Below are 42,076 nucleotides of genomic sequence, written 5' to 3'. Positions count from 1 at the left end.
AGTACCTGAATACAATACTTTTCACAAGAATGCTTGCTGGTCCGTTGGATTATACACCGGGTAATTTTGGTTTTGATTACAAATTGCCTCAAGGAGCAAAAGTTCAAACCACTTTGGCAGCACAATTGGCGTTGTATGTAGTGCTTTTCAGTCCGTTGCAGATGGCTTCGGACTTACCAGAAAATTATGTTGGAAAACCTGAGTTCAAATTCATCAAGGAAGTGCCTTGCATCTGGGCTGATACAAAACCACTCGATTCAAAAATTGGTGCTTACAATACGATTGCAAGAAAAGATTGGAACAGCGAAGATTGGTACTTAGGAGCCATTACAAACGAAGAAGCACGTGATCTAAAAGTAGCCTTGTCTTTCTTGGACAAAGGAACTTCTTATACCGCAGAAATTTATGCAGACGGTCAAGGAGCCGATTATAAAACAAATCCTTATCCTGTTGCGATGACTACCCAAACGGTAAATAGTACAACGGTGATGGATCTCAAATTAGCAAGCGGAGGTGGTGTAGCTGTAAAGTTCACACCAGTTAAAAAATAAGGTTTGAGTTAGTTAAAGATGGCGTGTCTCGTAATGATTTCATAAGGTCGTTGCGGGACACTGCTGTTTTATAACTTAAATGAATATTTAATTTATTCAGAAAACGATTTCGTAAATTTTATTTCTTTGTTATCTTTGAAAAATGGAAGCTATCAAAATTATAGAGTGTCCTCGTGACGCAATGCAAGGCATCAAGACGTTTATTCCAACCGAAAGAAAGGTGGCGTATATCCAGTCTTTGCTGCGTATTGGTTTTGATAGTTTGGACTTTGGAAGCTTTGTTTCTCCAAAGGCTATTCCTCAGATGCAGGATACTGCCGAAGTTTTGGCAAGATTGGATTTGTCTCAAACAAAAAGCAAATTGTTGGCGATTATTGCGAATACGCAAGGTGCCGAACTTGCTTCCCAGCATAATGAAATTAAGTATTTAGGTTATCCTTTTTCTATTTCGGAGAACTTCCAGATGCGGAATACGCATAAAACAATCGCCGAATCTTTGATCACTTTGCAGGAGATTCTAAACATTGCCGATAAAACCAATAAGGAAGTTGTAGCCTATCTTTCGATGGGATTTGGAAACCCTTATGGCGATCCATGGAATGTCGAAATTGTAGGTGAGTGGACTGAAAAGCTATCGAATATGGGAGTGAAAATTTTATCGCTTTCGGATACTGTTGGAAGTTCAACTCCGGATGTTATTGATTATCTGTTCTCGAATCTGATTCCGAAATATCCTGAGATTGAATTTGGAGCGCATTTGCATACCACTCCCGAAAAATGGTTCGAAAAAGTAGATGCGGCTTACAAAGCCGGTTGCCGAAGATTTGATGGCGCCATTCAAGGTTTTGGAGGTTGTCCGATGGCGAAGGATGATTTGACGGGCAATATGCCAACAGAGAAATTACTATCCTATTTCACTACTCAAAAGGAAAATACCAATACCAGTCCGATGAGTTTTGAAAGTGCCTATAACGAAGCGACCAAGTTATTTGGTGAGTTTCATTAATCGATATTTTTCCACCATTCTACACTATTGTATCTTTCATTTAGATTTACTTTTTCTCCAATCATTGGTGTAATCAAAGGTAAGTTTTCTGCTTTTGCATATTCAAAAATCTTGGTAATGGGTTCGTCCCAATCGTGATTTGCTAGGGCGAATTTCCCCCAATGGACCGGCATTACTGCTTTTGCTTGCAACTCTTTTGCGGCAGGCATCATATGCTCTGGAAGCAAGTGGATGTATTTCCAGTTTTGGTCGTATTGACCGCATTCCATTATTGCCAAATCAAAAGGACCAAATTTATCTCCGATTTCTTTATAGTGAAAATCATAACCACTGTCGCCGCCTAGGAAGATGTTCTTGCTTGGTGTTTTTAGGGCAAACGACATCCATAATGATTTATTTCTTTTTAATCCTCGGCCTGAAAAATGCCTTGCAGGTGTTGTATTTACTACAAAACCGTCGGCGAGATTGATGGTTTGGTACCAATCCTTTTCAATTATTATCGAAGGATCAAAACCCCACAGTTCAAGGTGTTCTGCAACGCCCAATCCGCAGATGATGGTTTTGATTTTGGACTTTAACTTCACAACAGTTTCATAATCGAGATGGTCCCAATGGTCGTGGGATATGAAAAGATAATCTATTTCGGGGATTTCATCGGTGGTGTAGATATCGGAACCGTTGAAGCTTCTTGTCGTTGCTTTTATTGGAGATGCGGCACCGCTGAAGACGGGATCTACTAGGATTTTCTTTCCGTCAACCTGCAAGAAATAGGAGGAATGTCCGAACCAGACGATTGCATCTTCGTTGGGATTCAAAGCAAGTAAGTTGGTTTTAGAGGAAGGGAATATTCCTGCAGGTTTGCTTCGTTTGTTTTTTAGGAAAAGGAATTTTATTAATACGGATGACATGGATACACCTTCGGTTAGGCTGGGTGTCGGGCTAAGGTTCTGGAATTGCTTGTCTCGGAAATTCGGTGAATTTTGGATGTCTGCGAGTCTTTTGCCGGAAGGCATTTGTCCGAAGTTTTTCTGGTTTAGGAATAGAATAAAAAAGACGATTAAGGAAGTGATGATAATTATGGAAGTCATCTTATGAAAATTTTTGTCAAAAGTAATGATAAAGCGTTTTGGAGGGATGGATTATAACAAATTTTTGGCTGAAAGCAGGCGTGGCGTGACCGGGAAAGGCATTGTAGGATCGGGAAAGGCATTGCAGGACGGGGAATGACATTGCAGGACGTTTTTTTGAAATTGTTGCTCGGGGAAAGGCGTTGCAGGACGGGGAAGGACATTGCAGGACGTTTTTTTGAAATTGTTGCTTGGGGAAAGGCATTGCAGGACGGGGAAGGACATTGTAGGACGTTTTTTTGAAATTGTTGCTTGGGGAAAGGCATTGCAGGACGGGGAATGACATTGCAGGACGTTTTTTTGAAATTGTTGCTCGGGGAAAGGCATTGCAGGACGGGGAAGGACATTGCAGGACGTTTTTTTGAAATTGTTGCTTCGGGGAAGAACATTGCAGGACAGGAGTTTTAAATTGCACTTTGGAGAAAGGCATTGCAAGGTGAAAATGGGATGGAGAGCAGTAGTGGTTTATAGGGTTAATTTTTTTTTATATTTTTACAATCTACTTACCCCTCCCAAAATGCGTTTACTTAGGTTTGTTTTTTTCTTGTTGCTTTTTGTTGCTGGTAATTGTGCTTTTGCATTTGCCGCAAATTCGTTGCAGGAAAAAATTTCGCCTACGGAAGAAAAGATAGTGAAGCTTTTGGAGCAAGCCAATAAGCTGAAATATGAAGATAACAAGCGTGGTATCAAGCTTATACAAGAGGCAGAACAGCTGGCTTTAAAGGGGAACTATGAGAAAAAACTTGGAGAAGTTTATACGGCTTATGGGAGCATGCATTATGTTGATGGTTCGTATGATGTTTCGATGCAGATGCATTTGAAGGCGTTGAAAATTCATGAAAAGTATCAGAGTCATTTTTATATAACCCGATCTTTGAATGGTATTGGATTGGTGCAAATGGGCCTCAACCAGTATGAAGAGTGCATTGCAACTTTTGAAAAGTGTGCTGTTCTTAATTTGAAGCATAAAAATTTGGGTGCCGCCGGACGTAATTATTTCAATATAAGTGTGGCGGAAATTGAGCTCAAGGAGTTTGAGAAAGCTTCGAAAGGATTTAAAAAAGCACTTCAGTTTGCACTGGCCGATAAGGATGTGGATACGGAACACATGGCGTATAGCAGGCTGGGAGAGGTGAAATTGTTTTTGAATCAGATTGATTCTTCTCTTTACTATTATAAAAAATTATTCAGTCATCCGGTAGCGCCTTCGAAATGGGAGAAGACGTATTCGTATGCGGGTTTGGCGAACACGTACAAGAAAATGAAACGCCTTGGTGAGGCGGAAAAATATGCTTTGATGTCGTTTCAATTTGCAAAGGAATTGGATGCAAAATGGGATTTGGAAAGAAGCACGGCGATACTTGCTGAGGTTTATGCGGCGAAGAAAGACATGCAGAATGCCTATAAATATTTGTCGCTCCACAGGGTTTACAACGATAGTTTGTTTAATCAGGAAAAAGTTAGTGAGATCAATTATCAGCAATTGAAGCGAAAAGAGGCGGAAAACTTGCAGTTGCAGAGTGAGAAGAAGGCGGCTCTGGAGAAGGAGAAGACTTCGAGGGTAATTAATTATTCGTTTGTACTGTTTATTGCTTTTCTTCTTGGAATTTTATTTTTATTGAAAAGGAACATCCGATTGAAGGATAAATTCAACAAGGAATTGGAAGCCAAGAATACTGATATTGAAAATCAGAAGGCGATTATTGCTTCGCAAAATGAAATATTGGAAGGGCTGAACAAGTCGAAAAATCGATTGTTTTCGATACTGGCACATGATTTAAGGACTCCTATCAATTCTATCTTTCAGGTTTTGGAATTGCAACAACAAGGCGATTTTCCGAAAGAGGTTGAAGGAGAAATCTTTGCGCAATTGCTGAAACAGGTAGAAGGCACCTCTACCGTGCTGAATAATTTGTTGCATTGGGCGAATACACAAATGGACGGAACAGTTGTTCATCTTGAGGATATTAATCTGACGGATGTTGTGAATACTTCGGTCGATTCGTTTTATATGGAGGCGTTTACGAAGAAGATTACAATCAATAATCTTGACAATCAAGATAAGCATTTGATCAATGCCGACTTGGGACAGGCGAGGATTATTGTTCAGAATGTTTTGGCAAATGCCATAAAATTTACTCCAGTTGCAGGAAGTGTCGATGTTTTTTATTCAGAAGATCATCAGTATCAAAACCTTCATATTGTAGATTACGGATTGGGGATGAGTAAGAATCTGATGGAAGAAATCATTAATTATGATAAACGAATGCCTTCTGAAATGGGGACTGCGATGGAAAAAGGAACCGGTTTAGGATTGCTTTTAGTGAAACAATTTCTTGTCAACAACAACGGTAAGATGGACATCAAGAGCGAAGAAGATAAAAGGACCGAATTTATTATTTCGTTTTTGAAGGCTAAATAAATTACTCTTAATGACATACAATTAATCCAAGTATATTTTCTATATTTGCACGCAATTTAACTACAACTACAAATTGCAATGATTGCACACAACTCAAAGATTATCGGTGAAGGTTTAACTTACGATGATGTACTCCTGGTTCCCAATTATTCGAATGTGCTTCCCCGCGAAGTAAGTATTCAATCAAAATTTTCAAGAAATATTACGCTAAATGTTCCGATTGTATCTGCCGCTATGGATACGGTTACCGAAAGCGCTATGGCAATTGCAATGGCGCAAGAGGGCGGGATTGGCGTTTTGCATAAAAATATGACCATCGAGCAACAGGCTGGAAAGGTTAGAAAAGTAAAAAGAGCTGAATCTGGAATGATCATCGATCCGGTGACGTTGCCTCTGACTTCTACGGTTGCAGATGCTAAAAGCGCGATGAAAGAATACGGTATTGGCGGTATTCCGATTGTGGATGAAAATAAAAAGCTGAAAGGTATTGTGACCAATCGTGATTTGCGTTTCGAGAAAAACAATGCAAGACCTATCAGCGAAGTGATGACAAGCGAAAACCTCGTTACGGTTGCCGAAGGAACTTCCTTGGAGCAAGCCGAAGTGGTTTTGCAAGGCCACAAAATTGAAAAACTTCCAGTAGTTAATTCCGAAAATACTTTAGTAGGACTGATTACTTTCCGAGATATTACCAAACTTACCCAAAAACCTATTGCGAATAAAGATGTTTACGGACGTTTGAGAGTTGCGGCAGCAATTGGTGTTACAGGAGATGCGGTTCAAAGAGCCGAAGCCCTTGTTAATGCTGGTGTTGATGCGATTATCATCGATACGGCTCACGGACATACGGAAGGTGTTGTAAATGTTTTGAAAGAAGTAAAAGGTAAATTTCCTCAGATTGATGTCATTGTTGGAAATATCGCTACGCCGGAAGCTGCCAGATATTTGGTAGAAAATGGTGCAGATGGTGTGAAAGTTGGAATCGGACCTGGATCTATCTGTACGACACGTATTGTTGCAGGTGTTGGTTTTCCTCAATTTTCAGCGGTTTTAGAAGTGGCAGCGGCGATAAAAGGAACCGGAGTTCCAGTAATTGCTGATGGTGGAATCCGCTACACAGGCGATATTCCGAAAGCAATTGCAGCTGGAGCTGATTGCGTAATGCTGGGTTCGCTATTGGCAGGAACAAAAGAATCTCCGGGTGAAACGATCATCTTTGAAGGAAGAAAATTCAAATCGTATAGAGGAATGGGTTCTGTGGAAGCCATGCAAGAAGGTTCCAAAGACCGTTATTTCCAAGACGTGGAAGACGATGTGAAGAAATTGGTTCCGGAAGGAATTGTAGGCCGTGTTCCTTATAAAGGCGAGTTGAACGAAAGCATGCAACAATTCATAGGCGGACTTCGTGCTGGTATGGGATACTGCGGTTCAAAAGACATTCCGACCTTGCAAGAAACAGGTCGTTTTGTAAGAATTACGTCAAGCGGTATTACAGAAAGCCATCCACATAATGTGACGATTACTAAAGAGGCTCCGAATTATTCTAGATAATTTCCAATTTAAATAATATAAAAAATCCCAAATTTCAATCGAGATTTGGGATTTTTGTTTTGAGAGGCATTCTTAATCTTTAAAGAAATTGGCAAGCAGTTTTTTGCTTCCAACAACCCATAGGATATCGAATTGTTCTAGAATCAAATGTGATTCTGGGTTTAGGATACGTTTCCTGTTTCGTTCTATTCCTACCACAAGGCCCTTGGTTTTTTCACGGATTTGCGATTCGCGGATGCTTTTTCCGATAAATTCTTCGTTCTTGAGTTCGATTTGTTTTAGAACCAAATCTGTTTCGGGAGCTTTCTCCGGAATTTCAATTTCATGTTTGTCAAGATATACCTTGAACTCCTGTACCTGATTGTCCGTTCCGATAACGCAGACTTCATCGCCAGGAAACAAGCGTTCATTTCTTCCGGGAATATTGATCATTACTTCACCTCGTCGGATAAAAGCGATATTGATGCCCAGTTTTTCTCTCAGCTCCAATTCTGCCAAAGTCATTCCGGCGATGTTTGATTCTTTTGCAATTTCAAAAGTTGTCATGTGTCCGTCCCAAGGCGTCAAATCATTACGGCTTCGTCCTGCTTTTACGATTTCACGTGCATTAAGGTTGGATATGAAATGATTTTCAATTTTATGGTATTGTCCGTTGAGTTTTTTCGGAAAGATGAAATAAACAGCAACCGCTATTACAAGAGCAATCAACGCGATTTCTGGAGAGAAAAAAGTATTGAGTAGAAATCCTAAATAGAAGAGCGTCAAGAGCATTCTTAGCAGCACAATCATAATAATTGGTCCTCGGTATTTTCGTTCCTTCATCAATACTTGGACTTGTTTGGCGGCAACTCTTCTCAGCGAAAGCGCCCAAAAGAAAGGTGATAGGATAAACAATGTAATTAAGGCGGCAATTGCGTTTCCGAATTGTGAGCTTTCGACCAATGGTAAGATATACTCAGAAGATAATAATATCACAGCTACAATGATTACTGAGTGGATGATGATCTGTGTCATGTTTGCCCTTAAAACCATCTGCCAATCGCTTACCGATTTGATGGCTTCGGTGTTTGTACTGTATTTATCAATGGCTTTGACCCATTTTACGGGAAGTGTTTTTTCCAGTTTATCCGAAAAATCAGTAGAGAATTTTATAAGAAACGGTGTTGTAAAGGTTGTAATGGCTGAAACAGCTACAACGATTGGATAAAGAAATTCGCTGATAACACCCAATGTCATTCCTAGGGTGGCAATGATAAACGAGAATTCCCCAATTTGTGCCAAACTCATACCGGTTTGGACGGATTGTTTTAACGGCTGTCCCGAAAGCAGTGCTCCAATGGTGGAACTGAATGCTTTTCCGAAAATGGTAACCAAGGTAATAATCACTACCGGAACAGCATATTCTACCAAAGTATCAATATTGATCAACATTCCGACCGATACGAAAAATACCGCACCAAATAAATCCTTTACAGGTTTTATTAGATGCTCAATTTTTTCTGCTTGGGTAGTTTCGGCGATGATTGATCCCATGATGAAAGCTCCCAGAGCAGGTGAGAATCCAACATTTGCTGCTAAAATTACCATTAATAAACATAAGGCGATGGAGATGATAAGAAGCATTTCATCTGTCAGAAGACTCTTGGCTTTCCTTAATAATGTCGGAACAAAGAAAATTCCACCGACAAACCAAAGTGTAAGGAAGAATACCAGTTTAAGGACTGATTGTATCAATTCCATCCCAGAAAATTGCTGGCTCACAGCAATTGTCGATAGCAATACCATCATGATAATTGCCACGATATCTTCTACAATTAGGGCTCCGAACACTATTCCTGCAAATTTCTTTCCCTTTACATTTAATTCGTCAAAAGCGCGAAGAATAATGGTTGTGGAAGAAATGGAAAGTGTTGCACCTAGAAAAATACTGTCCATCGTATTCCAACCCATCCAATGTCCTACGGAAAAACCAATGAACACCATGCAGATGATCTGGGTTATGGCTGTTATGGATGCGGTACCGCCAACTTTCATCAGTTTTTTAAAACTGAATTCGAGTCCTAAACTGAATAGAAGGAAGATAACCCCAATTTCTGCCCAGACTTCCACACTTTTATGGTCGGTAATGGAAGGAAAAAAGTCGAAATTACTTCCTGCCAAGAAACCGGCAATAAGGTAACCCAGCACTAACGGCTGTTTTATTTTTTTAAAGAGTAAGACCGCGACTCCCGCTGTCATAAGAATAAGACCCAGATCGGTAATCAGGGGCTGGAGGTGATGTGTAGTTTCGGCTACTAGGCTCATAAATTGTTTTTTGTTTTTGAAGTTTTGGAATTGTTGTAAGATATAAAATAAACCCCATTTTTGAAAATAAGCCTTTATGAAACCGTTAACTTTATGAAAAATTTATAAAAAAATCCCGTCAGACCGATTTTTACTCATTCTGACGGGATAAAATTTGTAGTATTTTTATGTAACTATATTCCCAGATAATTGCTTGGAGATATCTTCAATAATTCAGCTTTTATTTCATCTGAAACTTCCAAAGTTGCAATAAAATCATGAATCGCTTCTTTGTTGATTGTTGTGTTGGTTCTGGTCAATCCTTTCAAGGCTTCGTATGGATTTGGATAAGCTTCCCTTCTCAAAATAGTCTGGATCGCTTCGGCTACAACAGCCCAATTGTTTTCCAAATCTTCGGCAAATTTATCGGCATTCAAAAGCAATTTGTTCAATCCTTTCAAAGTGGCTTCAAAAGCAATCAAAGTATGCCCCATCGGAACGCCAATGTTTCTCAAAACCGTACTGTCTGTCAAATCGCGTTGCAATCTCGACAAAGGCAATTTGGCTGCTAAATGCTCAAAAATAGCATTTGCAATTCCAAGATTCCCTTCCGAATTTTCAAAATCAATAGGGTTTACTTTGTGTGGCATTGCAGATGAACCAATTTCCCCAGCCTTGATTTTTTGCTTGAAATAATCCATTGAAACATACGTCCAAATATCTCGATCTAAATCGATAATTATAGTGTTGATTCTTTTCAAAGCATCAAAAAACGAAGCAAAATGATCGTAATGCTCAATCTGAGTTGTTGGAAAAGAATGGTGCAAGCCAAGGTTTTCTTCTACGAATTTATTTCCGAATTGTCTCCAATCAATTTGAGGATACGCAACATGATGTGCATTGTAATTTCCTGTCGCACCACCAAATTTAGCAGCAAACGGAATGTTGAACAAGAAACGCATCTGCTCTTCCAGACGCTCTACAAAAACTCCAATTTCTTTTCCCAAACGGGTAGGAGAGGCCGGTTGTCCATGGGTTCTTGCCAACATCGGAACGTCTTTCCATTCCACGCTTAATTCCTTCAATTTAGCCACCAATTCAATCAATAACTTCAAATATACTTCCTGAAAAGCCTCTTTTGTCGAAAGCGGAATCGCTGTATTGTTGATGTCCTGAGAAGTCAATCCAAAATGGATGAACTCTTTGTACTCCGACAATCCCAAATTATCAAAAGCCGTTTTTATAAAATATTCAACCGCCTTAACATCGTGATTTGTGGTCTTTTCAATGTCTTTTATTGCCTGAGCATCAGCCGTAGAAAAGTTTTTATAAATACCGCGCAAGCTTTCAAACAAGTTTGAATTTACGTTTTTCAACTGAGGCAAAGGCACTTCGCACAAAGCAATAAAATACTCAATTTCCACCAAAACGCGGTACTTAATCAGCGCTTCTTCCGAAAAATACTGCGATAACGAAACGGTCTTACTTCTGTACCTTCCATCAATTGGCGATACGGCATTCAATTCATTTAAAATAGTCATTGTAGTTGTGTTTTGAAGTTCGCAAATATAGCGTTTTGAAGTCGATTTTGAAAAGGAAAATCATTAAAGATAACCAGTTTTTTAAGGAGCTATTTCCCGCTATCCGTTCCAATCTTTTCTTTTTTAAAGAAAAAAAGAAAAGGATTTCCACTACTATCGGGGCTAGCTTCGCTGTCGGAATCAGGAGTTTTGAAATAAATCTTTTTTCTGTTTTTTTAATCTTCCGCTTTAAAACCCAAAAGCCTTTCTTTTAAAAGTTCCATCCCTTCCGAAGCCACATTTGCAAAAACTTCCAGCGGATTTCTCAAGTTCGGAATCTTGATTGGATTAGGATCAATATAAAAAATAGGAACATTTGAATTTACATAATCAATCAATCCAGCAGCAGGATAAACCTGTAAAGAAGTTCCAATTACAACAAAAAAGTCGGCTTCCAAAGTGATTTTTACCGCTTCTTCCAAAGCAGGAACGTCTTCGCCAAACCATACAATATGGGGCCTTAATTGAAAACCATTTTCATCAACATCAGTAGAAAGCAAATCTTCTTTCCAATTTAAAATATGATTGTAATTGTTCGTACTTCTTACTTTTAATAATTCTCCATGAAGATGCAAAACGTTTGAGCTTCCTGCGCGTTCGTGCAAATCATCTACATTTTGTGTAATAATGTAAACATCAAAATCAGTTTCAAGTTCTGCCAGGATTTTATGGGCTAAATTTGGTTCGACAGTCAATAATTGTTTTCTTCTTTGGTTGTAAAAATTCAAAACCAATTCGGGATTTTTGCGCCAACCTTCAGGGGTTGCAACCTCCATTACATCATGACCTTCCCATAATCCGTTAGAATCGCGAAAAGTCTTGATACCGCTTTCAGCACTGATTCCAGCACCTGATAAAACAACGAGTTTCTTTTTCATTTCAAAATTTATTAAAAGCTAAAGCTAACGTTTTTTAGTATTTTTGCAAAAATTAAAATGAAATGGCTGATATTGATTACCTGAATTACCTCGAAGGATTTTTAACCGATAATAGAAAAGAGAAGTTTTTGAAAGTGTTGAGCAACAGAACCAATCATTTTACAGTTGCTATTGAAGATGTTTTTCAGTTGCACAATACCAGTGCGGTTATGCGAAGCTGTGAGGTTTTTGGGGTGCAGCAACTCAATGTTGTCGAGGAGAAATTCGGGAAAAGTATTGACAAGGAAATTGCAATGGGGGCTCAAAAATGGGTCGATGTCAACCGTTATGAAAGTATTTCTAATTGTGTTGAAAGTCTTAAACAAAAGGGATATCAAATAATAGCAACAACGCCACACGAAAATGATTGCTTGATGGATGATTTTGATATCTCAAAACCTTCTGCTTTATTTTTCGGCACAGAAAGAGACGGATTATCAGAAGAAGTTATGAAAAATGCAGATGGTTTCCTTAAAATTCCAATGGTTGGTTTTACAGAAAGTTTGAATATTTCAGTTTCGGCAGCCATCATTCTTCAAAATCTAATGAACCGATTGAGAAAATCAGATGTCAACTGGCAACTTTCAGAAGAGGAAATGCTGGAAAAAAGAATTCAATGGGCGAAAAGTTCGATTAAGGATATTAAACGTATCGAGGCGAGGTATTTTGCTGAAAATCCGAAGGCTTAAAAATTGATTTCGCTTTCAAATATTACATTTGTAATGTCTTGCTGATTCAAAGTATATCGGTATAATCCATTATCCCCGATTGCATATAATGTATTCTCTTTAATGATTACATCAAAGCAAGATTTTTGAATGGCTTTGACCAACACAGGCTCTCTTGGGTTTTCAACATCAAATATTTTTATTTCATCGTCACAAACAATCAAAAAATTATGATATAATCCCAAGCCTTTTGGATGGACAAGATTTCTCCTGTGTAAAAGATAAGGCGTCTCTATGATGTTAGTCGTGTAAACTTCAAGGACATTAGTGTTGTTTCCGCATAAATTGTTTGAATGCAATGTGACATAAGCATGTGTATCGTTTGCAACAACAGGATCGCAGGCTGTAAAGTGCTCTACATTTGCCATTCTTGAAGGATTTTCTGGATCATCAAGGGCATAAATAAACATTCCGTTTCTTGAACCGATGTAGAGATATTCTCCATGAGAGAACAAAGTTTCTATATTGAATCCCACATGAATAGTATTTACTTTTGAAGGTTGTGCACCGTCAATTAAAGAAAAGATATTCAAATTATTATTGTCAACAGTATAAAGATAATTGCCTTTGAGAGCAAAAATCGCTAATGATCCACCTTGACCGTCGTTATTTCCATTAGCGCCATTTTCTCCTTCGCTTGAGCAACTAATTATGATGAAGAAGAGGATTGCTATTTTTATATATTTCATGTCAATTAGTTTAAGGGAATCCAATCAATTATAATTTCGTCTTCTTCTGGATAGGCAGGTACACCAGTGGGCGGATTTTTTTGAGGAAAAACATTCCTGTTTCTATTCGTTATTGAAATGGTATTGCTTTCAGAATTGTAGGCAAAAGTCACCAAGTCTACAGCTTGATTGATATAAATGCTATTATTTCTGATGGCCAAATCTGTAGCACCAGGAATTTTTATAAAAGCAATTTTAATAGGATCTTGAGGATTTGAATAATTGTAAACATGAAACCCCTTGTTTACATCATTTATGAACATGAGATTTTCATGAATGTAAATTTTTCCCGATTTGACAATATTTTGTGGTGGTAGCGTAGCGACTGAACTTTCAAATTCAGCTCGTGTCACAATAATCGGCTCAAATAATTGATTAACAATTGGTTCGTTGTTCACAAAGTCATCATCATTGCTTTGAGGACCAAAACATCCGTTTAAAAAGAATGTAAGTGAAACCAAGGATATTAAAGTAAATATTCTTTTCATTATAAGGAATTTACTGTAAATATAATCTTTTTTGGTTAGCGTTACTTCCTTTTCAAAATTTTATATTCCTCATAACAAGCACTTATGGCATCCAAAATCTGCAAGTCATTTGCTGTCTTTACAAAAGATTCGGAGTAGTTGCAACGCGCCAATATTTCAGCAATCTCATCTTTAGTGACGCCTAATAAAGCAGAAATGGTTTCACGGTCGAATTTGGTTTCAAGAAGATTTTTTACGGTATCGTCCTTTTTCATTTCCTTCAATCGCTTCAATTCCTTTGGTTTTTTTCCGAAGAAATTATAAAGCATATCGGCTGGATTAAAGATGGAACCTAAAACCCTTCCGAAAGCATTTGGGGAATATTCACCCGCTTCATAGCCTTCAGGAAGTCCTGAAATACTGTAACGGTAATTTTCTTTGGTAGGTATTAATTTAGCATCAATTTCAAGATAACCAGTCAATACATATGGTCGCACAACAACTTCTTCAAGAGCATACGCTTTTTCGGTTAGTTGGATGGTTGTAGTTTTGTTTTTAATCCAGTCGTTGGTAACTTTTACCTTTATAGATTTATATCCAAGTAGTGAAATGTGCAGCGTATCATTGGCGGTAGCCATGATTTCAAATTTTCCTTTGTCGTCTGTGACTACTCCTTTTACGGTATTAACGTTGATGATGTTAACGTTTGCAAGGTTTTTAGATGAGTTGTCATCTTTTATTACACCCGAAATAGCGCTCATTTGCTCTTGAGCAAATACAAAAGTAGAAAATAGTATAAAAAAGAAAACTGCAAAATATTTCATGTCGTGTTTTAAGACTCTAAAAGTAATAAAACACTCGAAAATATTTTGCAGTTTGTTTATAATTATAAGAAAATTAACTAAAAAAAATTAGTCTCTTCTCGGTCTTCTCGGTCTTGGGCTGTCGCCAAAGCTTTCAGAGCGTCTTGGAGCTCTTTCAGAACCTTCTCTTCTTGGAGCTCTATCTGAAAAACCTTCCTTTCTTGGTGCTGAACTTCTTCCGAAACCACCTTCTCTTGAACCAGAATTTCTGTCGCTTCTGAATCCGCCATCACGTCTTGGTGCTGAACTTCCTTCTCTTCTTGGACCACCAGAACTTCTTCCACCACCGAAACCGCCAGAATTTCTACCATTGTGGTCACGTCTTCCGCCACCATCATTTTTCGAAATTTCTACGTTGATGCGTCTTCCTTCTAATTCAACATTATTAAGGATTTCCATCACTTTATCGGTATGTTCTGGGTCTGTATTAAAGAAAGAGAAACCTTCTTTTACATCTACTTTGTAAACATCATCACGGCCTAAGTCAAGCGTTTCTTTCAAGAAATCTTTCAATGACATCCAGTCGAAATTATCACGTGAACCAATGTTTACGAAATAACGAACTGCACCTCCATTACTTTCTCTTGGAGCTCTATCATCGCGACTTGAACCAGCCGATTGAGAAGATAGATCTCTAGTTTTCTTGTAATAATTGATGAATCTGTTGAATTCTACAGAAACCATTTTCTTGATTACTTCTTCCTTAGAAAGATCTTTCATTACTTCAAAAATAGCAGGAAGATAAGTGTCGATATCATGATCTACTTCTACATCTTTGATTTTGTTTGCCAAGTGAAGCAACTGAATTTCGCAGATTTCAATTCCAGATGGGATTGTTTTCTCTTCAAACTTTTGCTTGATAATTCTTTCGATTGCGGAAATTTTGCGTAATTCACTTTTTGTAACGATTACGATAGAAGTTCCTAATTTCCCAGCACGACCTGTACGGCCAGAGCGGTGATTATAGGTTTCAACTTCATCAGGAAGTTGGTAGTTTACAACGTGTGTCACGTTATCAACATCAATTCCACGAGCGGCAACGTCTGTAGCAACCAACATTTGAATTTGTCTTCCACGGAACGATTTCATTACTGAATCTCGCTGTGCTTGCGACAAATCTCCGTGCAATGCTGCGGCGCTGTATCCGTCTTCGATTAATTTTTCTGCAACAGCTTGAGTATCACGTTTTGTTCTACAAAAAACTACAGAGAAAATGTCTGGATTAGCATCTGCCAATCTTTTCAAAGCCTCATAACGGTCACGAGCATTTACCAAGTAAAATTCGTGAGAAACTGTTGCTGAACCTGAATTTTTTGCACCTACTGTAATCTCATGCGGATTACTCATAAATTGTTTTCCAATTCTAGCTACTTCTGCAGGCATTGTAGCCGAGAATAACCATGTGCTTTTTTCGTCTGGAGTTGTAGACAAGATGTTTACGATGTCATCATAGAAACCCATGTTTAACATTTCGTCTGCCTCGTCTAGGATGCAATAATTAATCTGAGAAATGTTTACCAATCCTCTATTGATCATGTCCTGCATTCTACCTGGAGTAGCCACAATAATTTGAGCGCCTCTTTTAATTTCTCTAGCCTGTTCTGTAATACTCGCACCACCATAAACAGCTACTACATTAATACCTTTTTCGTATTTTGAGTAGTTTTTAAGTTCGTTTGTGATTTGCAAACATAGTTCGCGAGTAGGTGATAAGATTAACGCCTGTGTATTTCTGTTGTCGGCATCAATTTTCTGAATGACTGGAAAACCAAAAGCTGCCGTTTTCCCTGTCCCTGTTTGAGCCAACGCAACTAAATCTGTGTCTTGTTCCAATAATAGGGGAATCGCTTTCTCCTGTACTTCGGTCGGATTCGCAAATCCTAGATCTAAAATCGCCCTCAGTAACGATTCACTCAATCCTAATTGTTCAAATTTATTCATATAGTATTTTAAATATTTTGCAAAAGTACGGCTAATATTTGTGAATAGCTAATGTGAATTTAAGATTTGATGTTTTATTATTTATTGATAATCAGAAAATTAGATTTAAGATTTTAGAATTTTCAAATATGTTTACTCAAAAAAAGGTTTTGATAAATCATTTTGTGGATTAAATCAGTCTAATTAGAGGCTTTTTAGAAAGGAAATCAATTGTTTAACGGCTTTTGCACGATGGCTTATTTCTGATTTTTCCTGCATTGTAAATTCTGCAAATGTTCTTTCAAAACCTTCGGGTTGAAATACAGGATCATATCCAAAACCATTTGTACCTTTTCGTTCATCGATTATTTTACCATCAGCAATTCCTGTGAAAAGATGTGATTCACCATCGATGTTCAAGGCGATTACGGTTTTAAAGTTCGCTTTTCGGTTGTCTTTGCCTGCCAATTCGTTTAAAAGCTTGTCAATGTTGTCTTCATTGTTTTTATGTTCGCCAGCATATCGGGCAGAAAATACTCCAGGAGCTCCATTTAAAGCATCTACTTCTAATCCGCTGTCGTCTGCAAAGCAATCGTGACCATATTTTTCAGTTACATAATTAGCTTTAAGAATTGCATTTCCTTCTATTGTATTTGCAGTTTCTGGAATTTCTTCATGACAACCAATATCTTCCAGACTCAATATTTGTATTGTGTCTGGAAGAATGCTTTGAATTTCGATGATTTTATTTTTGTTATTGGATGCAAATACGAGCTTCATAATTGTAATTGATGGATTTTCTGTAAAGGTATAAAGTTTACAGATCCCAATCAACTAAACAAGAGTTCTTATGCTTCGTCTTTAGTGGCTTTGATTAGTCCGATTCCAGAGATAAAGAATAATAATCCTAGAACTCCATAAATGACCAAACTTTTCACATCACGAGTTGCACCGTTTGTATTTGCGAAAACAACTGCTGCATAAATAAGACTTACAATTCCGAGAATGGTAAGCAAGGTTCCGAAAATTCTTTTAACGTTCATAATGATTTTGTTTTAGATTGTGAAATTCTAAAATTTCCATCAAATTGCAGTTATGTGATTCTGCAATTAGATTGTACAATTTAAATTATTGTGTGAATCAAATTTGGATGTTGTTGCTTAAAACCCTTCAAATACGGTCTTCATCACAAATTAACACAAACATATCACAATAAGACTTTTGCTGGCCAAATAAAGAATTACATTTACTTCAATATTTTAAAGCTTAATTACCCCTGATTAAGAAATTGAATATTTTTTTTATGGAACTTTTACTTCTTACTTTAATTTCTGCACTCGTTGTTATCATTGTTTATGTTTTCTTTTTTCGGAAGAGTAAAGAAAAGAGAAACAAAAAAAGTTATTATTTAAAGAGGTTCAATAGGAATAAAGAACAATCAATACGACACATTAAAGAGGTGGAAGCTTTGGTGCTTCTTAATGATGCTGAGGATAAAAAGGCTTTTTCCGATAGAGATATAACATTTTCTGAATACTTGGAAAAACTGAGGCTTAAACATGAAAATGATTATTCCGAAAGCTCTTATAAGATTTTAAAGAGAAATAAACTCAGTCAATCTCAAAAGCAGGAATATACTAAAAAACTTATTGAGCAAAGTGAGGATTTGTATTTGATGGAAGTTGATTTAAATGTTTTGAATAAAACTTGGAATAAATTAGTTTCTTGATGCAGATTTCTTCATTGTGATTTTCTCAAAATTGTAAGCGATTATTATTCCAATGGTGTAGGCAATGATGTCACTCCACAGAAAACCCTGTCCCAAAACATACCGTCCGAAAACTGTTTTCCTTAATTCAATCATCCACTCTGCATTGTAAAGCTGTAGAAATTCAATGCAATAACAAACGATCAAAGCAATAATGCATGATTGTATTTTACTGCAATCAATAAAGAGTAATCGAACTCCGAAATAAATCATTACGGCATAAAGTAAATCGCCAGTAAAAAGCGGAATGCAATCAATTTTTCTGGAAAAAATTCCTAGGATTATTGCGATGAAAATAACGCTCAGATAAGAAATTCTACTTTCTTTCATCTAGCTGAAACGAAGTCGTACAAAAACATGTTTGATATTTCTTTTGTCAGATTCTCTTTCGTCGATTTCCAGAATGTCGGTGAGCGATTTCAGCATTGGGGTTAGCTTTGAAAAGCCGTAATTTCGTGGATCAAATTCTGGTTTTTTCTTTACGATTAAATTTCCAACATCTCCTAAGAATGCCCAGCCGTCATCATCACCAATATCTTCAATTGTAGATTCTATAAGTTCGATGGTTCCAATATCAATCTTGTTCAATGGTTTTTGAATTACAGGTTTTTCAACTGCTTTTTTGGTGTCGACAACATTGGTTTTTGGTTGCTTTTTCTTTTGCGTGGCGCCATCCAAAACTTCAATATAAATAAACCTGTCGCAGGCAACTATGAAAGAATTGGGTGTTTTCTTTTCACCAATGCCAATTACTTTCATGCCCGATTCTCTCAGTCGGATGGCCAATCGGGTAAAATCACTGTCGCTCGAAACGATGCAAAAACCGTCCAGTTTTCCAGAATACAACAAGTCCATCGCATCAATTATCAAAGCAGAATCGGAAGAATTTTTTCCAATCGTGTAGCTGTATTGCTGGATAGGAGTGATGGCGTGCTCGAGCAATACGCTTTTCCAGCCGTTTGAATTGGGCTTTGTCCAATCGGCATAAATCCTTTTCGTAGTAGGAGTTCCAAATTTCGCAACTTCTTCCATCATTCCCTTTACATTACTGTATGGAACATTATCGGCATCAATCAATACGGCTAGTTTTAATTCTCTGGTATTTTGGGACATTGGAGATAGTTTGAGTTACAAGTCAAAAGTAGGTTTAAAATTAATTAAAAATAAAGTCTTTTGCCTGTTTTTTATTTAAAATTTCAACAGTAAATCCTCTATAAATTATTATGATACCATTTAATAAATCATTATTTTTGCCACGTTTTTTAAACACTGAAAATACGATTTTTATCATGGTAAAAGATTTATTCGAAAGAATTCAAAACAATAAAGGTCCGTTAGGAAAATGGGCTTCACAAGCAGAAGGTTACTATGTTTTTCCAAAATTGGAAGGAGAATTAGGGCCGAGAATGGAATTTCACGGAAAAAAGATATTAAACTGGAGTATAAATGATTACCTAGGTTTGGCGAATCATCCAGAAGTTCGTAAGGCAGATACTGATGCAGCAATTCAATACGGTGCGGCATATCCGATGGGAGCTAGGATGATGTCCGGACACACCACCATCCACGAACAATTGGAAAATGAATTGGCGGCTTTCGTTATGAAAGAATCTGCTTATTTGTTGAATTTTGGATACCAAGGAATCATGTCAACCATTGATGCTTTGGTTACTAAAAACGACATCATTGTTTACGACGTTGATGCTCATGCTTGTATCATTGACGGAGTTCGTTTGCACATGGGTAAACGTTTTACCTACAAGCACAACGATTTGGAAAGTATGGAGAAAAACCTGCAACGTGCTACCAAAATGGCAACGGAAACAGGTGGAGGAATCCTTTTCATTACCGAAGGTGTTTTCGGGATGCGTGGACAGCAAGGAAAATTGAAAGAGATTGTAGCCATGAAGGAAAAATACAATTTCCGTCTTTTGGTTGATGATGCACACGGTTTTGGAACACTTGGAAAAACAGGTGCAGGAGCAGGTGAGGAGCAAGGTTGCCAAGACGGGATTGATGTTTATTTCTCTACTTTTGCAAAATCGATGGCAAGTATCGGAGCATTTATCGCTGCAGATAAAGATATCATCGATTATTTGAAGTACAATCTTCGTTCGCAAATGTTTGCAAAATCCCTTCCGATGATTCAAACAGTTGGTGCTTTGAAACGTTTGGAATTGTTGAGAAATAATCCCGAATTGAAAGACAAGCTTTGGGAAAATGTGAATGCATTGCAAAGCGGTTTGACTTCAAGAGGATTCAATATTGGAGATACAAACACTTGTGTAACACCTGTTTATTTAGAAGGAAGCATTCCAGAGGCAATGGTGATGGTGAATGATTTGAGAGAGAATTACGGTATCTTCCTTTCGATAGTGGTATATCCGGTAATTCCAAAAGGGATTATTTTATTGAGAATGATTCCTACATCTTCTCATACATTGGCCGATATCGACGAAACGCTTTCAGCCTTCGAAGCTATCCGTGAAAAACTTGAAAACGGAACGTATAAGAAGATTGCAGAAGCTACAACAGTTGACGTTTCATAAGCATACGATTCAATTATAAATCAAAATCCATCAGCTTTTAAGTTGGTGGATTTTTTATTTGGAAATATTAGTACAATTGCAATTGATACTTTTTGTACATTTATACAACCTAATCAAATAAAAAAATATGAAAAAGTCAGTTTTAGCAATGGCAGTTGCTCTTACAATAATGGTTTCTTGTAAAAAAGAAGAAGCCAAGGAAGAAGTTGTGATACCAACGGTTCAGGATGAAATGCCAGTTGAAGAAGTGGCAGTGAAGGAATGTTATTCGGCAATTATAAAGAATGATACAATTTCATTAAGTATAACTGTAAAAGACAGCAGTTTGGAGCAAGGCGAATTGCATTATCATTTCTTTGAAAAAGATAAAAACCACGGCACGCTTGCAGGAACTTTCAAAGGGGATACACTTTTTGCCGATTATACTTTTATGTCAGAAGGGAAAGAATCTGTTCGGGAAGTGGTATTCCTAAAAAAAGGTAATATTTTCATAGAAGGTTATGGCGATGTGGAAGAAAAGGACAATAAAACTGTTTTTAAGGATAAGAAAAAATTGTTTTTCGATAGCAAAATAGTTTTATCCAAAACCGATTGTAAATAATAAGAAAGCCTGTCTCGTGCAGGCTTTTTTATTTTGATTTAGGAAGTAATTATTTTTTTGATGACCCTCAATTTATGGGTATGTCGGTTTTGATCGGCATTAAAAATTCCCAGATGGTCCAATCGATCGATTCTTACCTTTCCACTTGCGTGAATGATGTAGTTGTCGTCCATAATAATGCCAACGTGAATGATTCTTCCTTCTTCATTGTCAAAAAAGGCCAAATCTCCAGGCTCACTTTCTTCGATAAAACTTAAAGCTTCACCTTGAGTGGCTTGTTGTGAAGCATCCCTTAAAAGCTTGTGGCCGTTAAGTTTGTAAACCATTTGTGTAAAACCTGAACAATCTATTCCAAAAGGTGTTTTTCCTCCCCATAAATACGGTGCATTCATATACATAAATGCAGTGTTCACCAGATTTGTTTTTGGTTTGATACCGCTTATTTTCATTCCTTCGAAATCAAAATTTTCCTTGTTGATGTCGCTATGGTTCAAAAAAGACAAGGAAGAACCAAGCGGAATCGGCATCAATAAATTGTTTGGAGCTGAAACATATTCTACCAAATCAGAATTCAATATGATGGCGTCACTTGATAATTGATTGTATTGTGATTCAGAAATAGGTTGAAATTGTTTAGTGTCAATCCAGCCTTCGTAATCATCAAACTGAAGCTTAATTCTTGTCCATTGCTTCTCTTGTTCCAATACTTGAAAATGCTCGCCAAATAAAACTTGGGAAACAATTTCGCTTCTATCGGTAGCTTCGGATCTTAATGGGATGTTGGCTAGATTACAAATTCCGAACATTCAGTTTTCTTTAAAGTATAAATGATGAATTTTAGATTTTAAAAATGAAAATTACTCATTTCTAATCTAAAATTCACCATTCAAAGATATAATTTTTTTTATGCTCTTTCTAGTACAATTGCAGAAGCACCGCCGCCGCCATTACAAATTGCAGCGGCACCAATTTTTGCATTGTTTTGTTCCAATACATTGATTAGGGTAACGATGATTCTAACTCCCGAACATCCAAGAGGATGGCCTAAAGAAACGGCTCCACCATTAACGTTCACTTTGTCGTTTTCAAGACCTAATATTTTAGCATTAGCCAGTCCAACAACTGAAAAAGCTTCGTTGAATTCGAAGAAATCTACATCATTTAATGCGATTCCGGCTTTGTCTAAAGCTTTTGGTAGTGCTTTTGAAGGCGTTGTTGTGAACCATTTAGGTTCTTGTGCGGCATCAGCATAACTTTTGATGTAAGCAAGAGGTTTCAGGCCTAATGCATTTGCTTTTTCTTCACTCATTAAAACAACAGCTGCCGCTCCATCATTTATTGTAGAAGCGTTTGCGGCAGTTACAGTTCCGTCTTTTGTGAAAACAGCATTAAGGTTAGGAATTTTATCTAATTTTACATTAGTGTATTCTTCATCTTTGGTAACCATGATTGGATCGCCTTTTCTTTGTGGAACTGCCACGGGAACAACTTCGTTGTCGAATTTTCCACCATCCCAGGCTTTAGCTGAGCGCTCATAGGATTGAATTGCAAAATTATCTTGCTCTTCTCTGGTAATTTTATATTCTGTTGCACACAAATCTGCAGAAACTCCCATTGCGTTATTGTCATAAGCATCAGTAAGTCCGTCTTTTTGCATACCATCCAACATGGAAGCGGGACCAAATTTATAGCCATTTCTAAGATGAACATAATGAGGAATCATGCTCATGTTTTCCATACCTCCGGCTACAACAATTTCCGCATCTCCAGCCATGATGGCCTGAGCTCCTTGCATTACGGCTTTCATTCCAGAAGCACAAACTTTATTGATGGTTGTTGCAATTACGCTATTTGGCAAACCAGCAAAAAGCGCAGCTTGTCTTGCTGGAGCCTGACCAACTCCTGCCTGTACAACGTTACCCATTAAAACCTCGTCAACGGAGTTTGGGTCTAAATTTATTTTCTCTAAAGCACCTTTTATAGCAACAGCACCCAATTGAGGAGCACTAACAGTTGATAAAGCACCCATAAAACTTCCAATTGGCGTTCTTACAGCCGAAACGATTACAACTTTTTTATTCATAACAGGTTGATTGTTTATTTGAGTTGCGAATTTAATTATTTTTTCAAGATTTATAACCTACTTGTTACGTTAAATTCAATATAAGGATTGTCTTTTTGGTATAAATTAAAATTTAATATTGTTTTCTGATTTGAGATAACTTGCGTTTGTTTGGGATGAAACAACAATAACCTAAGTTTTCAAAAATGCTTCCTGTAAAATGGAGATCTATTATTTTGTTGATAGTGAGATGGTTTAATTTTTTTTGAAAGAAAAGTTGAAAAAAAAAGCTTTTTTAGTTGTAGAATATAGAATGATGGCTTACATTTGCAACCGCTTAAAAGATATACGTTCATTGAGCATTGGAGAGTTGCCTGAGTGGCCGAAAGGACTTGTTTGCTAAACAAGCGTATGGGGAACTGTACCAAGGGTTCGAATCCCTTACTCTCCGCTTTTTTGCACTCGGGGTGTAGCGTAGCCCGGTTATCGCGCCTGCTTTGGGAGCAGGAGGCCGCAGGTTCGAATCCTGCCACCCCGACTACAAACTTTACCATTTAAGTTTTAAAAGAAAATGGGTGCGTAGCTCAGCTGGATAGAGCATCCCGATTTTCTATCGGGACGGTCATTAAGGTTAAAGCTATAAAAATAAATGGGTGCGTAGCTCAGCTGGATAGAGCATCTGCCTTCTAAGCAGACGGTCACAGGTTCGAATCCTGTCGCGCTCACAGAAACCTCACTAGAAATAGTGAGGTTTTTTTGTTTAAGACAAATTAGAGCTGAATGAATTTTTTCTACATTTTATATTCTAAAGCATTAAATCGATATTATATTGGTCATACTTCTGAGACTTTAGATGAACGATTGCGAAAACATTTATCAAAGCATTCAGGATTTACAGCGAAAACAAAGGATTGGCTGATTGTTTACTTTGAAGAATTTGAAACTAAATCATTAGCTTATAAGCGTGAATTAGAAGTTAAGAAATGGAAGAGCAGTATTAGGATTGAAAAATTAATAAATAGTGTAAAGTAAGAGTTCAGCTTGATGAGGCATCCCGATTTCCAATCGGGACGGTCACAGGTTCGAATCCTGTCGCGCTCACAGAAACCTCACTAGAGATAGTGAGGTTTTTTTGTTTAAGACAAATTAGAGCTGAATGAATTTTTTCTACATTTTATATTCTAAAGCATTAAATCGATATTATATTGGTCATACTTCTGAGACTTTAGATGAACGATTGCGAAAGCATTTATCAAAGCATTCAGGATTTACAGCGAAAACAAAGGATTGGCTGATTGTTTACTTTGAAGAATTTGAAACTAAATCATTAGCTTATAAGCGTGAATTAGAAGTTAAGAAATGGAAGAGCAGTATTAGGATTGAAAAATTAATAAATAGTGTAAAGTAAGAGTTCAGCTTGATGAAGCATCCCGATTTCCAATCGGGACGGTCACAGGTTCGAATCCTGTCGCGCTCACAGAAACCTCACTAGAGATAGTGAGGTTTTTTTGTTTTCATTAATTTGTGAGTAGAAAAAAAGCTACTGATTAGTAGCTTTTAGTTTAATTATTTTCTGTCAATGTAGGTTTTATTGCCATTGGAGTTGATGTAGTATCGCCCTCCTTTTGGGCCTGTGTAAACTTTCTTTCCGTTGTAGTTTCCAGTAACTTTGTCTTTGGTTTCAAGATTAGCTTTCTTTTCTGCAACAGTTTCCTTGGAAACTTTTACATCTTTTTTGATGATTTCTTTTTTAGTTTGTGCTTCCTTTTTAGCATCTTTTGCGGTTTTACTTGCGTCTGCTTTTGCTTTTGAAGCATCTTTTTTAGCTTCTTTAACCGTTTTATCAGCTTCAGATTTAATTTCTTTTTTTGCTTTCTTTGCTTCTTTTTTAATTTCTGTACTTTCCTGTTTTGCTTTCGATTTGGCTTTCTGTACATCCTGCGCATTTAGGAATCCCGAAACAAGGAGCGCCATGCAAACGACTAATAACTTTTTCATAATTTTTAATTTTAATTGTTTTGTAAAAACTAAATTAGTAAAATAATTGATACCAAAAATAAGTTTCTAAATTTTTTATAAAGCCATAGATATGAACACTTGCTATTTATTAGTTATGATGCTAATCTTTAATCTTACTAAAAATGATACGAAAGAAGAGCTTACTCAAAAAAACATTCTATTGAAGGAAATGGCTTTAAAAAAACTAGTAAAAGACACTATCATCGATGATACAACATTTGTCAACCTAAAAGATTATAGTCAGGATTTTGTATATGATATGCGATACGCAACGGATGATAATTTTCTAAAATCAAAAGTATACGATTGTGGAGAATGCTATTTGAGATTAAAGACTGTGAAAGCGCTTGTAGAGGCCAATAAAAACTTTATGGAAAAAGGGTATCGGATTAAAATTTATGATTGCTACCGTCCTCTCGATATTCAAAAACGGATGTGGAAAATAGTTTCTAATCCAAATTATGTTGCCAATCCTGCCAAAGGTTCCATACATAATAGAGGAGGAGCGGTAGATATTACTCTAGTTGATTCAACAGGAAATGAATTGGATATGGGAACAGATTTCGATCATTTCGGGATTGAATCCAGCCACAATTATAAAAAACTGGATAGAAAGGTTATCCAAAACAGGAAATTACTAAAGAGAATAATGCAAAAACACAACTTCAAGATTTTTGAATCGGAGTGGTGGCATTATAATTTAAAAAATGCTTCAGCTGATAAATTATCGAATTTTAAATGGCAATGTGACTAATTTTCAATACATTTCAAATAATTAATAAAGTAGTTTTCAGGATGATAATTTTCTTTCATTAATTCTGATACTAGTTCTTTTTTAAAGATGTAATCCTGCGTGTCAGTTACTGATTTGATTCTTATAAGAGAAACCGGAGATGATTTTAAATCTTCGAAAGAACCTTTTAAAAACATAAATTCTCCCGAAATAATCCTTGTGTTCTTGCCTTCATCTTCCAAGCGCACCATTGTGCCACAAGTTTCATTTTGAGTGTGAACTAAAGTGATGATTTTTCCATTAAGCAATTGCAAATAGATTTTAGAACTGAGGTCATAGCAAACAGCCTTTATAAAATCACTACTTTTTGTAACAGTTTGAACCTTCAAATAAGGGGTTCCATCAGCATTTATTAATGAAAAAAAGATATAAGTGGAACTTACTCCAAAAATTCTTTCGTGTACCAAATAATCTTTAGTCGATTTGTAGCTTCCAATGGAGTCTACAACATTTGTACTGTAATCACAGTCTTTTTGAGCAAAAGCGGTAAATTGAAAAAATATAAAAAAGCTAAGTAGTAAAGATTTCATTATTGGTTTATTTTGGTGCAAATTAAAACTATTTTATCGTTATTCATATCGGTTGTAAAAAAACAATATTCATTTCCGCCGTCTTTTATCTTCCATTTCTTTCGAATTGCTTCAACGGTTTCCGGAAAATTTCTTGTCGTAATATTGAATTTTTTATTTTCCAGAAATTCCTTCATATTATTTTTATTGTACAGAAGCTTTTTTTCAATTGCAAAAACTCTACCAGGAAAATCTATAAATTCTTCTGATGTATAAAGATGCGAATGTTGATGAAGTTTATCAATGTTGAATTGATGGCTGACATTATTAAAACCTCCCGATTTCATTACAGCGCTATTCGATTCGTAAAGATATTTTTTAGGCAGGTCAAATGTAGGATTTGCATTTTCATCTAAAACAAAATCAAAAACTTCAGTTTGTTTTGATAGATTGATGGTTTTAATAGAAACGGTTTCAGTATATGATTTATGAATTTCCCATAGCAATTCTTTTACTTCGTTTTCAACGGCAACAATATGAATGTTTTTTACATTTTTCAATTCTGACAATCCGGCCGAAATATCTAAAATTGGTGCGGTTTTGATTAAAATTTTATCCGAATATGAAAAGTAAACATCCATCAATTCGGGGACGTTTGGAAGGCAATCTTTCAGCATAAAGACCTTGCCTTTTGCGTCATTCCTTCTGGATGGATCAATGTAAATCCAATCGAATCGTCTGTTTAATTTTTGTAAAATATCAAAACTATCTCCAGAAAAACATTCAATATTGTCTGCTTTTAATTGTTTGAAATTATGCTTGACAATTTGGGAAAGTTCTTCATTTATTTCACAATGAACAACATTATTTATTTGTTTTGAAAAATAATAATCATCTACACCAAAACCACCGGTCAAGTCAATAAGGCTTTCACCGGAAATCAGATTTGATTTATTTAAAGCTGTTTTCTCGGAAGAAGTTTGTTCAACCGAAATTTTGGATGGATAAATAATTCCATAAGTCGAAAACCAAGTTGGAAGCTTGTCTTTTGCCTTGGCTTTAGCCGAAATCTGATTTAAAATTTCCGTCCAAGTAAAATGAGGAAATGGATTTTTTTGCAGGGCTAATTTTGAAATATCAGTGCCAATATTACTATCAATAAAGCATTGTATTTCTGTATCTAATATCGAAAAATTCAAATTAAATATTTTTGGTAAGTATCTTAATTACTTTGTTTTCTGGAAAAAATTCCTTTCCAATCACCTTTAAAATGGTATAAATAGGCACAGCCAAAATCATCCCCAAAATTCCCGACATAAATCCAGCTATCAAAATAACCAAGAAAATTTCCAGTGGGTGCGAATTTACGCTACTCGAAAAGATTAAGGGTTGCGAAACGTTGTTGTCAATGATTTGAACAATCCAAAAACCGATTAAAACATAAATCGTTAATGGCAGAATTTCCGATTGAAAATCACTTCCCAAATTGCTAATCATGGTCAATATTCCAGCAAGAACAGAACCAATTAAAGGTCCAATGTAAGGGATAATGTTTAAAACCGCACATAAAAAGGCAATGATAAAAGCATTGTCAATTCCGAAAATAAGCAACACAATTAAATAAAGAACAAACACAATAAACAATTGCAATAATAATCCAATAAAATATCTCGATAGCAATACGTTGATTTTATCCAGCGAGTTCAAAATCTTATCTTCCTGGCTGTCCGGCAAGATTTTTTTTGCCCCAACGATAAACATTACACGGTCTTTCAAAAAGAAAAATGTGATGAACAGCACCGATGCTAAACCCATTCCGAAACTACTAATGGTTCCTAAAATCGAGTTTAAAAAGTTGGGTATAAAGTTAAAATTTACTTTCGATGAAATATTCGCTTCTTTCAACATTTTTGCAGAATCGATGTTGTGGCTGTCTAAAAAAACGGTGATTTGATGAATAAGTTGCGTGATGTTTTGTTCAATTTCAGAAGTGTTTAGAAGCGAAAGGCTTTGGCTTTGTGCAGAAATCAGCGGAACGAACATCATGATGAATCCGATAATTATCGAAACAAAAATAAAAAGTGTGGCAATGGTTCCGAAAAGGTTATTGAATTTTAATCGCTTTTTGAAAAAGTTTAGAATAGGATTTCCAATCAAGGTAAGAATCAATGCGACAACAAGATAAACAATTACCACCTGTATTTGAAACAAGAAATAGAGCAAAAGTGCAACAATCACAATAGTGGCAATCGCTCTTAAAATTCCATTGGAAATTGTTTTTGATGTTATCATATCAGTACTAATTATTAAAAATATAATGGATGATGTTAGCTCCCATTTTCAGCGCTTTTTGGCGTACTTCATTAGGATCGTTGTTCACTTCTGGATCTTCCCAGCCATCGCCCAAATCGGTTTCGTAGGTATATAAAAGTACTAACCTGTTTTCGATAAAAATCCCAAAAGCTTGTGGACGTTTTCCGTCGTGCTCGTGTATTTTTGGAAGTCCGGCAGGAAAAGGGTAGGGTTTTTGAAAAATAGCGTGATTGGCAGGAATTTCAACCAAATCATTGTTTGGGAATACTTTTTTTATTTCTTTTCGAATGTATTGGTCCAATCCATAGTTGTCATCGATGTGCAGAAAACCTCCAGAAGTCATATAATTTCTGAGGTTTTTTACATCATTGTCATTAAAAACTACATTCCCATGCCCCGTTAAATGCACATAAGGGTAGGAAAGCAAATCCGGACTTCCGGGTTCGACAGTGGCTGGTTTTTGCTTGATTTTGGTATTGATGTTTTGGTTACAGAACTTTATCAGATTCGGCAAAGAAGTTGGATTTGCATACCAATCGCCACCACCGCTGTACTTTAAAAGCGCAATTTCCTGAGAAAAACCAAATGCGGAAACCAATAAAATCAATGCAAAGGTTATTTTTTTCATTAAGGAATAATGATTTTAGTTTTTAATGATTTTGGTGAATTGAACATTTTCGCCAGAATAAGTTTTAATGAAATAAACTCCCGAATTAATACTTGATAAATCAACAAAAAGTTGGTTTGATGCATTCGTTTTGGCAATGATTTTTTGACCAAGAGAATTGTAAACTTCAATTAAAGAGATATCACTTTCTGCAATAATATTCAAATTGTTTTTTGTAGGATTCGGGTAAATTTTCAAATTTTTAATGGCATAATTTTCTGTTCCTAAATCAGAGTAAACCGTTACAGCAAGCCTGTTGGAAATCGGATTTGGGTTTCGAGCTTCACTCTCGCAACCGGCTTCGTTTGTTTGCGAAGCATAATAAGTAACGTTTTCTTGTAGAGGAGTTGTATTTGGAAGCAAATTTCCTTCAAATGCATCGTCATACCACTGGATATTTTCACCAATAACTTCTAAATCTTCCAAAGTTTCACCAGGCATAAAACCTTGGGAAGCTGATCCTTCAGGGGCGGATGGTGGTTCTGAACCTGAAACAGTGAAGGTTAATATGTAATAACAACCTGTATTTAGGTTTTCAATTCTAATATAAATTACCTCTTCTTCTATAAAAGAATAGGCTTCGGGAAATTCAATTTCACTACTAAATTCTATGGCTGCCGTTTCATTTTGATGATAAGAAATCATAAAATCATTAGGATTCAAACCGTTCAAAACCAAGGGAGAATTTACGGTTAAATCTATCGTATAAAGTGCGTTTTCTGAGCAAACTAATAAATCAATAGGGTTTGTAAACGCAGGAGTCGGCTCAAAGTTGAGATTTAAACTTTCAGTAAAGACAAGTTGTGAACCATCACATCTGGTGACATTCATAGTTACGGAAATATTGTCACTATCTTGAGGGCAAATCGTAATGGAATCTTGCGTTTCGTCAACTAGGGTTGCTCCATTTAATGACCATGTAAAACTACTTGTCAGTGAATTTCCAGCTGGTGAAAATCGCCAAGCTTCATTTGTCGCATTCCACGTACCAGTGTTTCTATCTGTAGGAACAACAGCATTTGTACCAGTTTGATTTTGGATGCCAATCAGGCCATTTCCAAAATTTGCAGCTGTACAAGAAGTTCTTTTTTTGACATAAACATCAATTATATTCGTCATTTCATAAAGAACAATCTGTGAGGTCTGAAGGTTAGATGAACCACAATTATAAAGCGGTAATTCATTATAATTGATAACAAAAACTCTATTTGGAGAAGTTCCAGAGGTATAATAATTTACATTTTGAACAGCTGGATTTACACTCGTTGTTATGTCAGTATCTTGATAAACGCCGTAAATTGCATTTTTGATAGGAAAATTAGGGTCAGGAATTGAAGTCGTAAATTGATAAGGGCATTCAGTGCTCGTTTGGTTAAATGCAATTACACCGTTAGAACCTATTGCAATGTTCTGATATACATTTCCATAAAAGCAAAAGGTGAACGGTATCGACACATTCGTAAATTGGTCGTCAAGAGTCACATTAATCACGCTTCCGCCAGTAAAAGCGTACAATGGGTTGTAACCAATGCCGGATACATCATAATTAGTTGTGCTTTTAATATCTTGATAATTTGTTGTAAGTTGAATACAATCTCCAGCGTTGCAAAGAGGTACGGGAGTGTTTATACCAAAAAACATGTTGCTTTGCTGAGAAAACCCATTTGAAGCCAATAAAAAAAGTACAAAAAGTAAAGTTTTTTTCATATTCGATTTATTTATTAAGTTAAATATCACCTATTCGTTTACAAAAACAACACTATGACAGGCAACAACGGCAGCAGTTTCTGTTCTTAGCCTCGTATTTCCCAAAGATACAGGAATGTAGTTGTTTTCTAATGCTGATTTTATTTCTTTATCAGAGAAATCGCCTTCGGGTCCAATCAATATGGTGATGTTTTCCTTTGGTTTTAAGACATCTTTTAATGATTTTTTATTGGTTTCTTCGCAATGTGCAATCAAATTCAGACCCTCATTTTTGATTTTCATAAAATCTTTGAAAGAAATCGGTTCGTTCAGTTTTGGAAGATAATATTGCAGGGATTGTTTTATTGCCGATTGTATAATCTTATCGAATCGATCCGTTTTAATAAATTTTCGTTCCGAATGATCGCAAATAATAGGAGTGATTTCGGAAATTCCCATTTCGGTGGCTTTTTCCAAAAACCATTCGTAACGATCGTTCATTTTTGTTGGAGCAACAGCCAAATGTAGCTGATATTTTAGAGGTTCGCTTTTTTCAAATGAAACAATCTTGACCGAACATTTTGTGTCCATTGCAATAATAATTTCTGTTTTAAATAAAAACCCCAAACCATTTGTTACAAATAGAATATCGCCTTGTTTTTTACGCATTACTTTTACAATGTGCTTGCTTTCTTCTTTGTCAAAAACAAAACTTTCAGTGCCTTCAGTAATCGTTGGATTATAAAATAATTGCATAATTTTTAGAATTGGATTCTTGCTTTGGAAACAACCGAAGCATTTTCGAAAGTTTCGGCCAGGAATTTTTGATAACCTACAATTCCAATCATTGCGGCATTATCGGTGGTATATTCAAATTTTGGAATGTAAGTTTTCCAACCGTATTTTTTTTCGGCATTTTTTAAAGTTGTCCGAATTCCTGAATTGGCAGAAACACCGCCGCCAATTGCAATCTGCTTGATTCCGGTTTCCTTAACTGCCAATTTCAACTTGTCCATCAAGATTTCAATGATAGTATGCTGAATAGAAGCACAGATGTCGTCGATATTTTCTGCAATAAAATCTGGGTTTTCAGTGGCTTTCTTTTGGATAAAATATAAGATGGCGGTTTTCAAGCCTGAAAAACTAAAATCCAAACCGGGAACTTTAGGCTTTGTAAAGGCAAAAGCTTTTGGGTTTCCTTTCTGAGCATGCTTGTCTACCAAAGGACCTCCGGGATAAGGCAATCCGAGGATTTTAGCACTCTTGTCAAATGCTTCTCCAACGGCATCATCAGTGGTTTCGCCGATGATTTCCATATCAAAAAAATCATTCACTTTCACGATCTGTGTATGTCCTCCCGAAATGGTCAGGGCGAGAAAGGGAAAAGTGGGTTTGTCGAAACTTTCTTCATCGATGAAATGTGCCAAAATATGGGCGTGCATATGATTCACAGCAATCAGCGGAACATTCAAAGCTAATGACAACGATTTTGCAAATGAAGTTCCCACTAAAAGGGACCCCATCAGTCCTGGACCTTGGGTAAAAGCAATTGCGGAAAGCTGTTCTTTTGAGATGTTTGCTCTTTTGATCGCAGCATCAATTACAGGCACGATATTTTGCTGATGCGCTCTCGAGGCAAGCTCAGGAACGACACCACCGAATTCAGTATGAATAAGTTGGTTTGCAACAACATTCGATAGGACTTTGTCGTTATGCAATACAGCGGCTGCAGTATCGTCACAAGAACTTTCAATTGCCAATATAAAAACAGGCTTATCAGGCATAAAAGGCACGGATTTTGAGTTATATTTGACTAAAAAATCTTTATTTTTACATCGAATACAAAAATAGAGATTTTTATTGAAGCTATCCTGATTCCTTACGCAAAATAAAATTTTTGGAAAAAGTAAAAAAAGTATCAAAGTTTAGAAGAATAAAAAAAATAGTATTTCGAGTTTTGCTCGGATTGGTATTGTTTTTACTGCTTTCTGGTATTTTACTTTCACTGCCTTTCGTTCAGACCAAAATAGGGAATTATGTTACCAATATGCTTAACGAAGATTATGGAACCGACATAAATGTTGAGCAGGTTTCTGTTTCAATCTTTGGAGGTGTAAAGCTAAAAACAGTGATGATTCGCGACCATCACAAGGATACACTTATTTTTGCTAACCGAATAAAAACCAATATTTTAGACATCAGCAGGGCAATCGATGGCGATTTGCTTTTTGGAGATATCAGGCTCGACGGATTGGTTTTTAATCTGAAAAACTACAAAGGCGAAGATTACACCAACCTTGATAAATTCATTGATTTATTTGATGATGGAAAGCCTTCAACCTCCAAGAAAAAATTTCTTCTCCAGGCTAAAAACGCCTATTTCTCCAACAGCCGATTTATGGTAATTGATGAAAATATCAGCCTCCCCGTCAGTGTTGATTTTACAAAACTGAATGCTTCGCTGAATAATTTCAAAATTTACGGACCGGATGTTACTGCGAAGATCAATAAAATGTCTTTCAAGGATCATCGCGGTTTGTTTGTTGAAAATCTAAGCTCAAAATTCAGTTATTCCAAAACCAGTATCGTTCTTGAAGATTTGGATTTAAAGACAAAAGAGTCGGTTTTCAAGGGTGAAGTTGTATTGCGATATGACCGTAAAGATTTTGCCGACTTCAACAACAGGGTAGTTTTTGATGTAAAAATCGATGAATCTACGTTGGCTTCAAATGACATCCGGTATTTCTATAATGAATTGGGAAAAAATCAAAAGTTTGATTTGAAAGCCAAAATTGATGGAACGCTCAATAACATCAACTTTAAAAATTTAAAGCTTATTGATGAGAAGAAATCTCAAATTATAGGAAATGTAAACTTCAAGAACCTTTTCGGAAAAGGAAATCAGGAGTTTTATATGAAAGGAAATTTCTATAAAGTAAGTTCAAATTATGAGGATTTGATTGCGCTTTTGCCAAATGTTCTTGGAAAATCGTTGCCTACATCATTGGCAAATCTTGGACAGTTCAATTTAGTTGGGACTGCAGAGATTACAAAGAAAACCATTACGACTGATTTTTTTATGTCAACCCGAATCGGAAATATCAAATCGAATTTGGAGATGACTGAAATTGACAATATTGATAACGCTTCGTATGTTGGAAATGTAGAGTTGGATAATTTCAATATTGGAAGTTTTCTTAGCATAAAAGACATCGGAAAAGTCAGCCTCAATCTTGATGTTGACGGAAAAGGATTTACCAAAAAATACCTGAATACAGAGGTTAGCGGGAAGGTTTCCAAACTTCATTACAACAAATATACTTACACGAATATCAACGTGGAAGGTAATTTCAAGACGCCAATATTCCAAGGAAAGGTAAATGTTAATGATCCTAATCTTTTCATGGATTTTGATGGTTTGGTGGATTTGAGCAGAAAGGATCTGCGCTATGATTTTCATACAAAGATCGATTATGCCGATTTGAAAAAATTGAATTTTATGAAAGATTCGATTTCTGTTTTCAAAGGTGATATCGAAATGAATATTTCAGGAAACAATATTGATAATCTTGCCGGGATTGTAAAAATTTCTCAGACTGCTTATCAGAACCAAAAAGACAATTACATTTTTGACGATTTTACGCTCGAATCTTCTTTTGATGCCAATAATGAAAGAACCATTACCATCAATTCTCCGGATATTATCGAAGGAAAATTGGTCGGGAAATTCAAGTTCAATCAATTATTGAAGATGGTTGAAAATGCTGCAGGAAGTCTGTATGCCAATTATACCCCTAATAAAGTTTCAAAAGGACAATACCTCAAATTCAATTTCAGTGTCTATAACAAGATCATTGAAATTTTTTACCCAGGAATCGAAGTAGGCGCCAATACAATGGTTAGGGGAAGTATTAATTCCGACAAGGATGAATTCAAGCTTGTCTTTAATTCGCCAGGAATCAAAGCTTTTGATAATTATTTTGACAAGATAAAAATTGATATTGATAATAAAAATCCACTCTACAATGCTTATATCGAGATGGATACTATCAGGACAAAATACTATAAGTTCTCTGAATTCAGTTTTATAAATGTCACAGCAAATGACACCTTATTTGCCAGGACAGAATTTAAAGGAGGAAAAAAGGCAGATGATTTTTATAATCTGAATTTCTATCATACGATTGACAAACAGAACAATAGTGTTGTAGGTTTGAAAAAATCCGAAGTGAAATTTAAAGATTATCTGTGGTTTTTAAACGAAGATGAAACTTCCGACAATAAGATAGTTTTCGACAAGAAATTTAAAAATTTTGCCATTGAGAATTTTGTAATGACCCATGAAGATCAGAAGATTGAATTGATGGGTAAGCTTCGGGATTCTACTTATAAGGATTTGCAGTTGAATTTCGAAAACGTAAATCTTGGCAAAATTATCCCTGCGATTGACAGTCTTGATGTGGCTGGAAATTTGAACGGTAAGATTGATTTCAAGCAAAATAACAAAGTTTATAAGCCAACAGCTTCTGTTCAGGTTGATGGTTTGCATATAAATGACATCAAATTAGGTAACTTGAATGTGGACATTGCCGGAAACGATTCCTTTAGCAAATTCACCATTGATTCCAATTTAGAAAATGAAAACGTTGAATCTTTTCTTGCAGAGGGAACTTTCGTTATAGAGAACAAGCAAACCATCATGGATTTGGATTTGCGTTTTGATCAATTCAATTTGGCGGCCTTGAGTCCTTTGGGTGGCGAAGTCATATCCAATATTAGGGGTTTTGTTTCTGGAACATCCAATATTTCGGGCAATTTATCCAAGCCGGAAGTTAACGGCCGACTTTTTCTAGACGAAGCCGGTTTGAGGATTCCGTATTTGAATGTCGATTATGCTTTCAAGGAAAGTTCAATCATCGATTTGGCAGAAAATCAGTTTATTTTCCAAAATGCGACCATGGTCGATACGAAGCATAAGACCGAAGGGAAAATCAACGGAACCATAAAGCATAAGAATTTTTCCGATTGGAATCTGGATTTGACAATCGATAGCAACAGATTGTTGGCTCTCGACACAAAAGATTCTGAAGATGCGGCCTATTATGGAACGGCTTTTATTGATGGAACTGCAAAAATTTCAGGACCAACGGATGGTTTGTTGATTGATGTGGTAGCAGAATCCAAAAGTGGCACCCAGATTAAGATTCCAATCAACAATGCCGAAGCAGTTGGGAACAAAAGTTTTATGCACTTCTTGACACCTGAAGAAAAATACAATCTTCAAAAAGGAATTATTGGTCAGGTTAGAGATTATAAAGGATTGGAATTAAAGTTTGAATTGGATGTAACTCCTGAAGCCGAAATTGAAGTGATTTTGGACAGAGAAACCGGTCACGGAATGAAGGCAAAAGGAAACGGTACATTGCTTTTGGAAATCAATACGCTTGGAAAATTCAATATGGTTGGAGATTATCAAGTATATGAGGGTTCCTATAATTTCCGTTACAGGGGCCTTATTGATAAGCGATTGGATGTAAAAAAATTCAGTACGATTGTTTGGGAAGGTGATCCCATGAGAGCCCGATTGAATTTGGAAGCGGTTTACAAAACCACTGCAAATCCTTCCGTTTTATTGGATAATCCATCTGTAAACAGAAAAGTTCCTGTTGAAGTAGGAATTGGAATCACAGGAAGTTTGAGCAGTCCTGAGCCTGATTTCAGTATTAATTTCCCAACGATAAGTTCTGTGTTGAAATCAGAAATTCAAACGAAATTAGGAGATAAAGACATCCGTCAGACACAGGCGTTGACCTTGTTGAGTACGGGAGGATTTTTGAGCCAGGACGGTGTGAATCAAAGTGCAATTGCCCAAAATCTTTTTGAAACTGCCGGTGGTATTTTTGATGATATTTTTCAAAATCCTGATGATAAAGTACAGGTAGGTATCGATATTGTTTCTGCAGATAGAACACCTGGAAACGAAGCCGATGGTTCTGTAGGATTAACGGTTTCTACACAAGTAAACGAACGTATTACCGTTAACGGAAAAGTGGGTGTTCCGGTTGGAGGCATCAATGAGTCCGCCATTGTTGGAAATGTAGAAGTGCAATATAGGGTTAATGAAGATGGAAGTTTGAACCTTCGTGTTTTCAACAGAGAAAACGACATTAATTATATAGGAGAAGGAATTGGATATACGCAAGGTATTGGTGTCACTTATGAAGTCGATTTTGATACCTTCAAAGAATTAGTGAACAAAATTTTCAAGAATCACAAATTAGACAAAGTGAAGATTGAAGACGATCTTATTCCAGATTCTGAAATTGCTCCGGAGTATATGAATTTTCCAGACAAAAAGAAGAAACCTGTCGAGCCTAAAAACAACGCTGAAGCAATTCCTTCCAAAGAAGATTGATAAATCTATAATTCTACATTTGCTTCATTTTTGATTGCGATTCCCAATTATTCGTAATTTTCGACTATTTTTTCTTCACAAACCTGTCAATTTTAAAAACTTATTAACGAAAACGTTTGAAATGTGTTTCGTTTACTAAATTATTAATAACGTGCTATCTTTAATTATATATGTTTGTTAAATTAGCATTTTAATATATTAAAAAATGTCAAAATCAATTAAAAAGATAGGGGTGCTAACTTCTGGTGGAGATTCCCCTGGAATGAATGCCGCTATACGTTCTGTCGTTAGGACTTGTGCCTTTCACGGAATAGAATGCATCGGAATCTACCGTGGATACCAAGGTATGATTGAAGGTGATTTCAAAGAAATGGGACCTCGTTCTGTAAATAATATCGTCAACAAAGGTGGAACAATTCTAAAGTCGGCAAGATCAAAAGATTTTATGACACCGGAAGGCAGAAAAATTGCACACGACCATTTGGTAAAGGCAGGTGTTGAAGCATTAGTGGTTATCGGAGGTGATGGAAGCTTTACTGGAGCCGAAGTTTTCAATAAGGAATACGGCTTTCCAGTAATGGGAATTCCTGGTACAATTGACAATGATATTTTCGGTACAAGTCACACTTTAGGTTATGATACCGCTCTAAATACAGTGGTAGAATGCATCGATAAGATTCGTGATACGGCAAGTTCACACAACCGTCTTTTCTTCGTAGAAGTCATGGGGCGTGACGCCGGACACATCGCTCTAAACGCAGGAATCGGTGCTGGAGCAGAAGAAATTCTTATTCCAGAGGAAGATTTAGGACTGGACAGATTATTGGAGTCACTTCAAAAAAGTAAGGCATCAGGAAAATCATCAAGTATAGTGGTGGTTGCCGAAGGAGATAAAATGGGTAAGAATGTTTTCGAATTAAAAGATTACATCGAATCACATCTGCCAGAATACGACATCCGTGTTTCGGTTCTCGGACACATGCAAAGAGGTGGAGCACCATCGTGCTACGACAGGGTTTTGGCAAGTAGGCTAGGAGTAAAAGCTGTAGAATCTATACTAGAAGGAAAATCAAACTATATGGTTGGAATCCTTAAAGATGTGGTGACCTTGACACCTCTGGAACAAGCCATCAAAGGACACTATCCAATCGATATGGAATTATTAAGGGTATCCGATATAATGTCAACATAAAATTTAGGGTTGAATGTTTAAAAGTGAGGAAATTTAAACACACAAGCTTTAGCAATAAACAAACAATTTAAATAATCGGCCAAAGGCAATGCCTGAAGCTAAAAAGCAAACAAAAAATGTCAAAAGTAAAATTAGGAATCAACGGATTTGGAAGAATTGGAAGAATCGTTTTCAGAGAAACTTTCAACAGAGATAATGTAGAAGTTGTAGCCATCAATGATTTATTAGATGTAGACCATTTAGCTTATTTGTTAAAATACGATTCAGTTCACGGTCGTTTCAACGGAACGGTAGAAGTAAAAGAAGGAAAATTATACGTAAACGGAAGAAACATCCGTATTACTGCCGAAAAAGACCCATCAACTCTAAAATGGGATGAAGTTGGAGTAGATGTTGTAGCAGAATGTACAGGTATCTTCACAACATTAGAAACAGCAAACGCACACATCAAAGGTGGTGCTAAAAAAGTAATCATTTCAGCTCCATCAGCAGATGCTCCAATGTTTGTAATGGGAGTAAATCACGAATCAGCAAAAGCTTCAGATACTGTGGTTTCTAACGCTTCATGTACAACAAACTGTTTGGCGCCTCTAGCGAAAGTAATCAACGATAACTTCGGAATCGTAGAAGGTTTGATGACAACGGTTCACGCAACAACTTCAACACAAATGACTGCCGATGGTCCTTCTAAAAAAGACTGGAGAGGTGGACGTGCAGCAAGTGTAAACATCATTCCATCATCAACCGGAGCTGCAAAAGCAGTTGGAAAAGTAATTCCAGAATTGAACGGAAAACTAACAGGAATGTCATTTAGAGTTCCAACTGTTGACGTTTCTGTAGTAGATTTAACAGTAAAAGTTGCCAAAGAAACTTCTTACGAAGAAATCATGGCAGTATTGAAAAAAGCTTCAGAAAACGAACTAAAAGGAATCCTTGGATATACCGAGGACGATGTGGTTTCTCAAGATTTCATCTCAGATTCTCACACCTCAATCGTAGATGCAAAAGCAGGAATCGGATTGAATTCAACGTTCTTCAAAATCGTATCTTGGTACGATAACGAGTACGGATATTCTAGCAAATTGATCGATTTGTCGGTTCATATCGCTGGTTTAAAATAATTTATAGAGTTACAAAATCCCGTTGATTTTATATTGACGGGATTTTTTGTATTGATTTAGGAGCAAATCGCTAGGACATTTGTTCCAACCATTTTCCCGCTTTCCGTTGCAATCTTTTCTTTTTTTAAAGGAAAAAAAGAAAAGGATTTCCACTACAAACACGAAGTGTTCACCGAACACTTATGAAAATAAGTGTAATGTGAGGTAATCGGGGCTAGATTAAAATCTTTCGGCATCTTGTAAATCTATTTTCCGATCGAGACTAACAAACAAACTAACAAACCAAAAATGAAACTATTAGTAGACAGTGGTTCCACAAAAGCAGATTGGATTGCATTAGATGATAATGGCAACAAACTGTTTACCACACAATCTTTAGGATTGAATCCTGAAGTTTTAGATAAAAAGGAAGTCCTTGAGCGTCTTGAGGACCGCTTCGATATCTACCAGAATAGAAAAGCAGTAACGCATCTTTACTTTTACGGAGCAGGTTGCGGAACTGACAGAATGAAAAATTTCTTGGCAGACATTTTCAAAGAGTTCTTCTCAAATGCCGAAATCAACGTAAAGGAAGATACCTATGCGGCAGCGTATGCAACCAATCCAAACAACGAAAAAGCAATTATTTCAATTTTGGGAACAGGTTCAAACTGCAGTTATTTTGATGGAGAAGAATTGCACCAAAAAGTACAATCTCTTGGTTATATGGCCATGGACGATTGCAGCGGAAACCGTTTCGGTCGCTCCCTAATCCGTGCTTATCATTTTGGGAAAATGCCTAAGCATTTAGCCGAAGAATTTGAAAAGGATTACGATCTAGATCCAGACACCATCAAGCATCATTTGTATAAGGAACCAAATCCAAATGCCTATTTGGCAACGTTTGCAAAGTTCCTAATCAAGCACAAAGACGATGTTTTCATCAATGTTTTTGTGAAGAAAGCAATGCAGAAATTTGTAGACAATTATATTTCGCAATTTGAAAACTGCCGTGAAGTTCCAGTACATTTTGTAGGTTCAATCGCTTTTTATTTAAAAGATGAATTGAAAACAGTCTTGGAACAAAACGGATTGATTTTAGGAAACGTTTTGAGACGTCCTATCGACGGGTTGATCGATTATCATCGTATAAACTAAAAGACTATGGAAATTGCTGTAATTGCACATGATAGAATGAAAGCCGATATGGTGCAGTTTCTCAATAAAAATAAAGCTTTGCTTATTGCTGAGAACATCTCGCTAATTGCAACTGGAACCACCGGATCTAAAGCAGAGAATGCTGGTTTCAGAGTTCAAAAAATGCTTTCAGGACCACTTGGGGGCGATGCACAAATAGCGGCTCGGGTGGCAGAAGGCAAAACACAGATGGTTTTGTTTTTTAAGGATCCCAATTCAAGCCATGCCCATGAAGTTGACATTAATATGTTGATTAGGGTTTGCGATGTTCACAATGTTCCCTTGGCAACAAATGAAGCAACGGCACAATTGCTATTGAATGCAATCGCCATAGGGTAATTTACCATTGTTAGGAGAATAATCTTAAATAAAAAAGTCCAATTTCTAATTTAGAGATTGGACTTTTTTTATATTCGAAAAATTTTTCTAATTATTGTTTGATAGCAATCATAGAGATTTCTACGTTCACATTTTTCGGCAAGCAAGCCACCTGAACTGTTTCCCTTGCTGGAGCAGTCTTTTCATCAAAATAGCTTCCATAAACCGAATTTATTCTGGCAAAATCATTCATGTCCATTATAAAGATTGAAGTCTTAACAACGTCTTCAAGACTCATTCCGGCAGCTTCTAGAACTGCTTTCATGTTTTCCATCACTTGTTTTGTTTCGACTTCAATGTTGTCTAAAATCAATTCCATTGATGCAGGATCTAGCGCAATCTGTCCAGAAGTATAAAGTGTATTGCCTACTAAAACGGCTTGATTGTAAGGTCCGATTGGTGCAGGAGCCTTATCTGTATAAATTATTTTTTTCATATCTAGTGTTTAATTAATTATACAAATCGCATGATGCATTATGCTAAACGCACGGTACATTATTGCAAACGCACGGTACATTATTGCAAACGCACGATACATTATTGCAAACGCACGGTACATTATTGCAAACGCACGCTACATTATTCCAAACGCACGGTACATTATTGCAAACGCACGGTACATTATTGCAAACGCACGGTACATTATTGCAAACGCACGATACATTATTGCAAACGCACGGTACA

Annotated in this window: 41 protein-coding genes and 3 tRNA genes; 20 read left to right on the top strand and 24 right to left on the bottom strand. The window is 36.5% G+C overall.

The genetic code is table 11. The features are described 5' to 3' along the window. Both ACI6PS_RS13315 and ACI6PS_RS13310 read left to right on the top strand, forming a co-directional pair. The coding region (locus tag ACI6PS_RS13315; RefSeq protein WP_421013058.1) for a glycoside hydrolase family 97 C-terminal domain-containing protein at nt 1-551 on the top strand (551 nt) is incomplete at its 5' end. A gap of 142 nt (nt 552-693) precedes the next feature. Next, nucleotides 694-1,557 (top strand): hydroxymethylglutaryl-CoA lyase, encoded by an 864-nt coding sequence (locus ACI6PS_RS13310; protein ID WP_421013057.1) that lies wholly within the window; start codon nt 694-696, stop codon nt 1,555-1,557. Here ACI6PS_RS13310 and ACI6PS_RS13305 read toward each other — a convergent pair. Beyond that, nucleotides 1,554-2,645, bottom strand: a complete 1,092-nt coding sequence (locus ACI6PS_RS13305; protein WP_421013056.1) for an MBL fold metallo-hydrolase — start codon at nt 2,643-2,645, stop codon at nt 1,554-1,556. The genes ACI6PS_RS13310 and ACI6PS_RS13305 overlap by 4 nt on opposite strands. A gap of 556 nt (nt 2,646-3,201) precedes the next feature. On the opposite strand from ACI6PS_RS13305, the gene ACI6PS_RS13300 reads away from it, so the two are divergent. Beyond that, on the top strand, nt 3,202-5,106 hold the full coding sequence (locus tag ACI6PS_RS13300) for a tetratricopeptide repeat-containing sensor histidine kinase (RefSeq protein ID WP_421013055.1): 1,905 nt from the start codon (nt 3,202-3,204) through the stop codon (nt 5,104-5,106). A 78-nt stretch (nt 5,107-5,184) separates the two neighbouring features. Next, nucleotides 5,185-6,657: an IMP dehydrogenase gene (gene guaB / locus ACI6PS_RS13295; protein ID WP_421013054.1), complete on the top strand. Its 1,473-nt coding sequence runs from the start codon at nt 5,185-5,187 to the stop codon at nt 6,655-6,657. A 72-nt stretch (nt 6,658-6,729) separates the two neighbouring features. Here guaB and ACI6PS_RS13290 read toward each other — a convergent pair whose 3' ends face one another. The 3 genes from ACI6PS_RS13290 to ACI6PS_RS13280 form a co-directional block, all read right to left on the bottom strand. Next, nucleotides 6,730-8,961, bottom strand: coding sequence for a cation:proton antiporter (locus ACI6PS_RS13290; protein WP_421013053.1), 2,232 nt, complete (start codon nt 8,959-8,961; stop codon nt 6,730-6,732). A gap of 173 nt (nt 8,962-9,134) precedes the next feature. Next, nucleotides 9,135-10,481: an adenylosuccinate lyase gene (purB, locus tag ACI6PS_RS13285; RefSeq protein WP_421013052.1), complete on the bottom strand. Its 1,347-nt coding sequence runs from the start codon at nt 10,479-10,481 to the stop codon at nt 9,135-9,137. 215 nt (nt 10,482-10,696) lie between these two features. Then, nucleotides 10,697-11,398, bottom strand: a complete 702-nt coding sequence (locus ACI6PS_RS13280) for an SIR2 family NAD-dependent protein deacylase (protein WP_421013051.1) — start codon at nt 11,396-11,398, stop codon at nt 10,697-10,699. A 62-nt stretch (nt 11,399-11,460) separates the two neighbouring features. Here ACI6PS_RS13280 and ACI6PS_RS13275 point away from each other — a divergent pair, with 62 nt between their 5' ends. Next, a complete protein-coding gene (locus ACI6PS_RS13275; RefSeq protein ID WP_421013050.1) occupies nt 11,461-12,126 on the top strand; it encodes a TrmH family RNA methyltransferase in 666 nt (221 codons plus the stop codon). On the opposite strand, the gene ACI6PS_RS13270 is transcribed toward ACI6PS_RS13275, so the two are convergent. The 6 genes from ACI6PS_RS13270 to ACI6PS_RS13245 form a co-directional block, all read right to left on the bottom strand. Further along, complete coding sequence (locus ACI6PS_RS13270) at nt 12,123-12,854, bottom strand: hypothetical protein (protein ID WP_421013049.1); 732 nt, start codon at nt 12,852-12,854, stop codon at nt 12,123-12,125. The two genes, ACI6PS_RS13275 and ACI6PS_RS13270, sit on opposite strands and share 4 nt — an antisense overlap. Before the next feature lie 5 nt (nt 12,855-12,859). Then, nucleotides 12,860-13,381: a hypothetical protein gene (locus ACI6PS_RS13265; protein WP_421013048.1), complete on the bottom strand. Its 522-nt coding sequence runs from the start codon at nt 13,379-13,381 to the stop codon at nt 12,860-12,862. Between the two features lie 41 nt (nt 13,382-13,422). Continuing rightward, complete coding sequence (locus ACI6PS_RS13260; RefSeq protein WP_421013047.1) at nt 13,423-14,184, bottom strand: carboxypeptidase-like regulatory domain-containing protein; 762 nt, start codon at nt 14,182-14,184, stop codon at nt 13,423-13,425. Between the two features lie 87 nt (nt 14,185-14,271). Then, entirely contained in the window at nt 14,272-16,164 is a 1,893-nt protein-coding gene (locus tag ACI6PS_RS13255) for a DEAD/DEAH box helicase (RefSeq protein ID WP_421013046.1), read from the bottom strand. A gap of 183 nt (nt 16,165-16,347) precedes the next feature. Then, complete coding sequence (locus ACI6PS_RS13250; RefSeq protein ID WP_421013045.1) at nt 16,348-16,923, bottom strand: non-canonical purine NTP diphosphatase; 576 nt, start codon at nt 16,921-16,923, stop codon at nt 16,348-16,350. Nucleotides 16,924-16,991: 68 nt separating this feature from the next. Next, nucleotides 16,992-17,186 carry a hypothetical protein gene (locus ACI6PS_RS13245; RefSeq protein ID WP_421013044.1) on the bottom strand — a complete coding sequence of 65 codons (195 nt, stop codon included), beginning with the start codon at nt 17,184-17,186 and terminating at the stop codon, nt 16,992-16,994. 260 nt (nt 17,187-17,446) lie between these two features. On the opposite strand from ACI6PS_RS13245, the gene ACI6PS_RS13240 reads away from it, so the two are divergent. Continuing rightward, nucleotides 17,447-17,872, top strand: coding sequence for a hypothetical protein (locus ACI6PS_RS13240; protein ID WP_421013043.1), 426 nt, complete (start codon nt 17,447-17,449; stop codon nt 17,870-17,872). Here the strand turns inward: ACI6PS_RS13240 and ACI6PS_RS13235 are convergent. From ACI6PS_RS13235 to ACI6PS_RS13225, 3 genes are read right to left on the bottom strand one after another with little or no spacing between them, the layout of a single operon-like run. Continuing rightward, a complete protein-coding gene (locus tag ACI6PS_RS13235) occupies nt 17,861-18,241 on the bottom strand; it encodes a DUF2809 domain-containing protein (protein ID WP_421013042.1) in 381 nt (126 codons plus the stop codon). The two genes, ACI6PS_RS13240 and ACI6PS_RS13235, sit on opposite strands and share 12 nt — an antisense overlap. Then, complete coding sequence (locus ACI6PS_RS13230) at nt 18,242-19,024, bottom strand: NYN domain-containing protein (protein WP_421013041.1); 783 nt, start codon at nt 19,022-19,024, stop codon at nt 18,242-18,244. Nucleotides 19,025-19,064: 40 nt separating this feature from the next. Continuing rightward, nucleotides 19,065-19,202, bottom strand: coding sequence for a hypothetical protein (locus ACI6PS_RS13225; protein ID WP_421013040.1), 138 nt, complete (start codon nt 19,200-19,202; stop codon nt 19,065-19,067). Here ACI6PS_RS13225 and ACI6PS_RS13220 point away from each other — a divergent pair. Continuing rightward, complete coding sequence (locus tag ACI6PS_RS13220) at nt 19,201-20,460, top strand: aminotransferase class I/II-fold pyridoxal phosphate-dependent enzyme (protein WP_421013039.1); 1,260 nt, start codon at nt 19,201-19,203, stop codon at nt 20,458-20,460. The two genes, ACI6PS_RS13225 and ACI6PS_RS13220, sit on opposite strands and share 2 nt — an antisense overlap. Before the next feature lie 127 nt (nt 20,461-20,587). After that, the gene (locus ACI6PS_RS13215; protein WP_421013038.1) at nt 20,588-21,061 is read left to right on the top strand and encodes a hypothetical protein; all 474 of its coding nucleotides are present in this window, start codon (nt 20,588-20,590) and stop codon (nt 21,059-21,061) included. A 38-nt stretch (nt 21,062-21,099) separates the two neighbouring features. On the opposite strand, the gene ACI6PS_RS13210 is transcribed toward ACI6PS_RS13215, so the two are convergent. Both ACI6PS_RS13210 and ACI6PS_RS13205 read right to left on the bottom strand, forming a co-directional pair. Continuing rightward, on the bottom strand, nt 21,100-21,867 hold the full coding sequence (locus ACI6PS_RS13210; RefSeq protein WP_421013037.1) for an NlpC/P60 family protein: 768 nt from the start codon (nt 21,865-21,867) through the stop codon (nt 21,100-21,102). Between the two features lie 98 nt (nt 21,868-21,965). Next, complete coding sequence (locus tag ACI6PS_RS13205) at nt 21,966-23,144, bottom strand: acetyl-CoA C-acyltransferase (RefSeq protein ID WP_421013036.1); 1,179 nt, start codon at nt 23,142-23,144, stop codon at nt 21,966-21,968. A gap of 343 nt (nt 23,145-23,487) precedes the next feature. Here ACI6PS_RS13205 and ACI6PS_RS13200 point away from each other — a divergent pair. From ACI6PS_RS13200 to ACI6PS_RS13180, 5 genes are all read left to right on the top strand, one after another. Next, nucleotides 23,488-23,574, top strand: a tRNA-Ser gene (locus tag ACI6PS_RS13200). 12 nt (nt 23,575-23,586) lie between these two features. Beyond that, a tRNA-Pro gene (locus tag ACI6PS_RS13195) sits at nt 23,587-23,661 on the top strand. Nucleotides 23,662-23,774: 113 nt separating this feature from the next. Further along, nucleotides 23,775-23,848, top strand: a tRNA-Arg gene (locus tag ACI6PS_RS13190). 55 nt (nt 23,849-23,903) lie between these two features. After that, on the top strand, nt 23,904-24,155 hold the full coding sequence (locus ACI6PS_RS13185; protein WP_421013035.1) for a GIY-YIG nuclease family protein: 252 nt from the start codon (nt 23,904-23,906) through the stop codon (nt 24,153-24,155). A 124-nt stretch (nt 24,156-24,279) separates the two neighbouring features. Continuing rightward, the gene (locus ACI6PS_RS13180; protein ID WP_421013035.1) at nt 24,280-24,531 is read left to right on the top strand and encodes a GIY-YIG nuclease family protein; all 252 of its coding nucleotides are present in this window, start codon (nt 24,280-24,282) and stop codon (nt 24,529-24,531) included. Nucleotides 24,532-24,689: 158 nt separating this feature from the next. Here the strand turns inward: ACI6PS_RS13180 and ACI6PS_RS13175 are convergent, their stop codons facing one another. Beyond that, complete coding sequence (locus ACI6PS_RS13175) at nt 24,690-25,121, bottom strand: hypothetical protein (RefSeq protein WP_421013034.1); 432 nt, start codon at nt 25,119-25,121, stop codon at nt 24,690-24,692. A gap of 190 nt (nt 25,122-25,311) precedes the next feature. Here ACI6PS_RS13175 and ACI6PS_RS13170 point away from each other — a divergent pair, with 190 nt between their 5' ends. Further along, nucleotides 25,312-25,896 (top strand): M15 family metallopeptidase, encoded by a 585-nt coding sequence (locus ACI6PS_RS13170; RefSeq protein ID WP_421013059.1) that lies wholly within the window; start codon nt 25,312-25,314, stop codon nt 25,894-25,896. On the opposite strand, the gene ACI6PS_RS13165 is transcribed toward ACI6PS_RS13170, so the two are convergent. Genes ACI6PS_RS13165 through tsaD form a run of 7 tightly spaced genes read right to left on the bottom strand, consistent with a single transcriptional unit; the run spans nt 25,893 to nt 32,894 of the window. After that, complete coding sequence (locus tag ACI6PS_RS13165) at nt 25,893-26,465, bottom strand: hypothetical protein (protein WP_421013033.1); 573 nt, start codon at nt 26,463-26,465, stop codon at nt 25,893-25,895. The genes ACI6PS_RS13170 and ACI6PS_RS13165 overlap by 4 nt on opposite strands. Then, nucleotides 26,465-27,643: a THUMP-like domain-containing protein gene (locus ACI6PS_RS13160; RefSeq protein WP_421013032.1), complete on the bottom strand. Its 1,179-nt coding sequence runs from the start codon at nt 27,641-27,643 to the stop codon at nt 26,465-26,467. The genes ACI6PS_RS13165 and ACI6PS_RS13160 overlap by 1 nt, the downstream gene beginning before the upstream one ends. A 1-nt stretch (nt 27,644) precedes the next feature. Next, entirely contained in the window at nt 27,645-28,736 is a 1,092-nt protein-coding gene (locus ACI6PS_RS13155) for an AI-2E family transporter (protein WP_421013031.1), read from the bottom strand. Nucleotides 28,737-28,743: 7 nt separating this feature from the next. Further along, nucleotides 28,744-29,385, bottom strand: a complete 642-nt coding sequence (locus ACI6PS_RS13150; protein WP_421013030.1) for a DUF4159 domain-containing protein — start codon at nt 29,383-29,385, stop codon at nt 28,744-28,746. Nucleotides 29,386-29,400: 15 nt separating this feature from the next. Further along, a complete protein-coding gene (locus tag ACI6PS_RS13145) occupies nt 29,401-31,131 on the bottom strand; it encodes a T9SS type A sorting domain-containing protein (RefSeq protein ID WP_421013029.1) in 1,731 nt (576 codons plus the stop codon). A gap of 30 nt (nt 31,132-31,161) precedes the next feature. After that, nucleotides 31,162-31,866, bottom strand: coding sequence for a 16S rRNA (uracil(1498)-N(3))-methyltransferase (locus ACI6PS_RS13140; RefSeq protein WP_421013028.1), 705 nt, complete (start codon nt 31,864-31,866; stop codon nt 31,162-31,164). Between the two features lie 5 nt (nt 31,867-31,871). Beyond that, nucleotides 31,872-32,894: a tRNA (adenosine(37)-N6)-threonylcarbamoyltransferase complex transferase subunit TsaD gene (gene tsaD / locus ACI6PS_RS13135; RefSeq protein WP_421013027.1), complete on the bottom strand. Its 1,023-nt coding sequence runs from the start codon at nt 32,892-32,894 to the stop codon at nt 31,872-31,874. Nucleotides 32,895-33,007: 113 nt separating this feature from the next. Here tsaD and ACI6PS_RS13130 point away from each other — a divergent pair, with 113 nt between their 5' ends. From ACI6PS_RS13130 to ACI6PS_RS13110, 5 genes are all read left to right on the top strand, one after another. Next, on the top strand, nt 33,008-37,525 hold the full coding sequence (locus ACI6PS_RS13130) for a translocation/assembly module TamB domain-containing protein (protein ID WP_421013026.1): 4,518 nt from the start codon (nt 33,008-33,010) through the stop codon (nt 37,523-37,525). Nucleotides 37,526-37,730: 205 nt separating this feature from the next. Continuing rightward, nucleotides 37,731-38,717 (top strand): 6-phosphofructokinase, encoded by a 987-nt coding sequence (gene pfkA / locus ACI6PS_RS13125; protein ID WP_421013025.1) that lies wholly within the window; start codon nt 37,731-37,733, stop codon nt 38,715-38,717. Nucleotides 38,718-38,833: 116 nt separating this feature from the next. Continuing rightward, nucleotides 38,834-39,838 (top strand): type I glyceraldehyde-3-phosphate dehydrogenase, encoded by a 1,005-nt coding sequence (gene gap, locus ACI6PS_RS13120; RefSeq protein ID WP_421013024.1) that lies wholly within the window; start codon nt 38,834-38,836, stop codon nt 39,836-39,838. A 288-nt stretch (nt 39,839-40,126) separates the two neighbouring features. Next, nucleotides 40,127-40,975 carry a BadF/BadG/BcrA/BcrD ATPase family protein gene (locus ACI6PS_RS13115; RefSeq protein WP_421013023.1) on the top strand — a complete coding sequence of 283 codons (849 nt, stop codon included), beginning with the start codon at nt 40,127-40,129 and terminating at the stop codon, nt 40,973-40,975. A 6-nt stretch (nt 40,976-40,981) separates the two neighbouring features. Then, a complete protein-coding gene (locus ACI6PS_RS13110; RefSeq protein WP_421013022.1) occupies nt 40,982-41,353 on the top strand; it encodes a methylglyoxal synthase in 372 nt (123 codons plus the stop codon). Nucleotides 41,354-41,444: 91 nt separating this feature from the next. On the opposite strand, the gene ACI6PS_RS13105 is transcribed toward ACI6PS_RS13110, so the two are convergent. After that, nucleotides 41,445-41,828 carry a RidA family protein gene (locus tag ACI6PS_RS13105; protein ID WP_421013021.1) on the bottom strand — a complete coding sequence of 128 codons (384 nt, stop codon included), beginning with the start codon at nt 41,826-41,828 and terminating at the stop codon, nt 41,445-41,447. A 62-nt stretch (nt 41,829-41,890) separates the two neighbouring features. Here ACI6PS_RS13105 and ACI6PS_RS13100 point away from each other — a divergent pair. Further along, the coding region (locus tag ACI6PS_RS13100) for a hypothetical protein (protein ID WP_421013020.1) at nt 41,891-42,076 on the top strand (186 nt) is incomplete at its 3' end.

Source organism: Flavobacterium sp. PLA-1-15 (assembly GCF_049060005.1).
Classification (GTDB): Bacteria; Bacteroidota; Bacteroidia; order Flavobacteriales; family Flavobacteriaceae; genus Flavobacterium.
The sequence above is the reverse complement of the archived record's forward strand: the minus strand, read 5'-3'. Positions and strand labels throughout refer to the sequence as shown.

Excerpts from the sequence above, each read along its gene's own strand:
- ACI6PS_RS13310 (WP_421013057.1), top strand. The coding sequence starts at position 694 with ATGGAAGCTATCAAAATTATAGAGTGTCCTCGTGACGCAATGCAAGGC.
- ACI6PS_RS13305 (WP_421013056.1), bottom strand. The coding sequence starts at position 2,645 with ATGACTTCCATAATTATCATCACTTCCTTAATCGTCTTTTTTATTCTA.
- ACI6PS_RS13300 (WP_421013055.1), top strand. The coding sequence starts at position 3,202 with ATGCGTTTACTTAGGTTTGTTTTTTTCTTGTTGCTTTTTGTTGCTGGT.
- guaB (WP_421013054.1), top strand. The coding sequence starts at position 5,185 with ATGATTGCACACAACTCAAAGATTATCGGTGAAGGTTTAACTTACGAT.
- ACI6PS_RS13290 (WP_421013053.1), bottom strand. The coding sequence starts at position 8,961 with ATGAGCCTAGTAGCCGAAACTACACATCACCTCCAGCCCCTGATTACC.
- purB (WP_421013052.1), bottom strand. The coding sequence starts at position 10,481 with ATGACTATTTTAAATGAATTGAATGCCGTATCGCCAATTGATGGAAGG.
- ACI6PS_RS13280 (WP_421013051.1), bottom strand. The coding sequence starts at position 11,398 with ATGAAAAAGAAACTCGTTGTTTTATCAGGTGCTGGAATCAGTGCTGAA.
- ACI6PS_RS13275 (WP_421013050.1), top strand. The coding sequence starts at position 11,461 with ATGGCTGATATTGATTACCTGAATTACCTCGAAGGATTTTTAACCGAT.
- ACI6PS_RS13270 (WP_421013049.1), bottom strand. The coding sequence starts at position 12,854 with ATGAAATATATAAAAATAGCAATCCTCTTCTTCATCATAATTAGTTGC.
- ACI6PS_RS13265 (WP_421013048.1), bottom strand. The coding sequence starts at position 13,381 with ATGAAAAGAATATTTACTTTAATATCCTTGGTTTCACTTACATTCTTT.
- ACI6PS_RS13260 (WP_421013047.1), bottom strand. The coding sequence starts at position 14,184 with ATGAAATATTTTGCAGTTTTCTTTTTTATACTATTTTCTACTTTTGTA.
- ACI6PS_RS13255 (WP_421013046.1), bottom strand. The coding sequence starts at position 16,164 with ATGAATAAATTTGAACAATTAGGATTGAGTGAATCGTTACTGAGGGCG.
- ACI6PS_RS13250 (WP_421013045.1), bottom strand. The coding sequence starts at position 16,923 with ATGAAGCTCGTATTTGCATCCAATAACAAAAATAAAATCATCGAAATT.
- ACI6PS_RS13245 (WP_421013044.1), bottom strand. The coding sequence starts at position 17,186 with ATGAACGTTAAAAGAATTTTCGGAACCTTGCTTACCATTCTCGGAATT.
- ACI6PS_RS13240 (WP_421013043.1), top strand. The coding sequence starts at position 17,447 with ATGGAACTTTTACTTCTTACTTTAATTTCTGCACTCGTTGTTATCATT.
- ACI6PS_RS13235 (WP_421013042.1), bottom strand. The coding sequence starts at position 18,241 with ATGAAAGAAAGTAGAATTTCTTATCTGAGCGTTATTTTCATCGCAATA.
- ACI6PS_RS13230 (WP_421013041.1), bottom strand. The coding sequence starts at position 19,024 with ATGTCCCAAAATACCAGAGAATTAAAACTAGCCGTATTGATTGATGCC.
- ACI6PS_RS13220 (WP_421013039.1), top strand. The coding sequence starts at position 19,201 with ATGGTAAAAGATTTATTCGAAAGAATTCAAAACAATAAAGGTCCGTTA.
- ACI6PS_RS13225 (WP_421013040.1), bottom strand. The coding sequence starts at position 19,202 with ATGATAAAAATCGTATTTTCAGTGTTTAAAAAACGTGGCAAAAATAAT.
- ACI6PS_RS13215 (WP_421013038.1), top strand. The coding sequence starts at position 20,588 with ATGAAAAAGTCAGTTTTAGCAATGGCAGTTGCTCTTACAATAATGGTT.
- ACI6PS_RS13210 (WP_421013037.1), bottom strand. The coding sequence starts at position 21,867 with ATGTTCGGAATTTGTAATCTAGCCAACATCCCATTAAGATCCGAAGCT.
- ACI6PS_RS13205 (WP_421013036.1), bottom strand. The coding sequence starts at position 23,144 with ATGAATAAAAAAGTTGTAATCGTTTCGGCTGTAAGAACGCCAATTGGA.
- ACI6PS_RS13185 (WP_421013035.1), top strand. The coding sequence starts at position 23,904 with ATGAATTTTTTCTACATTTTATATTCTAAAGCATTAAATCGATATTAT.
- ACI6PS_RS13180 (WP_421013035.1), top strand. The coding sequence starts at position 24,280 with ATGAATTTTTTCTACATTTTATATTCTAAAGCATTAAATCGATATTAT.
- ACI6PS_RS13175 (WP_421013034.1), bottom strand. The coding sequence starts at position 25,121 with ATGAAAAAGTTATTAGTCGTTTGCATGGCGCTCCTTGTTTCGGGATTC.
- ACI6PS_RS13170 (WP_421013059.1), top strand. The coding sequence starts at position 25,312 with ATGGCTTTAAAAAAACTAGTAAAAGACACTATCATCGATGATACAACA.
- ACI6PS_RS13165 (WP_421013033.1), bottom strand. The coding sequence starts at position 26,465 with ATGAAATCTTTACTACTTAGCTTTTTTATATTTTTTCAATTTACCGCT.
- ACI6PS_RS13155 (WP_421013031.1), bottom strand. The coding sequence starts at position 28,736 with ATGATAACATCAAAAACAATTTCCAATGGAATTTTAAGAGCGATTGCC.
- ACI6PS_RS13150 (WP_421013030.1), bottom strand. The coding sequence starts at position 29,385 with ATGAAAAAAATAACCTTTGCATTGATTTTATTGGTTTCCGCATTTGGT.
- ACI6PS_RS13145 (WP_421013029.1), bottom strand. The coding sequence starts at position 31,131 with ATGAAAAAAACTTTACTTTTTGTACTTTTTTTATTGGCTTCAAATGGG.
- ACI6PS_RS13140 (WP_421013028.1), bottom strand. The coding sequence starts at position 31,866 with ATGCAATTATTTTATAATCCAACGATTACTGAAGGCACTGAAAGTTTT.
- tsaD (WP_421013027.1), bottom strand. The coding sequence starts at position 32,894 with ATGCCTGATAAGCCTGTTTTTATATTGGCAATTGAAAGTTCTTGTGAC.
- pfkA (WP_421013025.1), top strand. The coding sequence starts at position 37,731 with ATGTCAAAATCAATTAAAAAGATAGGGGTGCTAACTTCTGGTGGAGAT.
- gap (WP_421013024.1), top strand. The coding sequence starts at position 38,834 with ATGTCAAAAGTAAAATTAGGAATCAACGGATTTGGAAGAATTGGAAGA.
- ACI6PS_RS13115 (WP_421013023.1), top strand. The coding sequence starts at position 40,127 with ATGAAACTATTAGTAGACAGTGGTTCCACAAAAGCAGATTGGATTGCA.
- ACI6PS_RS13110 (WP_421013022.1), top strand. The coding sequence starts at position 40,982 with ATGGAAATTGCTGTAATTGCACATGATAGAATGAAAGCCGATATGGTG.
- ACI6PS_RS13105 (WP_421013021.1), bottom strand. The coding sequence starts at position 41,828 with ATGAAAAAAATAATTTATACAGATAAGGCTCCTGCACCAATCGGACCT.